Here is a 56,781-nt window from a genome sequence, read left to right on the forward strand (position 1 = left end):
TCGCAAAGAGACGAACCGAGAGGCTGATCGGACGCGACAGGAACGAGATGATTTCGATGGCGACAACCAGCGGCACGATGATGCCGGGAACACCGCTCGGCACGAACAGCTTGAGGAAGCCAAGACCGTGCTTGAAGAAACCGTAGACAATGACCGTACCGATGACCAGAACCGCAAGCGCGAAGGTCACGATGATCTGGCTCGTAACCGTATAGAAATACGGGAAGAGACCGAGGAAATTTGCGACCAGAACGAACATGAAGAGCGAGAAGACGAAGGGGAAGAACTTCATGCCCTTCGACCCTGCCGAATCCCGCAGGCTGGTGGCCACGAATTCGTAAGCCATTTCCGACACCGACTGCAGACGGGTCGGGATCAGGCCGCGGCCCGAAGACGTCAGATAAAGGAAGCCCGAAGCGACCACGACGGTTGCGACCATGAAGGCCGAAACGTTCGTGAACGAAAGGTCCACACCGCCTACATCGATGGGAATCCACCGGGAAACCTGAAACTGATGGATCGGATCGTTCGCCACCTTAACCTCGTCTGTCTTCCCTGCCCGAAGGCAATTTGGCCTGCCCGAAGGCGATTTGGTCTGCCCGAAGGCGTTTCAGTCTCGGACCAGAAGGCCCATTTGTTCACTTACACTTGAACGAACTTTACCGTGAAGCCCGTCAAGTCCTATTTCTTGTCGTTCTTTTCCGCGCTAGATTTAATGTTAGCCTGTTCGGCAACATATCCAGCGGAACGAAGCACGTTGAGGACGCCCGCACCGAAGCCCAGAAGGAGAAATACGATCAATCCCCAGGGCGACGTGCCAGCGACACGATCGATGAACCAGCCAATCAGCGCACCGACCAGAACCCCTGCGATAAACTCGCTGGAAATCTTCATGGCCTGCGCGACCGAGCTTGCAGTCGCCGATCGCTCATCCTCGGAAGCCGGTTGCTTGAGCACACCCTTCTTGGCCAGTTCGGCCTCCAGGCGGTTCAAACGCTGATCCAGCTCCCCGGAACCGGGTTCGTTCTTCGCATTCTTGATCGCACCGGATGGCTTTCCGGGTTCAGTCCCGCGCGCCATTGGCAGCTCCTTTTTTCAAGAAATACGAGGATTTCAATCCCATTTCCAAGTTGCGCGCAACATATTGACACGCCGCCCGCTAGTCAAGGCGGTGCAGGCATTGCTCCAAAAGGTTTTTTATCGAGCAATCTCAATTACTTAGATATTAGTGCGACTCATTTTCCGACCAAAGGATCAGATTGGCCACATTATTGGCTAAAAAAACGGAATCGATTTCGGATGGTCATGCCGCATTCAAGGCAGGAGGAAAGTCGGCCTTATGCGCCTGTTCGACCTTTTAGTCCGCTAACAAAAACGTGACTTGAAATCGGCCGATCCCTCTATTGCCGCGAGAAGGAGCAATCAGCTCCATCCGCCGCCATAGGTGCGATAGAAGATGTGGAGACCGATCTTGGCGACCTTCTTCATCGTCGGGGCCCAGAACGGACGAACATAGGTCGCATGATAATGGGTGGCGGAGCCAACTTCCGGCAGCCATATCTGACCGGCAGAGACGGTCTTTGCCACCTGCTGCGCCATGCGCCATTGCGGCATTTCGGTCACGCGGTGCTTCTGGCCGTCGCAAGCAAAGGAAAACTGGCAGGCATTGAGCCAGTCGCGATTCTGGTAGACCACACCGCAGATCGATCCCGGATAGGCCGGGTTGCGCACGCGGTTGAGGACGACCTGGGCGACGGCAACCTGTCCCTTAACCGTTTCGCCGCGCGCTTCATAATAGACAGCCTCGGCAAGGCACTTCTGTTCGCTCTTGCTGAAAGCGGAAGGCGGCAGTGGCGTAGCCGCCCATTCGTGGTCCTTCTCACCGATCGGTGGCACGAAGCGGCCTTCGCCCGGCTGGGGCTTCAAAATGCTTTCAAAGGGCGAGGTCTTGCCATAGTCCGGCGTCGCAGGCGCATAACCAAGGGCCAGCGCATCCGGCTGGTCATTGGTAATGAGCTTGGCGAGCTGGGTCGGCATTTCGGAGCGCGGCTTCGGCGGTTTGACCGCATGGAACGCCATGGTGATGGCGACTTCCTTGCCCTCCAATTTGTTAGAGAAGACCATTTTCGCGTCCGTCTTTTCCGGCGGACGCGTGATCATGCTGATCTTGTCGAACATGCTCCCGGCAGTGAAGGCCTTGGCGGGCGCCTTGGGTTTCACCGAGACGAGGCGGCCCGTCTTGTCGGAGCGATTGATGCGGTTTTCGTCCGGGTTCGGATCGTCCGGGCCGAGCTTGGCCGTCTTTTTACCCCCGGACAGCGCAACACGACCAATGCCCGGCACTTCGATGCCGTTGGTTGCGATGCTGCCCGTTACCGTCGTTGCATCCACGAATGGCATTTCGGCCTGATGGACGGAACCGACCGGCGCCTTGGCAACAAAGGCAGTCCAGCGATGCGATCCCAGATCAGCCGACGGCACCAGGCTCGCCATATCCTGAAAGGCAATCGCATTGGAATTGAAAAGATAAGTCATGGCCGCCAGAACCAGCGGCACCAGACGGTGCGGTTTATGAACTATCTGGCGTGGCTTTGCCCTTACGGCGTAATAGCGTCCCTCTTCCGGGCAATAGCCCGTGACAGGGTAATGCCACACCGGCTCGGCAACGGCCTTCCTTCGACCAAACAGCGCTCGTAAAGATACAAGACGCACCGCACACTCCACTCACACTGACTAAACTGATGCGGTGATAACGAAGTATTAACCTTGCCCACTGGGTGGAGGACACGCTTGCAGCTCTGGCGAATACAGTCATTATCAGCAGCGCATTAACCATGAACGAATATGGTTAATGCGGGGTTTAAGCAGTTTCAGCTTTGCGAAAACCGAATTGCTGTAGTGAGGAGGTGCATCATGGACAAGGTTACGGGTGGCTGCCTGTGCGGCAATGTTCGCTTTGAAGCAACGGGACAACCATATCGGGTCGGTATCTGCCACTGCCTCGACTGTCGCAAGCACCATGGAGCCCTGTTTCACGCTTCAGCGATATTTCCCGAAGCTGCGGTTACGGTCGAGGGAGAGACCCGTGACTATGCGGGACGATTTTTCTGTCCGCGTTGCGGGTCCCCTGTTTTCGGGCGCAGCGCGGATGAAGTCGAAATCAATCTTGGCTCACTCGACGCACCGGACCAGTTCAAGCCGACCTATGAACTCTGGATCATTCGCCGCGAATCCTGGCTGCCGCCATTCCCGGACATGAAGGGTTATGAACGCGACCGCGATGGGTCGAGCCGCTTCGAGGATTAGAGTGCATCCCGAAAAATGTGAAACGCCTGGCTGCACAGGGAAATCAGTCCAGTGGATTGATTTCTGATCCTGCTTCGACCGGACCAAGATGCGTGGAAAAACAAATACAATATAGCACTCCCGACACTTCCATTTTATTTAAAGTGGAAATGCTCCTGGCGCCATCTTTTCTTTAATGACAAACGTTCTATTTGTGATGAAGATAGTATCGTCAAAGTTTCGGGGAGGAAATTTATGCAGGTTTTAAAAATCGGGGTTATCGGGGTGGCGTTCAGTGCTTTTGCAATCATTGCCACAGCGCAAGCCGACGACTGCCAGAACGCCAGTTCGCAGTCCGCACTCAATGAATGCTATGGCAAAGCCTACAAGAAATCGGATGGCGAGTTGAACAAGATCTTCAAGACCTTGCAGCACCGCGCCGACGATGCGGACCTGAAGAAAAAGCTGGTTCAGTCGCAACGGACATGGATCGCCTTTCGCGACGCCGAATGCGACATGCAGACAGTTGGTGGCGGCAGTATTTCCGGCATGGCCTATTCGATCTGCCTGTCTGACCTGACGGCGGAGCGCGTCAGCGACCTCAAGAAATATCTCAAATGCGAGGAAGGCGACAGCAACTGCCCCTTCCCCGCCGCCAGCAACTGATCAGTTCCGGCTCTCATAGGCGGCATCGAAGAATGTCTTTTCCAGTTCGACCGCTCGCCGGAAGAACTGCTGGCATTGTTCCGCCGCTGCCGGGCCGACCCTATCGAGTTCCGAGCGCAGGAAACCGACAAATTCCACGAAGTATGGATTGTCATGCAGCACGATCCATTCCGCGAAAATAAAATCGTCGGGCAGAGGCTTTGGCGCTTTTTCAGCCCAGTCGAGATAAAGCCATTCGGCAACGGTCAGCACCGACAGGCAGACCGCATAGGAGCCTGAACGCGCAGCTTCCAGCATCAGTTCCTTGAATGCAGCGGTTGGCGTCGCATCAGGTGTATCGAAACGCTCGGCGTCAGCGACTGCGAGTTTCGCAAAGGAGCGTTCGAAATAGGAGTTCTCATCGCTGCTGATCATGCCGATGAAACGGCCCAATGTCAGCTTGGCTTCCATCCTGTCGCAATTGACCAGCGTTCCACCCAACAGTGACAGAAAGCAGTCGATAAAGCGATGATCCTGCACCAGATAGCGCGTCATGACATCAGGTGCGACCGTGCCCGTATAGATTTCACCGACGAGGCGATGGCCGACGGCTTGCGACCAGAATGGTTCGGCGACCTGACGAAGATTGTCGGTAAAACGACCGGCTTTGGCATCACTTGGCATGGAAAGACCGACTCCTTGCTATTTTCACGGTCGGACCTTATCGGTGCCATCCAGTATCAGCAATGAGCATGTCAAAATTCCCTATGCATCGCCCGCAGATTGGTTATGCTGCTGAAATAAAGTGGACATTTTTCTGAGGGGAATGATGAACACGTACTTTTCGCCTGCCCGTGCGGCACTTCTGCTTGCTGTTGCGATGGCTCTTCCGGCAGGAAGCGCATTCGCCAAATCCGCTTGCGATGGTGTGACGACAACGCTCACCAAACAGCAGAAAACGGATTACAGGTCTTTCATCGCGCAAAGTCTCGGCAAGAAAGTCAAACCGGCTTCCGTCAGCATCGAGAGCTTCATGCAATATGGTAACTGGTCCGTCGTCTATGCGGATGTTCCGGTGGCCGATCCCGGTTATTTCTTTTTTGACCTTTCCGGCAAGCTGCCGACACTGAAAGACGTCTGGGGCGGGATGGCTGAAAGAAGCGAGATACCCGATCTTGTCAAATGGGCGGAAAAGCTCGGCGCCAACAAGGAAATTGCCGCCTGCTTTGCCGATACGGCAACCGCTTCGTAAGTTCGAGAAACCTACACTCAACTTTCACTGACCCAATTGACGCCAGTGCCCGTAAGATGATTGACGGAGCAACGCAAACTTGCCACCTACTCATCACGCAATTTTTGAATCCAAGGTATAATTATAATGCAGTTTACCAAGGCATTTATAGCTGGCCTTGCCGGTGCCATCAGCAGCCTCCTTACATGCAATACCGCCACAGCAGAACTCATGAATCTGCGCGTGAGCAGCACATCCATGATGCCCGTCTTTGGGCCAGGCGATGTCGTCGCTGCAACCAGCTATAGACCACAGGAAAAGATCGAGCGCGGCGATCTCGTCGTCTATACTGTTGACTACGTTTCGAAGGAATTGTCGGGCGATGTACCGGTCAAAGCTGAATTCCTCGGGCGAGTGATCGGGCTGCCCGGTGAATCGGTCAAAATCGAGAACGGCATACCGCTTATCAACGGAAAAGCACTCGAAACAACGAAGATCACATCAACAATTGATGATGGTTGCCCTGAAGAAACCGTGTCGAACTCTTATTATCAGTGCCGTTTCGTGCGTGAGACAATACCGGAAGGTAAGAGCTATGTTCTTCTGAATACGGTCGATCATGGCTTTATCGACAACGTCAAGGAGAAGGCACTCGCTCGCGGCCAATATTATATCATGGGAGACAATCGCGATAACGCCAACGATAGCCGAGGAAAGTATGTTGGCCTCGTATCGAAAGACCGGATCAAGGGCAAGATTCGTATGGTGTCTGCGTCAGTCCGCAAGCCAGACCGGCAGTGGCGATTGGAAGGTTTTCCAGGCCTGGAGTGAACCATCCTCCGACCACACTTAATCGTGCTTCACAGACCAGCGGTCGATATCCACGCTCTGCCCGATCAATGCGAGGCCGTTGGCGATGGAATCGAACTGGTTCGAGCTCGTCACCACAGCGTCGGGAAAGCGGTTTTCAAACACCGTACGGATGACCGGCACGAAAGACGTGCCGCCGGTCAGGAAAACACGGTCGATAGACGCCGTTTCCAGCTCCGCTTTATCCACCGCCTGCTGCACCGACTGTTCAATCTGGCGCACATCGTCAGCGATCCAGTTTTCGAAATCGTTGCGCGTGATGTCGGAGCGGATTTCGAAATCATCGGCTTTAAAGTGCAGTTCCGACATGCGCTGCGATGAAAGCCTTACCTTCAGGTCTGAAACGGCGCGGTATATCTCATAACCGTAATCGTTCTCGATCAGGTTGATGAAATGTTCGAGGGGCTTTGGATCGACCGCTTGCCGGGCCAGTTCGTCCAGATCGCGAATGGTCGCTGGAGAGTTCATCAGGAACAGCGTGTTCCAGCGCGCAAAATTTGCATAATAATGGTTCGGTATGGTCAGCCTTTTGCCGAAGGACTGGTACTCCGTACCCTTTCCAAGCAGCGGCGAAACGGCATTATCGATGATGCGATAGTCGAATGTATCGCCTGCAATGCCCAGACCTGTCTGGCTGAGCGGCGTGAAGCTGAGGCCGTTCTTGCCCACTTCGAAGCGCACGATGGAAAAGTCGCTCGTACCGCCGCCGAAGTCGGCCACCAGAACGGTGGATGCTGCGTTCAGTTCCTGCGCATAGAAATAAGCCGCGGCAACCGGCTCATAAACGTAGTGAATATCGGTGAAGCCGAACGCCCTGAACGCCTTCTCATAGCGCTGCATGGCCAGCGCTTCATCCGGCGAAGCGCCCGCAAAGATCACCGGCCTGCCGATAACCACGCGATTGCCCTTTGGTGGCAGGCGGTCGCCCAGCCGCGCGGCGACCGTTTCGAGGAAGCTCGCCAGAATATCCTCGAACTTGAACCGCTTGCCGAAAACCGGCGTATCGGTGAAGGATTTCGATGCCGCGAATGTCTTGAACGACTGCAGCATACGCGTTGAATGCGGCGCGTTGACGAACGCGTCCATCGCCCAAGGTCCGCTTTCAACGGTGCGCTCGCCGGTTTCGCGATCTTGCCAGAAGCAAAGAATCGAGCGATAGCCGGTAATATCCACGCCATCCTTCGGCACGCTCAGGACGACCGTGGTTCCATCGGGTGCAGCCACGGACAGAACGGTGTTCGTCGTGCCGAAGTCGATGCCCAATGTCACGCCGTCAAAACGGCTCTGATCAGCCTTCGTCATCACTACACCTTCTTTGGAGAAAACCGGAGAGCGGGCGAATTAGCAGCCGCGCAAGCCAAGCTCAACCTGAAATTACCAAATTAAATGCTGGTTATGATCACGATCGCGATCATCGCGGTCCAGATGAGAAAAATTTCCGGTCGCACAAATGTTAATGCGTGTTTCCAAAGTTTACATGACCTCCTTCTTCTGCCTGTTAGGTTTCACCGCCGCATCTGGAGTGGTTCGTCTTTCATTCATATCCCCTGAACTGCTCCGCTTATTTGTTTTCACCGCCTTCGCAATGCCCGGATGTTTTCGATCCGGCTTCGCTATGCTCAAGGTTACCCAACAAATGAAAGCGATACTCATGGCGTTTCTCTCACGTACGGTTCTTGCCACTGTCCTCCTTTCGGCCAGTGCGCTTTCCCACGCTGCAAATGCTCAGGAGCCAGCCAATCAGCCGATAGCAAGTGGCTATCACAGCAGCGGTCAGGCCACCGCAGAGGTGAGCGGCGTCGTGGCAGATGGCGACAAGCTGACCGTCAAGGTCCGTTTCATCAATGCTAAGGAAGGCGGAAGCGTTTCGACAACGCTTTATACCGCGCTGTCGGACAAGGATTACGAGAATGACTATTATCTTCTCGCAGGCGACAAGAAATATCTTCTGCTGAAAGATTCCGAAGGCAAACCGCTGGCTCCGGCATCGGTTTCTCTTTTCGGCAATGGCCATGTTGTGGGCGTCTGGCATGGTGTCTTTCCCGCACCACCGAAGGGCCAGAAGGTGACGCTCTATATCAAGGGGGTCGAGCCGCTCGGGCCTTTCGCTGTTCCCGCCGAATAGGGGCTGGCCATGACCAATCAGATCAAAGGCTGCATCGCTCTCGGCCTCGCCGTGCTTTGCCTGCCATCCGTCGCGACCGCGCAAAATACAAGTGCAGATAACAGCGCTTATATCCGTGATCTTGTGCCCGAAATCCGCGATCTGGTTTCGGCATCGGGCAGCACCGATGGCAAGGCCCGTGGCCTGTCCGGTGCGGCACAGGAGATTGTCGAGAAGAGCGGCAATATCACCATGCGGGAAACGGAGGATAGCATCGTCCTTTCCGTGACGAGCGATATTCTGTTCGATTTCGACAGCGCCAAACTAACGGGCAAGGCCAAGGCGACGCTGACCGATATTGCCAAAATATTGGAAAGCATGCCGGATTCCGCAGTCCGTGTGGTGGGCCATACGGATTCCAAAGGGGCCGACAGCTACAACGATAAACTGTCGAAAAGCCGCGCCGATGCGGTCACCAAATTTCTCGTCAATAATGGCGTTCAATCGGCACGACTGAAACCGGAAGGGCATGGCGAAAGCGAACCTGTCGCACCCAATGAAATCAAGGGCAAGGACAATCCCGACGGACGGGCACAGAACCGGCGTGTCGAATTTGTGCTGCCGAAAACCTAAGGGCAAGACCAGACCAAACGCGACTTCCGGCATCATGCCGGAAGTCTGCAATCTCTGCCTCCAGATATATTAGTAGTAGCTTATTTTCATGCGGGACGGACGCCCTAATTCTCGATTGCCGGACTTGGCATCAACGTCAATTAGGAAACCGTCTCATGAGCACAAAACCAACTATCGTACTTGCGCATGGTTTCTGGGGAGGGGCAGCCCATTGGAGCAAGGCCATCCTCGCACTTTCCCGAATGGGACATGACAAGATAAGAGCCGTGGAGATGCCTCTGACGTCGCTTGCCGACGATGCCGAGCGTTTGCGCAAGATGACCGTACAGCAGGAGGGGCCGGTACTTCTGGTCGGGCATTCCTATGGTGGTGCGGTCATCACACAGGCAGGTGATCTGCCGAATGTGGTGGGGCTGGTTTACATTGCTGCCTTTGCACCAGATGCAGGCGAAAGCCCCGGCGGCATCAGTCAGGAACATCCACCTGCGGCATTCCCCAATCTGGCTCCCGACAGCGATGGATATCTCTGGATCAAGTACGATAAGTTTCACGAAAGCTTCTGCCAGGATTTGAGCGCCGACGAAGCTCTGGTCATGGCAATCACGCAGAAGGCGCCCATCGCCAATACATTTGGTGACACGATCACAGCACCGGCCTGGAAGAAGAAGCCAACTTGGTATCAGATATCGAGCCAGGACCACATGATCGCGCCGGAAAACCAGAAGCGAATGGCCGAACGCATGAACCCGCGCAAGACCATCACACTGGATGCAAGTCATGCCTCGCTTGCATCAAGACCCGACGAGGTCGCCGGATTGATCGCCGAGGCCGCAAACAGTGTCTCGTGAGAATCGAAAAGCAAAAAGCCCGGATCGCTCCGGGCTTTTTGTGTGTCAGCTTATTTCTTTTTCTTCGCGCGGCCAGCGAACGGATTGTCCGAGGTGCGCAATGAAAGCCTTATCGGCACACCCGGCATATCGAAAGTCTCACGCAGGCCGTTGATGAGATAGCGCACATAGGATTGCGGCATCGCATCGGGACGCGAGCAGGACACGACGAAGCCCGGCGGACGGGTTTTCACCTGCGTCATATATTTTACCTTCAGGCGGCGGCCAGAAACTGCCGGTGGCGGCTGGTGCGCGATGACGCCAGCCAGCCAGCGGTTGAGACGTCCGGTCGAAACGCGGCGGTTCCAGATTTCGTGGGTCTTGACGACATTCTCCATGAGCTTGTCGATACCCTGTCCGCGCTCGCCGGAAATCGGCACGGCGCGAAGCCCGCGCACCTGCGGCAGCAGGCGGGCCGTCTTTTCGTAAAGATCGGCCAGAACCATCTGGCGGTCCTCGATCAGATCCCATTTGTTGAATGCGATGATCGGTGCCCGGCCTTCACGGATGATGAGATCGGCAATCTGCAGATCCTGCTTTTCAAACGGGATCGTCGCATCGAGCACGATGATGACGACTTCCGCAAAACGGATCGCACGCAGGCCGTCAGCAACCGAAAGCTTTTCGAGCTTTTCCTGCACGCGCGACTTGCGGCGCAAACCGGCCGTGTCAAACAGCTTGATCTTGCGGCCACGCCATTCCCAATCTACCGAGATCGAGTCACGGGTGATGCCTGCTTCCGGTCCGGTCAGCAGGCGGTCTTCACCGAGCATCGTATTGATGAGCGTCGACTTGCCAGCGTTGGGTCGGCCGACAATGGCGATCCGCAGCGGCTTGGTCGCATCATAGGCCGGGATTTCTTCTTCATCCGGGTCTTCGATGTCATCGCCGATCAGTTCACCGACAGCCTTCGGCGTGAAAACCTCGTCTGCGGTTTCCTCTTCCTTCTCGTCGGCGAAGACGCGCTCTTCGCCCAGAAGCTCGACAATGGCGTCACGCAGGTCTGGCATGCCCTGACCGTGTTCGGCAGAGATCGGGCACGGTTCGCCAAGGCCAAGCTGGAAAGCGTCATACATGCCGGATTGCGCGCCGCGCGCTTCCGCCTTGTTGGCGACCAGCACGACCGGTTTGCCGGAACGGCGCACCACTTCGGCAAAAGTGCTGTCGGTCGGCGTCAGGCCGTTCTTGGCGTCGACGACAAACAGGATCACGTCGGCTTCCTGGATGGCAGCCTCGGTCTGGGCGCGCATGCGTGCTTCCAGGCTGTCATTGGCAGCTTCTTCAAGACCTGCCGTATCGATGACCTGAAACTTCAGATCGTAGAGCTTGGCATCGTGGATGCGCCGGTCGCGCGTGACGCCCGGCAGGTCATCGACCAGCGCCAGCTTGCGGCCGACGAGGCGATTGAACAGCGTGGACTTGCCGACATTGGGACGCCCGACGATGGCGACTGTGAAACCCATGGGAGAAGATAACTCCAGAAACCAGAGCGGTTCCGCTTTCAACCGAAACGTGGAACCGCTCTATTTATTTATCTTGACGCGCATCTTGTCCGAAAACCGCTTCGCACTTTTCGGGATGCGCTTGTTTTATTATGTGCTTTGCGCGTCAGGCACGTTGACACCAGCGCTGCGCATCAGATCGAGCATCGTATTGGAACGCTGGCGGATATTGGCCGGAGCAAGGCTGTCATTGGCAATTTGCTGGAACAGTTTGACCGCATCATCGAAACGTTCAGCCTTCCAGGCAGCCAGACCCAACGCTTCCCGTGCGCTTGAACGCATAGGATTGCCGTCTGCGGAAAGCGTCTCGACGTGCTTGGCGACGTCGTCGTAGGAACCGCTGTCGACCAGCAGATAACCGGCACGCAGGCGCGCGACATCGCGAAGCGGTGCAGGCACGGCGTTATCGGCAGCAACCTCATCGAACGCCTTCACGGCACCGGCTGCATCGCCCTTGTCAGCGATAACCGACGCGGCGCGAAGACGCGCCAGCACCGGATAGGAGCCGTAGCCGGTCTTTTCCAGATCGTCGAGCGCAGTCAGCGCTTCGTCGTTTTTGCCTTCCGAGGCGAGGTCCAGTGCGGCGAGGAACTTGTCACCGGAAGCGGAAGCCTTGCTGTCGACCCAGTGCTGATAGCCGACCCAGCCAGCTGTTCCCAGAACAATGGCCACAGCGCCGCCGATCAACAGCGGACCGAAATTCCGCCAGATCTGCTTTGCCCGTTCCGAACGGATTTCCTCGTTTACCTCGCGAATGAAACTGTCGTCTGCCATGGACCTGCCACTAAAGCCAAATTGATGTTCGTATTTGTTCGTTCTGGCGCTTTTAGTCGCATTTCGCGCCATATGTAAGACCCGTCAGCGAAATAAGCCGAAACACGTGTCACAAAGTGCATTTCGGTCCGATAATAGCCTTATTCAAGAACTAGCAACGGAATTACTGGAACTATTCCTCTTCCCCCCTCGTTTCGTGGTCCATGCGCATCCTGTCCCCCCGCCCTGTTCTTTTGTCCGCCCTGGTTCTGGCTACCTGTGCCGCACAGGCGGAACCGGTATCCACAAAGCCGCAATATGTGCTGATTTCCTTCGATGGCGCACATGACAATGCACTATGGACCCGCTCGCGCGAGCTGGCGAAGAAAAACAACGCTCATTTCACCTATTTCCTTTCCTGCGTCTTCCTGATGACCAAACAGGACCGGCGCGATTACAAGCCGCCCCATAAGCGGGCCGGTTCGTCCAATGTCGGCTTTGCGCTCGGCCGCGACGAAGTTGTCGCCCGCCTTGGCAATATCTGGCAGGCTCATCTGGAAGGCAACGAGATCGCCAGCCATGGCTGCGGTCATTTTGACGGCACTGACTGGTCGACCGCCGACTGGGACAAGGAAATCAAAGAGTTCCGCCGCATTACCGCTGACGCCTACAAGAATAATGGCATCAGTGGCGAGCCGGAAGGCTGGCGTGATCTTGCGCTGAAGGGCATCGACGGGTTTCGCGCGCCCTATCTCGCCGCATCGAAGCCGGTGCAGGATGCGCTCAAGGCAAACGGTTTTCGCTATCAGGCATCGTCCATCACGCGTGGCCCAGAAGAGCCAACCCTTGCCGGTCAGTTTGCTTCATTTGGATTGCCGCTTGTTCCGGAAGGCCCGTCGCAACGCCCTATCGTGGCAATGGACTATAATCTTTATGTCCGTCACTCGAAGGGCAAGGAAGCGCCACAGCAATCGGCAGCTTTCGAAGAACGGGCATACAAGGCTTTCCGCACGGCATTCGACAAGCAATATACCGGCGAGCGCATTCCGCTCCAGCTCGGCTTCCATTTCGTGCTGATGAATGATGGCGCCTATTGGCGCGCCATGGAGCGGCTCGTAACGGAAGTCTGCACCAAGCCCGACGTCAAATGCACAACCTACAGCGATTATCTGGACAGTCTCGACAAGGATGCCGTCCATGCAAGCCAGAACAGGTCGTAATCGTCCCCTTAAGCTGAAGGCGTTGCATCAAGATTTGCCTGATCGAGCGACGGCAGCGGCTCGTCGCGGATAACCGCCTCGAAAGCTCTCAGACGCTTGTAGATCGACAGCAATTCGATGATCGTCGTCCATGAGTTGACGAGATACTGGAACGATCCCTGCACCTGCGAAAAGACATTCGTGATCTGGTTCATCAGGCCAAGCGTCAGCTTGCCAGCCACAATCGACGGAACAAGGATCAGCGTCGGGAAAATATTATCGGCCTGAATATAGAAAATACGGGCGACGTTGAAATAGACATAGTGGAAATAGAGCCGGAAATAATTGTGCCGGACATTGCGGAACAGCTCGCCCAGCGTGACCGGTTGGGCACGATCCGCATGGTCTTCACCATAGACCAGTTCCTTGCGGTAGGCCGCTTCGACGCGCTGATTGTTGAACTCCAGCCCCGGCAGCTTGATACCAACCAGCGCCAGAAAACCGGTGCCGAAAGCAGCCCAGAAAATCGCTGCCACGACCAGCGCATGCGGCACCATGCCAACCACCGGCAGCTCACTGACCTTTTCCGAAAAACTGAACAGGACCGGCAGAAAGGCGATCAGCGTCATCACCGATTTAACGAGGCTGACACCAAGCTGTTCCAGCGTCGTGGAAAAGCGCATCGTGTCTTCCTGCACGCGCTGTGCCGCACCTTCGATGGAACGCAGTTTCGGCCAATGACTGACGTAGTATTCATTCATCGCCGAACGCCAGCGGAAGATATAGTGGCTGACGAAAAACAGGCTCAGAACACCGACAGTCACACCGATAAAGGCTATTTCGGCAAATGTGACCATGCCCCAGTAAAAGTCGGAGGCGCTGACGGCTCCGGGCGATGTGAGTGCCTTTTGAACCAGATCGTAGAACGGCCCATACCAGGCATTGACCGCAACGCTGACCTGCACGCCGAAATAGGTAGTGAACAGGATCAGTGCCGATCCAAGTATGGACCAGCGTTGCCACGGGTGCGGTGAAAACCAAGCCCAGAAAAGATAGAAGGCGAATGTCGCCACCGCGAAATATATATAGAACCAGAGAAACGGCGCCGACCAGAACAGGCTCGCACCGATAATCGGCGCTGCGTCTTGCGCCAGGGGTGGCAGGCCGAATATGGCACCCAGCCTTTCCCCTCCTTCATACCAGCCAAGCACCGCAAGCAGGCTCCAGACGAGCGCGGACCAGAAGAACAATTTCGGGCGGGGAAAGAACGACACAAACACTGAATTTCAGTCCAACTTCGTGAGGAATTTTCCGCATATGAAGCCGGTTCTCGCGCCTTTACCAGTTAAATTCCTGTAAGGTTTCAGCCCGATGTTCTGGCGCCGCGTCCTGCCATGATGCCAAGCACCGCGACGACCACCAGCGAGAACGCTGCGGCCAGACTTGCCGAAGTAAACGAACCGGAACGCTGCGCCATGAAGCCAGCCACCAGCGGGCCGATGATCTGGCCAATGCTGAAGCAGACCGTCATCCGCGCCAAAGCGCGTTTTGGCGAAGCCGGTGCGAGTGTGCGGGCGATCTGCAATCCGAACGCCGTCAATGCCATGAAAGTGATGCCCAGAAGCGCGCCGCCCACCAGAGGCCCGAGCGGAGGAGCCAGAACCACGCTCGCGGCAACGCCGACAGCTTCCAGAATGCCTGTCAGGGCAAATGCATTGAAAAGGCCGAATTTCCTGGCAGCCGGTGCCCACAGCCAGATCGAGGGCGCAGCCGTCAGGCCGGTCACAACCCAGACAGCCGCTTCCATCAGCGGGCCGCCATCGGTCGCGCGCACGATTGCAATCAGGAACGTTGCCGTGATCACGTAGCCAAAGCCGAAAATGCCATAGGCCAGCGCCAGTGCGTTGAAGGCGAAGCTCTTGGGGAGCGGCGGTTCACGCGTGCCACTGTTTCCGCCAACCGGCCCTTCCCTGACGAAAGCGCCAACCAGAACAACCATGACGATGGTCAGAACCGCAGCGCCGATCCAGTCGGCACGCCAGTCAAGCCCGGCAAAACGGATCAGCGCTACAAGAACGGCAGAGAGTGCAATACCACTGCCGACACCGCCGAAATGCAAGGCTCCAAGCCCCGCTCTTTCCGCCGCCGTGACATGGCTCAGCACGATTGCCGTGCAGAGGATCATCGTCACCGCACTGATGAAACCCGCCGCAAAGCGGATGATGGAGAACAGCCAGACACCGTCAAAAAGCGCCATGGCGGCGCACAGCAATCCGCTGATGGTCAGACCCGCAATCACGCTTTTCCGCTCGATGCCCGCAGACCATCCGTAACCGGCAACGACTGCCCCCAGCAGATAACCGATATAATTTGCCGATGCGATAAAGCCTGCATCGGCGGCAGTGAAGCCAATATCGGCCATCATTCCCGGCAGGATCGGCGTATAGATGAAACGCCCGATCCCCATGGCTGCGGCCATAGCCAGAAAGCCGCCGAAAGCATAGCGGACGGCAGTGCAATGTTGTGGGGATGCGGGCTTGGTCATCTCTAGGGAGGTCTCGGTCATTGGCGGGAAAATAAACCTCAATCATCCAAGGACAATTGAATTTTTCTGATCGCATCGATCACGGGGATTGAGGCTGCAACCACAGAGTTGGATTTGAACTCTATCGAAGCAGACCTACAATAGACTGAATACACTCTTGATGGAGGATCAGGATGAAAAGATCGGGACTATCCGTTTGCCTGTTGGCCGCCGTTACAATCACCGCCACGGGTACCGTTCAGGCGCAGGAACTGAAGACGATGGACGATGTCGGCGGCGCTCTGAACGCCTGCTGGTCGCCGCCTTCAGACAGCAAAAACTCCGCCGTTACCCTCAGCTTCAGCTTCAAGCGTGACGGAAGCCTGATAGGACCTCCCCGCGCCAGCGCGATCAACGTTCAAGGTGATGACAAGGCGAAAAAGGCATTCGTGGACGCTGCAATTGAGGCGGTTGAAAAATGCGCGCCGCTCAAACTTGCGCCATCACTCGCGCAAGGTATCGGCGGAAATGTCTTCACCATGCAGTTTCATTCGTCTGATTAATCAAGACGTCCGTTTTCAAATAAGGTCTTGCGAATCACATAAGTGTGCGCTTATGTGATTGCATGACTGAGAACGATACATTCAACGACATATTCAGGGCGCTTGCCGACCCGACCCGCCGGATGATTTTCGAAAAGCTGGCATCGGGCAGCATGAATGCCAGTGCGCTGCGGGAGGGCATGGAGATCAGCCAGCCCGCCATATCGCAGCATCTGGCCGTGTTGCGCGGTGCTGGACTGGTGCGGGAGGAACGCGAGGGGCGCTTCGTCAATTACCAAGTCGATCCGAATGGACTGACGCTCATCGCAAACTGGCTTGCAAAGTATCGCGCCTACTGGCCGAAACGTATCGACGCTCTCAAAACCTTGCTGAAGGATATGGACCAATGACCGACCGGCAGGAAGAACCACGCGAGAAAGGCATCGAGCTTGAATATGAGCTGGATGCTGCGCCGCAGAAAGTGTGGCGTGCGATCAGCATTCCGGAGTTTCGCGAAAACTGGCTTCCATCCGAGGCGTTGGCCGATTCGGAGCCAGCATCCTGCAAGCCCGGCAAGGAGATCAGCTACCGGATGCGGGAAAGCGAACCGCCTTTTCTGGAAAGCATCGTCACGTTCCGCATTGTGCCGGGCGTTTCCGGTGGCACCTATCTGCGCGTCATCCATGAACTAAACGACGCACGGCTGAAACGCACCGTGGCAGTTGCCGCCAACAGCAACTGGGCCACCATGATGCGCGCCGCCTAAACCATCTATCCCGGAATTTATGGCAGAGAGGAGTTCGCCGATGCGCGAAACGATGCAACTCGTCCCTATGGTCGTGGAACAGTCGAGCCGTGGCGAACGGTCGTTCGATATCTATTCGCGCCTGCTGCGCGAACGGATCATCTTTCTCAATGGTGAAGTGAATGACACCGTATCCGCGCTTATCTGCGCACAATTGCTGTTTCTGGAAGCGGAAAATTCCAAACAGCCGATCAATCTCTATATCAACTCGCCGGGCGGCGTTGTGACCAGCGGCCTCGCGATCTACGACACAATGCGCTATGTCCGTGCACCAGTGCACACGCTTTGCATGGGGACGGCCCGCTCGATGGGCTCTTTCCTGTTGATGGCAGGGGAACCCGGTCATCGCGCGGCCCTTCCCAACGCAAACCTGCTTGTCCACCAGCCCTCCGGTGGCTTTCAGGGGCAGGCATCGGATATCTTCATCCATGCCGAGGAAGCGCAACGAACCAAGCGGCTGATGACGCGTCTTTATGCCGAACATTGCGGTCGCACCTATGAAGAGGTGGAACGCGCCCTTGACCGCGATAATTTCATGACTGCGGAAGCCGGTCTCGAATGGGGATTGATCGACCGCATACTGGAACGGCGTGAAGTTCCAGCGGCGTGACGTCTTTCTGCAGCAGCGGTGCGCGTCCACCTATACTGCAGTTGGCTTTTCTTCAGTCTTCCTTCCGGCGATGGGAACACTGTCCGGAATATCGGAATGCAGGAAGTGCAGCAGCGTATCCTGAACCGATAACAGCCGGTGCGCGCAATCGCGCCAGCCGAACGGAATGTCTTTTGGCATGGGCGGGACTCGGCCTGGTTCCTGCCCTTCCTCCAGCTCGCAATTGGCGATGACAACCTGCAGGGCCTCCGTCAGCCAGGGCGGCGGTGGGGCCTCCTTCTTTCGCAGCGCATTGCCCAGCGCTTCACCGAACAGCAGCGCCGATGCGTAAAGGCGGATGCCACGCCGGTCGTACCGACCCGCCATTTCCGTAACCTCGCGCGCCACCAGCCGACCACGCAGCGACCAGCGCGCATTGCTGCGCGCCAGCGCAATACCGTCGCCGAGGGCGATCACTGCCCGGTGCGCGGATGTGAACTGGTTGATTGCACTCTGGGCGCGCACGAGGTCCTGTTTTTCGAGCGCCACTGCCGATTGCTTGAGTCCGTTGGCAAGACGGTCAAGCAGGCCGCGGACGGCCTTGTCGATCAGCAGCACGGGGCTTGGCGTCATCAATATCTGGCTGAACAGCAAGCCGACACCGGCACCGACCAGAACATCGACCAGCCGCGTTATACCGGCGACTTGCGGTCCCATGGCGAGAACCAGAATCGCAGAGACACCCGACTGGATGGCAATTGCCGGAGCCATGCCGAAAGAGGTCGCCAGCACCATGGCGACGAACGTCACTATGCTTGTGTGGAAGACCGGAACCGTTTCCGGCAAGAGCAGCGAAAGTTCTCCCACCAGCACGCCGGTCGTGACGCCGACCATCACCCCTATCGCCTGCTTGCCATGGTTGGGCAGGTTCGGTGCCAGACAGATCACGGCCGTGACCATGGCAAAGACAGGTTTCGGCTGCCCCAGCGCCAACTGGCAGATCAGCCACGCGACACCGCCTGCAAAGGACGCGATCAGGGAGTCACGCCAACTTACCGACCATTGCTGAACGACCTTATTCGCGCGCTGCCGCATAGATCTCTCCATCTGCTTATCGGCAGCTATCTATGGCAGCGCTCCTCTGCCTCAAGACTTGAAGAAACTTTCATATAGTTCCGGCTTGAAACCGACCGTCAGCTTTCCGTCCTTGTCGAGAACCGGACGCTTGACCATGGATGGCTGTGCCAGCATCAGCGCCCGCGCCTTGGCGGCATCGACGTTCTGGCGTTCTTCCTCGGGCAGTTTGCGAAACGTCGTTCCGGCCCGGTTGAGCAATTGTTCCCACGGAACGCTTTTCAGAAAGCGGTCGAGCGTTTCGCCGTCGAGCCCTTCCTTCTTGTAATCGTGAAATGCGTAGTCGATGCCATGGTCTTCAAGCCAGGTGCGCGCCTTCTTCATGGTGTCGCAGTTCTTGATACCGTAGATGGTCACGCTCATATCCGACTCCTTTGATCGTTTAGAGCGTGATGTTTTCAAGTTGAACCATTATCCCGCTCTAAACTTTTGTTTGAGCATGATTTTATCCGAAAACCGGTTTCCACTTTTCGGAATCATGCTCTAGCCGCGATCAAAGGCGATCGAAACCTCGGTTTCAACCTCTATCTGGAATCGTGAAAGATTATGCCCAGCGTATGCCGCTGGCCGGATCGGATACGGCTGACACCGTGCCGCATCTTGACGCGATAATCGCCGCGTGCGCCCTGCATCGGACGATCATTGACCGCAAAAACCACACCATCCCCCTGACGGAGCGGCACGACCTCCGCACGGCTCTGCATCCGGGGGCGCTGTTCGGTCAGCACGAATTCCCCGCCCGTAAAATCCTTCTCCGGTTCGGAAAGCAAAATCGCAACCTGCAACGGAAATGCGATATCGCCGTAAATATCCTGATGCAGGCAATTATAGTCACCCTCTACATACTGCAGGATCAGCGGTGTCGGACGGGTTTGCCCTGCCGCGTGGCACCGGTTCAGAAATTCGTCATGGGTCGGAGGAAAACGGACATCCGATCCCAGTCTCTCACTCCATCGATTGGCGATGGCCGCAAGCTGCGGATAGAGCGTCTGGCGCAGATTCCAAATTAAGGCAGGAACGGGATTTGCGTAATATTTGTATTCTCCGCGTCCAAACCCGTGTTTTCGCATCGAAATAACGGTTCGAAATGCGGCCATATTGTAGTAGCCGGCGGCTAAATCGCGGCAATCCTGTGGCGAAATTATGTTTTTAAGGATTGCGGCGCCGAACTCGTCCAGTTCGGCGCCGATTTTTTGCCAGTCATAGGCAGGGATATTATCCGCCTGAATGGGTTCATTTCTGTTCATGCCTGGCTCTCCCGCTTCAGGAGATCGCGCTTGCGCTCGACGCCCCAGCGATAGCCGGAGAGGCCGCCATCGTTGCGCACGACCCGGTGGCACGGAACCGCAACAGCAATCTTGTTGGCCGCGCAGGCCTGTGCCACCGCCCGCACCGATTTCGGCGCGCCGATGCGCTCGGCAATCTCAGTGTAACTCACTGTTTTTCCCGCAGGAATTTCGCGCAAGGCCTGCCAGACGCGCTGCTGGAACGCGGTTCCCTGCAGGTCGAGTGGCAGGTCGAGGCCGATGCGTGGCGCTTCGACAAAACCGACCACTCCCGCCACCATATTCTCGAACTCACGGTCCGCACCAATGAGATTGGCCTGCGGAAAGCGCTTCTCCAGATCGCGGATCAGTTCCTCGGGATCATCGCCCATCAGAATAGCGCAGACACCCTTGCCGCTTGCGGCCACCAGAACGGCCCCGAGTGCCGACTGACCGATGGCGAAACGAATATCCGCATTCTTGCCACCTTGCTTGTAAGCCTTTGGAGTCATTCCCAAAATCCCGTCCGAAGCCTCATAAAATCGGCTGCTGGAATTGTAACCGGCATCATAGATGGCGTCGGTTACACGGATTTCCGGTGCATCGAGCGCCGCCCGCATCTTCTTTGCACGATGCGCATCCGCATAGGCTTTCGGGGTCAGTCCCGTGAACTCTTTGAAAACACGATGGAAATGGGCAGGACTAGCCTTCACGGAAGCCGCTATTTCTTCAAGGGAGGGCACTTCTTCCGCCGTCTCGATGAAGCGGCAGGCGGCAGCTACCATATCGGCGTAACGGGTGCTGTTCTGCGTCGCCAACGTCTCGGAGAGATTCGGCTTGCAACGCATGCATGGCCGGAAGCCAGCGCGTTCTGCATCCTCGCAATCGTCGAAGAACTGCACATTTTCGCGTTTTCCACGCCGCGACGGGCATGATGGACGACAATAGACGCCCGTAGTGCGCACGGCATAGACAAATGCACCGTCCGACGCCTTGTCGCGGTCGAGCACTTTCTGCCAGCGGTTTTCATCAGGGTCGAGGGTCTTCATGGTCATAAGGTTCATGTTTGTGTTCCTTCAATATGAGCATGAAGGAAGGCTAATGCCACCGCGTCGAAGCTACACTCCGCTGCTTGCTTTCAAATTCGAAACAGTGCCGTTGCACAGTCTGTTCACAAATAAGGATCATGCAAGCTCCCGGCTTTTATACCATGATATGAAAGATAAACAGGGAGAAGACCATGACGACAATCGGCTTCATCATCGATGGTAAGGAAACTGTATCCGCATCGGGCAAGACATTCGACCGCAACGACCCGGTCACCGGAAAAATCGCCACGACCGCACCGGCGGCCAACCTAGCCGATGTCGATGCGGTTGCAAAATCTGCCGCGAAAGCCTTTGAAAGCTGGTCTGAAACCGGCCCGAACGAGCGTCGTTCGCTTCTGAACAAGGCGGCAGACCTGATGGAAAGCCGGGCCGATGAGTTCACCCGTCTCATGCTTGAAGAAACCGGGGCAACTGCCCCTTGGTCGGGTTTTAATGTCCATCTTGGGGCCGGTGTGCTGCGCGAAGCTGCCGCGCTCACAACACAGATTACCGGCGAAATCATCCCTTCCGACAAACCCGGCATCGTTTCCATGGCCGTGCGCCAGCCTGTTGGCGTGGTGCTTGGCATGGCGCCGTGGAATGCACCGATCATTCTGGGCGTGCGCGCAATAGCAGCGGCACTTGCCTGCGGCAACACGGTTATTCTGCGTTCGTCCGAATCCTGCCCCGGCGTTCATCACCTGATCGTCAAGACACTCAACGATGCGGGCTTCCCTGCCGGTGTGGTCAATGTCATTTCCAATGCACCCGAGGATGCACCGGAAATCGTCGCAACCCTTGTTGCCCATCCTTCCATCCGCCGTATCAATTTCACCGGCTCCACCCATGTCGGCAAGATCATCGCCAGACAGGCCGCAGAACATCTGAAGCCGGTGCTGCTGGAACTGGGTGGCAAGGCCCCCTTCATCGTGCTGGAGGATGCCGATCTTGACCAGGCAGTTGATGCTGCGGCTTTTGGCGCTTTCATGAATCAGGGTCAAATCTGCATGTCCACGGAACGTTTCATCGTGCATGAGAAGGTGGCTGATGCCTTCGCGGAGAAGCTTGCAGCCAAGGCAAAATCCCTGCCTGCCGGTGATCCGCGCGGCAACGTTGTTCTCGGTTCGCTGGTCGACCTCAAATCGGCTGAGCGCATGGATGCGCTCATCAAGGATGCGGTGGCGAAAGGTGGCAAGGTTCTGGCAGGTAGCAAGCGCCAAGGTTCGATCGTCGAGGCGACGATCATCGATTACGTGACGCCGGATATGAACATCTATGTGCAGGAATCCTTCGGGCCGGTAAAACCCATTATTCGCGTCAAGGATGCCGAAGAGGCGATCCGCGTGGCAAACGACACCGAATATGGTCTGTCATCGGCCATCTTCAGTCAGAATGTGAAGCGCGCAATGGCGCTATCGAAAAAGCTTGAAACCGGCATCTGTCACATCAACGGCCCAACGGTTGCCGACGAAGCGCAAATGCCTTTCGGCGGTGTAAAGTCTTCCGGTTATGGCCGTTTCGGCGGAAAGGCCGTCATCAACGAGTTTACCGATCTGCGCTGGATCACCATCGAAGGTCCGCAGCATTATCCGTTTTGAAGCAAGAAAGGGCGGCATTTCAACTCCGCCCTTTGACAAATGGTATTTGAATTAGGCCTTGCGCGCTTCCTTGATCGCTTCGATCAGTTCCGGCTCTTTCATGACCCCGCCATAAAGCTTGGTGCCGATAACGAAGGAAGGCGTACCGCCGAAATTGAAGGCTTCGCCCTGATCCATGTTGCGCTCAAGAATGGCGTTGATGCGCTTGGAATCGGCTTTATAGGCTGCATTGAGCTTTGCCGGATCAAGCCCACCCTTCTTCAGCGCCGCATCCACCTGTTCCGGCGTAAGACGACCGGGCGTTGCCATCAAGGCTTCCATGGCCTTTACATAGTTGCCTGACTTTTCCGCAGCCAGAACGAGACGTGCGGCATAAGCCGACGTGTCGCCGAAGATGATCCAGTCCTTCATGACAAGGCGTACATTGCCGTCATTCTTGATCACGCGCATCAGCTCGCCATGCCCCTTCTTGCAATAGGGGCATTGGTAGTCGAAATATTCCACGATGGTCACGTTGCCGTTCGGATTGCCCAGAACCGGAATTTCCTTGTCATAGAGCACTTCCGCAACCGTCGGCACGCGCTGCGCAAGGCTTTCGCCGCCTGAAATCGCAATCGTTGCGGCACCGGCTGCCGTTGCGGCCAATATCTGACGACGGTTCATCATGAGCTTGCTCCTTTGCCCGATTGGGATTTATCCAACACGACGACACGCGCACCGGCGGTGGCGCGCTTGTAGAGATCGAGAATGTCCTGATTGTAGAGACGGATGCAGCCGGACGACGCAGCCTTGCCGACGGACCAGGGCTCGTTGGTGCCGTGGATGCGGTACAGCGTGTCCTTGCCATCACGATAAAGATAAAGCGCACGGGCACCGAGCGGGTTGCGGATGCCACCCTCAAGGCCATTCGCATATTTTGCGTAATGCTCCGGATTGCGCTTGATCATGTTGGCTGTCGGCGTCCAGCGCGGCCACTGCGACTTGTATGCAAGCTTGGCATCGCCCTTGAAAGTCAGACCAGCGCGACCAACCCCCACAGAATAACGGATCGCCTTGCCGCCCGGCTGCACGAGATAGAGATAGCGCGCATAGGGATCGACCACGATGGTGCCAACCGGCTCCGTCGTGGCATAATCGACTTCCCGGCGCAGATTGCGATCCGCAATCTTGCTGAGATCAAGTGCCGGAATGAGATTGCCGCGGTCGTTCACCGCGCCATACATGGTCTCATACTCGCTCTTGGCCGTTTGTACTTCCGGCGCCGGTTCGCTGACCGGTTCAACGGCAACAGGCTCCGGCGTGAAAGCAACAGTCTGCGGCATGGTAACGGCAATCGGTCGATCTGCGGATGCGGTCGTACATGCTGCGGCAGCAAAAGGCAGACAGGCAACCACAGCCATCCGTAGCAGCGATCTCCGTGCATCCGGCTTTTCATTCAGTACCATCAATTTCCTTGCCCCCGGGCCATCTTGAAATCCTTTATTTCTAGAGCATTTCCTGTTTTTCCTGAGCCATCGGAAATGCTCTATCTCTTGTTTTTTCGCATTATCCGACGCAAAACCGCTTCGCAGTTTTGCTGGAAATGCTCTAGTCAGCGCTCACAAGGCCTACCGAACGTTCGATAGAGGCGGTCGTGACATCGCCCACCAATCTGGTCCCCTCCGGTTCTTTGCTGATGCGATCGAAGAAGATCATCGTCGGCGGGCCGGCGACACCAAGCTTTGCCATAAGATCGGCATTGCCGCTGGTAAGCTGCGAAATATCCGCCTTGATGAGCTGATAGTCGCCCAGCACCTTCTTCACGCTCGCGTCGGGCAAAACCCGGCGCTCCACGGTGGAGCAGCTTACGCACCAGTCCGCCGTGAAATAGACAAGCGTCGGCTTGTCGCCGCGCGCTTCAACAAGTTTCTCCTGAAGGGAAGAAACAGTCTCGACCGGCGCAAATTGCAGCGCGGCCAGATTCTGGTTGCCGCCACGGTTACCGAATGCGGCCAGCGGTTGCAACGGGTCTTTTCCGCCCGAAGCCACGCCGAGCATCAAAATGACGCCGTAAACGAAGGCTGCGGTGCCTATTGTGCGCGCTACAACGCTGCGCCCCGGAATCCTCAGAAACGCGAAACTTGCAGCCCCGAAAAGCAGGAGCGCCCACAGCACCATGTCCACGCCGGGCGGTAGAAGCAGGGCGGCCATGAAGATTGCGGTTGCCAGAAAACCGAAGCCGAAAATCTGCTTCACCGTTTCCATCCATGCGCCTGCGCGCGGAAGCGTGCCAGCGCCAAGCGTGGCGAAAGCAATGAGCGGCAGTCCCTTGCCAATACCGAGCGCAAAGAGCGCGGAAGCGCCCAGAGCCACATTGGCCGTCTGCGCAATATAGAGCAGCGCGCCTGCAAGCGGTGCCGTCACGCAAGGGCCGACAATCAGCACGGACGAGAAACCGAGAATGGCAGCGGAACGTTTGGAACCTGTCCGTCGGCCCCCACTCTGTCCAGTGCGCGACGAAATTGCGCTGACCCATGAATTTGGAAGCTGTATCTGGAACAGGCCGAACATGGAAAGCGCCAGAAGCGTGAATAGTCCGGCCAGTGCAAGCGCAGTCCATTTCGACTGCAGCACCATCTGCAGATTCTGCCCCGACCACCCTGCAATTGCACCCACCAAGGCAAAACCCAGTGCGAGACTGACGACGTAGACGGCGGAAAGCACGAAACCACGCTTTGCCGTCAGCTTTTCACCTTCGCGGGCCAGCGTTCCGGCAAGGATCGGATAAATGGGAAACACGCACGGCGTGAAAGCAAGCAGAACACCAAAAGCCAGAAACGCCGCGATCACCAGCCCGGTGCCGCCCTGATCGAGCAGCCCTTCGACCATGCCTTTTTCGGGTGCAAGGGCAAACGCCGTATTCTGCTCAACGGTTGGCATAGCAGCTGGAGCAAATACCGATGCCTGCGTCAGCGCTTTGGCCTTCTGCCCCATTTCGCTGGATATGGCGAGCGTGACCGGATCGACTGTTCTGGTTTCCGGACGGTAGCAGATGCCGTCTTCCTGACAGCCCTGATAGGTCAGTTCCACCGGCTGTGCATCTGCTTTCACACTTGCTGTGGCATGGGTGTAATAGACTTCAAGCCGTCCGAAATTCGGATCGTCCTTGGGCTGGCCGGGCTGCGTATCGACGGCAAGCGCATTTCCCTGCCCGTCCTTCGCCTCGATGTGATCGCGATAAAGATAGTAACCGTCCGCGATCTGCCAGTTCAGCACGAGACGGCCATCCGTATCCTTCAGCACACTCAGGCGAAAAGCCTGATCGACTGGCAACGGGTTCGCTGCCGATGCCGGGCCGAGCGCAAGAAACAAACTGATGAATAAGCCAGCGAGGCCCGTAAAGAAACGCATTACGATTTTCCGCATAAATTCGATTCGGACAAATTGATCATGTTGCAAAAGGCGAATGCTCCGGCCACCTTAAGACAGCCTTAAGCTGGCGCGGTGAAAAGCCCGTATGCTTCTAATTGTCAATGAAGGCGGAAACAGGAACTCATGCGCATACTCGTGGTAGAAGACGACGCGATCCTCCTCGACGGACTGACCGTAGGGTTGGGGCTTGCCGGTTTCACCGTGGATGCCGTTTCCAATTGCGGCGATGCGGAAGCAGCCCTTGCCGCCCAGAACTATCATGCCGTGGTGCTCGACCTGATGCTGCCCGATGGCTCGGGCCTCGACATCCTCAGAACGATGCGGCGCGGCCGCGACGAGACACCGGTGCTGCTGCTGACTGCCCGCGATCAGGTGCCCGAGCGCATTGCCGGCCTTGATGCAGGTGCCGACGATTATGTCGGCAAGCCCTTCGACCTGCATGAGCTTGCAGCCCGCGTGCGCGCGGTCGCCAGGCGCGGTGCAGGGCGCGCCAATGCCCTGCTTGAATGGCGTGGCGTGGAACTGGACCCTGCGGAGATGTCGGTGCTGCTCCATGGTGAACCCGTCAGGCTGACCCGACGCGAATTCTCGGTCCTGCGCGCCTTGATGGAACGACCGACCGCAACCTTCTCCAAATCCTCACTGGAAGAAGCGCTTTATGGCTGGCAGGAAGAAGTGGAGAGCAACGCGGTGGAAGTGCATATCCATCATCTGCGCTCGAAACTCGGTTCGGATTATATCGAAACGGTGCGTGGGGTCGGCTACCGTCTGGCAGGGGCAAGCGCATGAACTCCATCCGCAGTCGCCTGACCGGCATCCTGATCGGCGTTACCTGCCTTGTCTGGCTTTTCGCGGTGGTATGGATCCATATCAGCACCCAGTCACAGCTTGAAAAAGTACTCGATGCGCGCCTGATGGAGGCCGCACGCATGGTCAATTCGCTTTTGACCGAGCACCGTGTGGAGGTTGGCCCGGAAGGCGACGGCGGGCAATTGTCGCTGAAGCCAATGCCGGATTTTCCGCTTTATGACCGGCAGCTGTTCTGTCAGATATGGGCGCTTGACGGCAAGCTGGTGGGACGTTCCGAAAGTGCACCCGGCGTGCGGCTCACCAATGTCGCAAACGGCTTTTCCGATACGGAAGTTGCGGGCGATCGCTGGCGTGTATTCGCTGTCGAAAATACCCAGCTCGGCCTGCGTGTCATGGTCGGCGACAGCCTGAGCGTTCGTGAGAGGCTGGTGCAGAACGTCGTGGCGGGCCTCGTGCTGCCAGCCCTGCTGATGCTACCTGTTCTGGCGCTCATGATCTGGCTGTGCGTGCGACGCGGTCTCGACCCGCTGAGCCGCCTTGCGTCCGTGCTTTCCAAGCGGCAGGCGCAGGATCTGCGACCGCTGCCCGAACAGAACCTGCCCAAGGAGATCGCACCCGCCGTCACCGCGCTGAACGGGCTTTTCCATCGCGTTGAAGAGGCTCGCGAGCGCGAGCGCAACTTTGCGATCTTTGCCGCGCATGAGCTGAAGACGCCGCTCGCCGGACTGAAGACGCAGGCACAGATTGCCGAAGGTGCGAAGGATGAAAAAATGCGCGCCAATGCAGTGCGCCAGATCGCGGCGGGCGTCGACCGCACCAGCCGCCTCACCAACCAGCTTCTGGATCTGGCAGCGCTTGAAACCAGTGATGAGACTGAAGCACCAGCATGCGAACCTGTGTGCCAGCTTCTGGTTGCGGTTTCCACCGACATGCGGATGCTGGCAGTCCAGCGCGGCATTTCCATCGAATTGCCAGACAACATGCCGCTGGTGCAGTTGCCCTCCCCGCATCTCTTCACGCTTGCTGCCCGCAACCTGATCGAAAATGCCGTCAATCACTCGCCCAGGGATGGCGCCGTGCGCTGCCGGATCGAAGCTGAAGCGGGCAAAGTCAGGCTCACTGTCGAGGATAATGGACCTGGCATTCCCGACAGCGAAATGCCACACGTGACCGAGCGTTTCTTCCGCGGCGCGCATCGCAACGAAACCGGCAGCGGCCTTGGCCTCGCAATTGTGAAAATGGCGGCAGAACGGATGGGTGGCGAATTGCAGCTGCAAAACCGCTCACAAGGCGGGTTAAGCGCATCAATCATCGTGCCGGGCACGATTGTCGAATGACATAATACTGCGTCCCGCATCATGATCCGGCTGAAGCGGAATATTGACGAATCCTGAGCAAGGCTCTCTTCCCTATTTTTCGGGCCTTCTGGCAGCTGTCTTTGATTTAGATCAATGACAGCTGCTCTCTAAGCGCTGATAGGAAACCTATCGCTATTGCTGTCTCATCCGAGATGGCTCTTGTCATGCGCTGCGAGGGGATTTCATGAACTACGCCGCTGGAACAGTCCTTTCCGGTCTGGGAGCACTTTTTGCCGTGCTTCTGGCCGGATTTTCCCATGATGAGCTGTTCAGAACCCATATGTGGATTCTGTTCGCTACACTGGCCATCTTCACCATTCTTCTGATGCGAAATGCCGATTACGGCCTGACGCCGAAAAAGGTCGACCAGTCCACCTATATGGACGGCCCGATCCGATACGGTGTCATCGCGACGGTTTTCTGGGGAGTGACCGGTTTTCTGGTCGGTGTGGTTATCGCCGCGCAGCTCGCCTTTCCAGATCTCAATCTGGAACCTTACCTGAACTTTGGCCGCCTGCGTCCGCTGCATACCTCTGCGGTTGTTTTTGCGTTTGGCGGAAACATCCTGATCGCGTCATCGTTCTATGTCGTGCAGCGCACTTGCCGCGCCCGCCTCATCGGCGGTGATCTCGCATGGTTCGTATTCTGGGGCTATCAGCTCTTCATCGTCATGGCTGCGACCGGCTATCTGCTCGGCATCACGCAGAGCCGTGAATATGCAGAACCGGAATGGTATGTCGACATCTGGCTCACCATCGTCTGGGTCGCCTATCTGGTCGTGTTCCTCGGCACGATCCTGAAGCGCAAAGAGCCGCATATCTATGTGGCGAACTGGTTCTACCTGTCCTTCATCATCACCATCGCCATGCTGCACATCATCAACAATCTGGCGATCCCGGTCTCCTTCCTCGGCGTGAAAAGCTATTCGGCTTTCTCCGGCGTTCAGGATGCTGTGACGCAGTGGTGGTATGGCCATAACGCCGTTGCCTTCTTCCTGACCGTGCCATTCCTGGCCATGATGTACTATTTCGTGCCCAAGCAGGCAGAGCGTCCGATCTACTCCTACCGCCTGTCGATCGTGCACTTCTGGTCGATCATCTTCCTCTATATCTGGGCTGGTCCGCACCATCTGCATTACACCGCCGTTCCCGATTGGGCGCAGACGCTGGGCATGGTGTTCTCCATCATGCTGTGGATGCCGTCCTGGGGTGGCATGATCAACGGTCTGATGACGCTTTCCGGCGCATGGGACAAGGTCCGTACCGATCCGATCATCCGCCTGATGGTTGCAGCTATCGCCTTCTACGGCATGGCGACCTTTGAAGGCCCGATGCTTTCGATCAAGGCCGTCAATTCGTTGTCGCACTATACGGACTGGACCATCGGTCACGTTCATGCGGGTGCGCTCGGCTGGAACGGCATGATCACCTTTGCCGCCGTCTATTATCTCGCACCAAAGCTGTGGAACCGCCAGCGGCTCTATTCGATCCGCATGGTCAACTGGCACTTCTGGCTGGCGACGCTCGGCATCGTTCTCTATGCGGCGGCCATGTGGGTTGCCGGTATCCAGCAGGGCTTGATGTGGCGCGAATACGACGATCAGGGCTTCCTCGTCTATTCCTTCGCGGAAACCGTGCTCGCCATGTTCCCATATTACGTCATCCGTACGCTTGGCGGCGTGCTCTACCTCGCCGGTGGCTTCGTGATGGCCTGGAACGTCTATCAGACCATTCGCGGCAATCTGCGCAACGAAGCCCCAATGGGCGGTGCGAAGCCTGCAACTGGCACCACCATGCAGCCTGCCGAATAAGGAGCGTGTGATTTATGTCGATACTAAAGAACCACTCCAAGCTGGAGAAAAACGCAACGCTGCTGCTGATCGCATCGCTCGCCGTGGTCACGGTCGGTGGCATCGTTGAAATCGCGCCGCTCTTCTATCTCGAGAACACAATCGAGAAGGTGGAGGGCATGCGCCCCTACTCGCCGCTGGAACTCGCGGGCCGTGACGTCTATGTGCGTGAAGGCTGCTACCTTTGCCACAGCCAGATGATCCGTCCGTTCCGCGACGAGGTGGAACGCTACGGTCATTACAGCCTTGCTGCGGAATCCATGTACGATCATTCGTTCCAGTGGGGTTCCAAGCGCACGGGGCCTGACCTTGCGCGCGTCGGTGGCCGCTATTCGAACGAATGGCACGTGCAGCACCTTGTCCGTCCGCGTGACGTGGTGCCGGAATCGGTCATGCCAAGCTACGCCTTCCTGAAGAACCGTCCGCTGGACGCCTCCAACATTGCTGGCAATCTGAAGGCTAATGTGGCGGTCGGCGTGCCCTACAGCCAGGAAATGATCGACAGCGCGCTGGACGATCTTAAGGCACAGGCTACGCCCGATGCCGATACTTCCGGTGTAGAGGCCCGCTATCCCAAGGCCAAGCTCGGTGATTTCGACGGCAATCCGCAGATGATCTCGGAGATGGACGCACTCATCGCCTATCTCCAGATGCTCGGCACGCTGGTCGACTTCTCGACCTACGACCAGTCCCCCAAAGCGAGATAAAGCGGAGATTTAGCGATGGATTACAATACCATGCGCACGTTCGCCGATAGCTGGGGTTTGCTCGGCATGGCGCTCTTTTTCCTCTTCGTCGTCTTCTACGCCTTCCGGCCAGGCAGCAAGCAGATAGCCGACCACGCGAAGGACATTCCTTTCAAGGATGACGCAAATGACTGACAAGCAAATTGACGATGTCACCGGCGTAGCGACGACCGGCCACGAATGGGACGGCATCAAGGAACTCGACAATCCAATGCCCCGCTGGTGGCTGTGGACATTCTACGCCACCATTTTCTGGGCGATCGCCTATGTCATCGCCTATCCCGCCTGGCCGCTGATTTCCAGCTCCACCGGCGGCGTGCTCGGCTGGTCGAGTCGTGGCGCCTTCTGGGAAGAAACCGCCAAGATCGACAGCGAGCGCCAGGGCATTATCGACCAGATCAAGGCCAAGGACGTGCACGAGATTCTGGCTGATGAAAACCTGCGCCAATATGCGATTGCCGGTGGCGCTGCTGCCTTCCGCGTCAACTGCGTGCAGTGCCACGGTTCTGGCGCACAGGGCGCACCCGGCTATCCGAACCTCAACGATGACGACTGGCTGTGGGGCGGTTCCATCGACGACGTTCTGACGACCATTCGTCATGGTGTGCGCTCGAAGGACGATGCCGACACCCGCGTTTCCGAAATGCCGGCTTTTGTCGACGTGCTGGAACCACAGCAGATTCGCGATGTCGCTGCCTATGTGGTGAGCCTCTCCGGCACGCCGCACAATCCGGAAATGGTGCCGGAAGGCAAGAAGGTGTTTGCCGAAAACTGTGCTGTCTGCCATGGCGCGGATGCCAAGGGCCTGCGTGAGTTCGGTGCGCCGAACCTGACAGACGCCATCTGGTTCTATGGTTCCGGCGAGGACGCCATCGTGCGTCAGGTATCGCATCCCAAGCATGGCGTCATGCCTGCATGGGAAACACGCCTCGGCGATGCGACCGTCAAGCAGCTTGCCATCTTCGTCCATTCGCTGGGCGGTGGTGAGTAACAATAACTGCCCCCCGCATCGGAACCGATGCGGGGGCCAGATGCTCCCGGCTTAAACGGCAGGTCGGGATACACTTCAAACCACTGCATTGGAACGGACGGCGAATAACCACCCCGCTCTCAATTGTTGCAAGTGCGATCATTCCGGGAAACCAGCTTCTGTCTTTCCGGGATCACGCTTCAGGAGCAAGGCAAATGTCAGACGATGTCGAACGCATTGACGTTCAGGCAGTCAATTCCCCCAAGACCCGGCAGTCGCTTTATGCGGCGCGGGTGAAGATTTTTCCGAAGCGTGTGCAGGGCGAGTTCCGGCGCTTCAAATGGATTGTCATGCTCATTACACTGGGCATCTACTATCTGACGCCCTGGCTGCGCTGGGATCGCGGTCCCTATGCGCCCGATCAGGCGGTGCTGATCGATCTTGCCAATCGCCGCTTCTATTTCTTCTTTGTCGAAATCTGGCCGCAGGAATTCTACTACGTCGCAGGACTGCTTATCATGGCGGGTCTCGGCCTGTTTCTTGTAACCTCCGTCGCGGGCCGCGCCTGGTGTGGATATACATGTCCGCAGACCGTCTGGGTCGATCTCTATCTGGTCGTCGAGCGCGCCATCGAAGGCGACCGCAATGCGCGCATGAAACTCGACAAGGCACCTTGGACCTTCGACAAGGTCTGGAAGCGGGTTGCCAAACACTCCGTCTGGATCGTCATCGGTGTTCTGACCGGCGGCGCATGGATTTTCTATTTCGCCGATGCGCCGAAGCTGCTCATGGATTTCGTGACAGGTCAGGCCGCACCCGTCGCCTATTTCACCGTCGCCATCCTCACCGCCACCACCTATATTTTCGGCGGGCTGATGCGCGAGCAGGTCTGCACCTATATGTGCCCGTGGCCACGCATTCAGGCTGCGATGCTGGACGAAAATTCGCTCACCGTCACCTATAATGACTGGCGCGGCGAGCCACGCTCACGCCATTCCAAGAAGGCGATTGCCGCAGGCGAAACCGTGGGCGACTGCGTGGATTGCAATGCCTGTGTCGCTGCCTGCCCGATGGGTATCGACATTCGCGACGGCCAGCAGCTGGAATGCATCACCTGTGCGCTGTGCATCGATGCCTGCAATTCGGTGATGGACAAGATCGACAAGCCGCGCGGTCTCATCTCCTATGCAACGCTTGCCGATTACGACTTCAACATGGCGCTGGCGACCAATAATGGCACGGCTCCTATCGATCCGGCACGCGTCTACAAGGCGCCGAACAGCTTCTCGGACAAGGTGCAGAACCTGTCGTGGAAGAAGGTGTTGCGTCCGCGCAGCATGTTCTACTTCGCCGTATGGGCGCTGATCGGCCTTACACTCGTCATCTCGCTTTCGACGCGCCAGCGCATCGGCATCAACGTGTTGCATGATCGCACGCCGCAATATGTGCTTTTGTCGGACGGATCGATCCGCAATGGCTACACGGTCAAGCTGCTCAACATGATCCCGACGCCGCGCACCTTCCGCCTTTCCATTGAGGGCCTGCCGGGGGCAACACTGACGGTGCAAGACGAAACAGCGGATACAAACGGTAATTACGATGTTCCGGTGGAGCCGGACCGTCTGAAGACATTGCGTGTCTTCGTCACCATGCCGCATGATGCGATTACCGATCATCGCAAGGACTATGAAATCGAAGTGCGTGACGCAAACGGTGCGGAACATGCACGTTACAAGGCAACTTTCATGGCACCGGAGGGCAGATAATGTCGATCAAGTCGAAAACTCCAGGCACGTTTACCGGCTGGCATATGCTGGGCATCATGCTCGCTTTCTTCGGTGTCATTATCGCCGTCAATCTGACCATGGCCTATAATGCCATCCATAGCTGGAGCGGGCTGGTGGTGAAGAACACCTATGTCGCCAGTCAGGAGTTCAACGACAAGGCACAGACCGGCAAGGAGCAGGCCGCGCTGCAATGGCAGTCGAAGCCTGCTTTTGAAAGCGGCGTCTTCACCTGGCAGCTGGCCGATCGTGACGGCAAGGCCGTTGGCCTGACCGGTGGCACGGTTGAGTTCAAGCGCCCGGTTGGCGATGTGAACGACACCAAGGTCACGCTGACAGTCCGCGAACCCGGCATACTGACCGCTCCGCTGGAACTTGGCGAAGGCGCCTGGATCATGGAAGTGAATGCCGATGCCGGTCTTGAAGACCCCTATCGCCACATCATCCGCGTTCTTGTGAAGGACGGGAGGATACTATGAGCTGCTGCGTCGAGAATGCACAGATAGCGACCGTCGTTCAGGCCGTCTCTGTAGATGAAATGCAGGTCGCAAGCCGTGCGCTTGGAGACGGCTTTCGCCAGCTCGACCTGTCGGTTCCCGGTGTTCATTGTGGCCTGTGCATCAAGAACATCGAGGAGACACTCGGCAAGATCGCGGGCGTTGCCTATGTCCGCGTCAACCTGACGGCGCGCCGCGTCACCGTGCGCTGGAAAGATGGCGAGACGCCGCCAGATGTGGTCAATCCGCTGCGCAGGCTCGGTTATGAAGCGCATATCTTCGACATGGCGCAGGACAAGGATCCGACCTTCACGCGGCTCCTGATCGCACTTGGCGTCGCGGCCTTTGCTTCGAGCAATGTGATGCTTTTATCGGTCGCGGTCTGGTCGGGCGCGGATGCCGCGACGCGCGACATGTTTCACTGGATTTCCGGCCTTATCGCCCTGCCGACGCTGATCTATTCAGGCCGCATTTTCTTTGTTTCAGCTTGGAATGCACTGCGCGCACGACGCGTGAACATGGATGTGCCGATTGCACTCGCAATCACGCTTGCCTTCGGCATGAGCGTTTATGAGACGATGAACCATGGCCAGCACGCCTATTTCGACGCATCGGTGACACTGCTGTTCTTCCTGCTGATCGGCCGCACGCTCGATTACATGATGCGCGCCCGTGCCCGTTCCGCCGTGCGCGGTCTGGCGCAGCTCGGCAGCCGCGGCGCGGTGGTGATCGGCGAGAATGACGAACGCAATTACCTGCCGGTCAACGAAATCCGCCCCGGAATGCGCATCATCCTTGCAGCAGGTGAGCGCGTACCTGTCGATGCCAAGGTGGAAGAAGGCCGTTCAGAACTTGATTGCGCCATTGCATCGGGTGAAAGCGATGCCGTGCCTGTCGGGCCCGGCTCGGATATCCGCGCAGGCACACTTAATCTTTCCACGCCTCTTATCATCCGCGCGACAGCGGAAGCCAAGGATTCCTTCCTCGCTGAAATGGTGCGGCTGATGGATGTCGCCGAAGGTGGCCGCGCTTACTATCGCCGTCTCGCCGACCGCGCTTCTGAACTCTACGTGCCGATGGTCCATACGATTGCCTTTGCGGCCTTTGTCGGTTGGATGATCTACACCGGTGGCGACTGGTATCGCTCCATCTATATCGCGATCTGCACCCTCATCATCACCTGCCCTTGCGCGCTCGCCCTTGCAGTGCCGATTGTGCAGGTGGTTGCGGCCCGTCGCCTGTTTGAAAACGGCATCATGATCAAGGACGGCTCCGCCATGGAGCGGATGGCCGAGATCGACACTGCCATTTTCGACAAGACCGGCACATTGACCCTCGGTCAGCCGAGACTGATTGATGCCGATGCGATTGATCCCCACAATCTCGAAATCGCAGCCGAGCTGTCGCTTTATTCGCGCCATCCTTTGTCGCGCGCACTTGCGCTGTTCTCGGGCGCAAAACCGATGACCGCATTTACCCGTATCGAGGAAGTGCCGGGCGCAGGCATCGAAGCAGAGCTCAACGGCTCCATCTATCGGCTTGGCAAGCGGGACTGGGCGGATGGTACCGCTGTCATGCCTCATGCAGATGGCCCCGAAACCTGTCTTTCCATTGATGGCAAGCTGGTTGAAACCTTCCGCTTTGAAGATCAGCCGCGCGAAGACGCTGCCGGAGCCATCGCCACACTGAAGCGCAACGGCCTGAAGCTTGGCATCATTTCCGGCGACAGGCTGCCTGCCGTCGAGAGGCTTGCAGGCTATCTCGGCGTCGACAATTTTCAGGCTCAGGTACTGCCTGCCGATAAGTCGGAGCTGGTGCAGAAGCTGTCGAGCGAAGGCAACAAGGTTTTGATGGTCGGCGACGGATTGAACGATGCTCCGGCCCTTGTCGCCGCCCATGTTTCCATGGCCCCGGCGACGGCAGCCGACATTGGCCGCAATGCAGCGGATTTCGTCTTTCTGCGCGAAAGCTTGTCGGCAGTACCGCTTGCCTTTGCCGTCTCGAAGGAAGCGGGCCGGTTGATCAGCCAGAATTTTGCGCTTTCCATCGGCTATAATATCATAGCCGTGCCGATTGCGATTTTCGGCTATGTCACCCCGCTGGTGGCTGCACTTTCGATGTCGCTGTCGTCCATCGTAGTCGTCAGCAACGCATTGCGGTTGCGGGCCGGAAAACAAAAGCAACAGACGCAGAAGACTATCGCGCCTGTTGCTATCATCAAGGAAGCGCACAAATGAGCGGACTTCTCTTTCTCATTCCCATCGCGCTGTTTCTGGGCCTGCTTGGCCTTGTCGCCTTTCTCTGGTCGTTGAAGAACGGCCAGTACGACGATCTGGATGGAGCAGCCAGTCGCATCCTGTTGGACGACGAGTCTAAGCCACTATCAAAATAGCTCTGAGATCATTGACATTCGTGCCGGTTGGCCCCGGTACGAACAGATCGCCGATGGCGTCGAATGCCGTCCATGCATCATTGGCGTTGAGCCGCGCCGCGCCATCCTCGCCCGCTTTTTGCAGACGCAAAACAGTGGAACCATCAGCAAAGGCTCCTGCATTGTCCTCCGATCCGTCGATACCATCCGTGTCGGCGGCCAGCGCATGGATATTGTCATAACCATCAATATCGAGGGCAAAAGACAGCAGGAACTCGCTGTTGCGTCCACCCTTGCCGCCCTTGCCGCGAATGGTGACGGTCGTCTCACCGCCTGACAGAATGACCACTGGCTTCCTGAATGGGCGGTCACGGTCGGCCACCTCGCGGGCAATCGCCGCATGAACATGCGCCACTTCCCGCGCCTCGCCTTCCATCGCATCGGAGAGAATCACCGCTTCGACGCCATGACGCGCGGCTTCCTTCACTGCCGCTTCCAGCGAAACAGCAGCGGAAGCAATGACGCGCACTTCGTTCCTCGCAAAAACCTTGTCATCCGGCTTTGGCGCGTGAGCCTTCTCGCTCTTGATGTGCGCAAGCACAGCATCGGGCAGTTCCAGTCTATAGCGTTCGATGATCTTCAAAGCCTCATCGCGGTTTGTCTCGTCCGGCACAGTTGGGCCGGAAGCCACGAAGGCCGGATTATCGCCCGGAATATCCGAGACAACGAGCGAGAACACCTTTGCCGGATGGGCGGCTGCGGCGAGCCTGCCACCCTTGATCGTCGACAGATGTTTGCGGACCGCATTCATCGCCGAAATCGGCGCACCCGACGCAAGCAGGATCTTGTTGACCGCGATTTCGTCCTCAAGCGTCAGCCCGTCCGGCGGCGAGGGCAACAAGGCAGACCCACCACCGGAAACAAGCGCCACCACGAGGTCATCTTCGGTGAGGTTGGACACAGCATCGAACAGTCGCTTCGAGGCTTGAAGCCCTGCAGCATCGGGAACCGGATGCGCGGCTTCGATGATTTCGATACGCGCGCAGGGCGCGCCATAACCATAGCGCGTGACCACAATACCCTCGATTGGCGCGTCCTCGCCCTCATGCCGCTCAGCCCAGGCACACTCGAAAGCCGCCGCCATCTGCGCCGAGCCCTTACCCGCACCGATGACAATCGTGCGTCCCTTCGGCTTGGCCGGAAGATTGGCGCGGATCACCAGTTCGGGATCGGCAGCCGCAACAGCGGCATCGAAAAGGCTGGTCAGAAATTTCTTTGGATCGGCAATCGTGGTCATGAGTTTCCCGGTCTTGATTATCGTTTGACGGCACTATTCCGCGCTACACGTATAAAATCAATGGAGCCGGCCACTTCCTCCAAGCAGCCAGCTCCACCCCCTCTCCCTCCAGAGAAGTCAGGTCTGTTTTAGCACCACAGTTGCAAACTCGTCAGGCCGTGGCGAAAAGAGTGATTTTCGAGCAACGGAGCGGAGCGTACTTAAGGGTACGTGAGCACCGGAGCGCAAAAAATTGCTCTTTGCAGTCCGGCATCACGAGGAATGCAGCTGTAGTGTCAGGCGACGTCGTGGTTCGCCATTCTCTCCAGAGCACGCACCAGACCCGAATGGTCGAGACCATCATCGCCATGCGCCGCGCAGGAATTGAACAGTTCCTGTGCCGTGGCAGTGTTCGGCAGCGAAACACCGAGCGCCTTTGCGCCTTGCAGCGCAAGGTTCAAGTCCTTCTGGTGCAGCGAAATGCGGAAGCCCGGATCGAAAGTACGCTTGATCATGCGTTCGCCATGCACTTCGAGAATGCGGGACGATGCAAAGCCACCCATCAGAGCTTCGCGCACCTTTGCCGGGTCTGCGCCTGCCTTGGAAGCGAAAACCAATGCTTCGGCGACAGCCTCGATATTGAGTGCGACGATGATCTGGTTTGCAACCTTGGTGGTCTGGCCATCACCGCAATCGCCGACGAGCGTGATGTTCTTGCCCATGAGCTTCAGGAGCGGCAGAGCGCGGTCGAACGATTCCTGCGAGCCGCCAGCCATGATGGAGAGGCTGGCATTCTTCGCGCCGACCTCACCGCCCGAAACCGGTGCATCGACATATTCGCCACCTGTCGCACGGACCTTCTTCGCAAATTCCTTCGTCTCGATGGGGGAAATCGAGCTCATGTCGATGAGCAACTTGCCTTTGCCAAGGCCACCGATCGCGCCGCCCTCGCCGAAGATAACTTCGGCTACCTGCGGCGTGTCCGGCAACATGAGGATAATGGTGTCGCACTCTTCGGCAACAGCCTTCGGCGTTTCCAGAATTTGCAGACCGTTGTCGATCAGCTCCTGGCGCGGTGGAGGATTGAACCGGGAGGTGAAGAGCTGATGTCCCGCATCCTGCAAATGACGCGCCATCGGCGTGCCCATGATCCCCAGTCCGATGAAGCCTATCTTGGCCATGTCGCTTACTCCCTAATCAAATTTATGCGGTCAGCCGTTCTTTATGCGGTCAGCCGTTCGGCTTCATGGTTCTTGAACCAGCCGAGGCCTTCTTCAGTGGTGGTCTTCGGCTTGTATTCGCAGCCGATCCAGCCCTTGTATCCGGCGTTTTTCAGTGCTTCGAACACGTTCGGATAATTGATCTCACCGGTGCCGGGCTCATTGCGGCCCGGATTGTCGGCGAGCTGAACATGGGCAATCAGCGGCTTGTAACGTTCATACGTTGCAACCAGCTCGCCGCGTGTCCGCTGCTGATGGTAGAGATCGTACTGGATGAACAGGTTGTTGCTGCCCACTTCGTCGATGATCGAGACCGCCTGCTCCACCGTGTTGAGATAGAAGCCCGGAATATCATAGTGGTTGATCGGCTCGATCAGCAGGCGAATGCCATGCTTGCCCAGTTCCTTTGCCGCCAGACGCAGATTGCTGACAAAAGTGGCGCGCAAAACGTCCGGATCGACACCTTGCGGGGCAATGCCGGAAAGGCAGTTGACCTGCGAACAGTTGAGCGTCGTGGCATAATCGATGGCATCGGCCACACCGCGCCGGAAATCATCGACGCGATCCGGCAGAACCGCAATGCCACGCTCGCCGCCAGCCCAATTGCCCGCAGGCAGATTGTGCAGGACCTGCGCCAGATTATGCTTGGTCAGCGCCGCCTTCAGCTCATGCCGGTTGAACTCGTAAGGGAAGAGATATTCCACCCCGGTGAAACCGGCCTTTGCGGCCAGTGCGAAGCGGTCCATGAAAGGCACTTCATTGAAGAGCATTGTGAGATTGGCTGCAAATCTCGGCATTTTCGCCTCCTTGTAATTCTCTATTTGCGCAATTGCGGACAAAACCGGGAATTGCTCTTAATCCAAAAGCGCTGCGATAGCGGTCGGCGCATCTTCGCCACGTTCGGCCAGTTCCTCGAATTCGACAACCTGATCGATGTCGACACCCATGGAAATATTGGTAACGCGTTCCAGGATGAATTCCAGAACCACCGGCACCTGATGCTCCGCCATAAGCGCTTTTGCCTGTTCAAAACTTTCGGCAAACTGGTTGGGGCTGCGAACCCGGATCGCCTTGCAGCCGAGGCCTTCGGCGACAGCTACGTGATCGACGCCATAGCCCTTTTCCGCGTCGCCATTGGCATTGATGTTGTCGAAGGCGAGGCTCACCTCGAAATCCATGTTGAAGCCGCGCTGCGCCTGGCGGATGAGGCCGAGATAGGAATTGTTCACGACCACATGAATGTAGGGCAGCTTGTGCTGTGCGCCGACCGCCAGTTCCTCGATCATGAACTGGAAATCATAGTCGCCGGAAAGCGCAACAATCGGACGGTCAGGATCGGCAGCACGCACGCCGAGCGCTGCTGGCAGCGTCCAGCCGAGCGGACCGGCCTGACCGCAATTGATCCAGTTGCGTGGGCGATAGACATGCAGGAACTGCGCACCCGCAATCTGGCTGAGGCCAATGGTCGTGACATAGCAGGTATCGCGACCGAACGCCTTGTTCATCTCCTCATAAACGCGCTGCGGCTTGAGCGGCGTCTGGTCGAAATGTGTCTTGCGCAGCATGGTGCGCTTGCGTTCGCCACATTCCTTGGCCCAGTCCGACCAGTCGCGCAGCTTGCAGGCAGACTTCCATTCGGTCGCAACGTCCAGCAGCAGCTTCAGCGCCTTGCCTGCGTCGGAAACGATACCGAAGTCCGGTGCAAAGACACGGCCGATCTGCGTCGGCTCAATGTCGATATGGATGAACTTGCGATCTTTCTTATAGGTGTCGACATTACCCGTATGACGGTTTGCCCAGCGGTTGCCGATGCCGATGACGACATCGGAGGCCAGCAGATTGGCATTGCCATAGCGGTGCGAGGTCTGCAGACCGCACATGCCTGCCATCAGGCGATGGTCGTCGGGAATGACGCCCCAGCCCATCAGGGTCGGGATGACCGGAATGCCTGTGATTTCGGCGAACTCAACCAGAAGATCGGACGCATCGGCATTGATGATGCCGCCACCAGCAACGATCAGCGGACGTTCCGCCTCGTTCAGCATGGCGAGCGCCTTTTCCGCCTGCGCCCGCGTAGCAGCAGGCTTGTAGGCTTCCATCGGCTGGTAAGTGTCGATGTCGAATTCGATTTCGGCAAGCTGGACGTCAATCGGCAGGTCGATCAGAACCGGGCCGGGACGGCCCGACTTCATGATGTGAAACGCCTTCTGGAAAACAAAAGGCACCAATGCGGGCTCCATAACCGTGACCGCCCACTTGGTGACAGGGGCTGCGATCTTGGCGATATCGACCGCCTGAAAGTCTTCCTTGTCCAGACGCGCACGTGGCGCCTGACCCGTAATGCAGAGGATCGGGATCGAGTCGGCGGAAGCCGAATAGAGACCCGTGATCATATCCGTTCCGGCGGGGCCGGAGGTGCCGATGCAGACGCCAAGATTGCCATGCTTTGCACGGGTATAGCCCTCGGCCATATGCGAAGCACCTTCGACATGACGCGCCAGTATGTGGCGGATCGAGCCGCGCGCTTTCATCGCCGAATAAAATGGATTGATCGCTGCGCCCGGTACACCGAAAGCACAATTGATCCCTTCTCTTTCCAGCACAAGCACGGCTGCATCGACTGCACGCATTCTGGCCATGACGGCTCCCTCCTCAAGCGGCGTCCGTTCCTGTGGAACGGCTATTGCCGCTTTGTTTCTTTTTCTCACGCATTTCCAGACGCAAACGGCTTACGCACTTTTGCTGGAAATGCTCCGTGGAATTAATCTCCATTTACAAAAGCTAATATCAAAAAATGGAAATGCATACCATTATACGGAAATAAAGATTTTCAACGGAATGGAGATAATCCGCCGATGCCTTTCCGAGTAGCAATGGATGCGATAGTGGTAATTCGTGAGTTTAGAGCGTGGTTCGATCTGATTGAATCAGATCACGCTCTAACTGTTTGTTTTGACGCGCATCTTGTCCGAAAACCGTTTCACACTTTTCGGGATGCGCTCTAAGGCGGGATTCGGAGACGATGATGGAACAGGCAAAGGTAAAGCGGGGCCGCAAGGCGGCGGAAAACGCCGCGCCCTCGTCTGTGCAGGTTCTGGACCGAAGCCTGAAGCTGCTGGCATTAATCGCCGAAAATGACGGTTCGACACTGACCGACCTTGCCGATGAAAGCGGTATGGCGCCCTCCACCGTGCACCGCCTTCTATCGTCGCTGGCAAATCATGGTATGGTTTCCCACGATCTGGAAAGCGGAGACTGGACCATCGGCGTCAAGGCTTTCGAAATCGGCAATGCCTTTCGCCGGTTCCGCAAGCTCGGCATTCTGGCGCGGCCTTATCTCAAGACATTGATGGAAACGAGCGGCGAAACCGCCAATATCGGCGTCGAGGACGGCGGCGATGTCGTGTTCATCTCGCAGATCGAAAGCCATGCGCCGATGCGTGCCTTTTTCCGGCCCGGGCGGCGTGGACCTATCCATGCATCCGGCATTGGCAAGGCCATATTGTCCACCTGGTCGGACAAGGAAATCGCGCACGCTCTTTCGGGGCGCACGCTTGAGCATTTCACGCAGCGCACGCTCGACAGCCTGCCAGCGCTCTTGAAAGACATTCAGGCAACCCGCACCCGTGGCTGGTCGATTGATGATGAAGAACATACGCTCGGCATGTGCTGCATCGCCGCTCCCATCTTCAATGAATATGGCGAGGCGATTGCTGGTATTTCCGTTTCCGGCCCTGCGGTGCGCCTGCCGAAAAAGAGGCTCGAGGAGTTCGGGCCGCTGATCCGCTCCACCGCCGACGAGCTGACCCGTGCCATGGGCGGCAAACGCCCGGAAGAGTTTTAATAAAAAGACCCGCAGCGGATCGCTCCGCCACGGGTCATCCTCCTCCAAGGATTGGAGTAATCAGGCCAGTTCTGCCTTGAGCGGCTTGCCAGCCACATAGGTTTCGACGATGGCGCGGTCATCGCCCAGCGTCTGCAACAGGAACAGTTCCTGCTCCAGCGTCGCGCCAGCCGCCATGCGAAGCCGCATCGGCGATGTGGCTGATGAATCCAGCACCACGATATCGGCTTCCGTGCCCTCGTCGAGCGTACCGATCTTGTCTTCCATCGACAGCGCACGGGCATTGCCCAGCGTCATCATGTAGAATGACTGGAACGGGTTCAGACGCTGTTCGCGCAGCTGCAGGACTTTGTAACCCTCGTCCATAGTGCGCAGCATGGAGAAACTGGTGCCACCACCAACATCGGTCGCCACCGCCATGCGCACGCCCGATGCTTTTAAGCGGTCGCGATCGAAAAGACCCGAGCCGAGGAACATATTTGAAGTCGGGCAGAACACGGCAATCGAACCGGTTTCCGCCATGACGCGCACTTCGCGCGGCTCCAGATGGATCGAATGGCCAAGCAGGGTCTTGTCACCCAATAGACCGTAATGCTCGTATATGCCGAGATAATCCGGTGCATCGGGATAAAGCGACTTGGTGAAAGAGATTTCGTCGTGATTTTCCGAAAGATGCGTCTGGATGTAGCTGCCGGGATGCTCACGAACAAGCGCCTGGCTTGCCTCAAGCTGCTCCGGTGTGGACGTAATGGCAAAGCGCGGGGTGATCACATAATCGAGGCGGCCTTTGCCCTGCCAGCGTGCGATCAGCGCCTTCGTATCGTCATAGCCGGACTTTGCCGTGTCGCAGAGTGCTGGCGGCGCATTGCGATCCATCATGACCTTGCCGCCGAGCATGCGCATGTTGCGATGTTGCGAGGCGCGGAAATAGGCATCGACGCTCTGCGGATGTACCGAGCAGTAAGCAACCGCCGTGGTGGTGCCGTGGCGGATCAGCTCGTCAAGAAAGCGCTCCGCAATGAATTCGGCATGCTGCTCATCGGCAAATTTCTGTTCAGCGACGAACGTATAGGTATTGAGCCACTCCAGCAGATTGGCTGCATAAGAAGCGACCACCTGCGTCTGCGGATAATGGATATGCGTATCGATGAAACCGGGCAGGATCAGGTGCGGGCGATGGTCGGCGACGTTGACGTCGTTGCCTGCCATGCTGCTTACTTCAGCATAGTCCCCGACGTGCTGGATGCGGCCATCTTCGACAAGAACAGCGCCGTCTTCGATATAGCGGTAAGCGGCATTGTCATCGAGGCTCTGCGGTTCGTCACGAAAGGTCAGCACGCGGCCGCGGATAAGAAACTTGGTCATTTTAGTTGTGGTCCTTATTTCGTGCCTTGCGTGGCGGACTGGTACCAGGAGGCAAGAAGCTGGCGCTCTTCCTCGCTCACGCCGGTGACATTGGCGGGCGGCATGGCATGGGATCGACCTGCCTGCAAATAGATTTCACGCGCATGCGCGGCAATATCCCGGTCGGTATCCAGCACGACGCCCTTCGGTGGCGCAATGATGCCTTCCCAGCCCGGCTCCTTGGCGTGGCACATGGCGCAGCGCCCCAGAACGGTATCCCGCACTTTTTCAAAGTGCGGGTCCGAGATGAAAGACTGCTGCAATGCCGAAACCTTCTGTTCTTCCGGCTCACCGGTCAGAACTTTCGGCACTGTCGAGAGCCAGATGATGATGATGAACAGGATCACCGTTACCAGCCAGGTCCAGGTCGGGCTGCCCTTGCGGGCATGCTGTGTGTTGAACCAGTGGCGGATGGTGACGCCCATCAGGAACACCAGCGAGGCGATGATCCAGTTGAACTGCGTCCCGAAAGCCAGCGGATAGTGGTTCGACAGCATCAGGAACAGAACAGGCAGCGTCAGATAGTTGTTATGCGTCGAACGCTGCTTGGCGATCTTGCCGTATTTCGGATCGGGCTTGCGACCTGCGATCAGATCCGCCACCACGATCTTCTGGTTCGGGATGATGATCATGAACACGTTGGCAGACATGATCGTTGCCGTGAAAGCACCGAGATGCAGGAAGGCCGCACGTCCTGTAAACAGGTGCGTATAACCCCAGGCCACCACCACCAGAATACAGTAGAGAATGACCATCAGGAGCGTATCGCTCTTGCCGAGCATCAACTTGCAGATGGTGTTATAGGCGATCCAGCCGAAGGCCAGCGAACCGATCGAGATCGCAATGGCGACCGGTACGGAAACATCGAGCACATTCGGATCGATCAGGTAGAGATCGGCGCCGGCATAGTAGACGATGCAGAGCAGCGTGAAACCCGACAGCCACGTGGCGTAGGATTCCCATTTGAACCAGGTCAGGTGTTCCGGCATTTCGGCGGGCGCAACCAGATATTTCTGGATGTGATAAAAGCCACCGCCATGGACCTGCCATTCCTCGCCATGCGCGCCTACCGGCAAGCCGGGACGCTGGCGCAGACCGAGATCAAGCGCGATGAAGTAGAAAGACGAGCCGATCCACGCAATCGCGGTAATCACATGCAGCCACCGCGCTGCGAAGCCCAGCCAATCCCAGGCTACGGCGAAATCATACATCAGGCACTCCCATTTCTTGACCCATTTTTGAGCCCCATTGTTCGTTGTTGCATTATGTGCCAAAGGAATCAGGTTCAGGGAACGTCACATCACGACCAGCACTTTCAAAAAAATCTAGACAATCGTGGAGGGGACGTATGTCATATCTTGATAATCTGCGCGTTTTTGTGCGCGTTGTCGAATTGGGAAATCTATCTGCAGCGGGTCGCGACCAGCGCGCTTCGCCAGCAGTTGCAAGCAATCGAATCAAAGAGTTGGAGAAGCACCTGGGGGTCAGGCTCTTCAACCGGACGACACGCAAGCTTACGCCGACCGAACACGGTCGCGTATTCTATGACGGTGCGTTGAAAATCCTCGAAGCTGTGGATGAGGCGGAAGCTGCCGTGGCTGAACTGGCGAAAAATCCCAAGGGATCGATTCGCATTACCGCTCCGCTTGGCTTCGGGAGACGGCTGATTGCATCGGGAATTCCGGAGTTTCACGACAAATATCCGGATATCGAAGTACGGCTTCGCCTGTCCGATCATGAAGTCGATATTATGAGCGAAGGCGTCGATGTGGCTTTCAAGCTCGGCGTTCTGGAGAATTCGAACCTGCGTATGCGCGGGATCATGAATTGCGAGCGCGTGATCTGTGCAGCGCCTGCATATCTCGAGAAACATGGGGTTCCGCAGTCTCCTGACGAGTTGCTTGGCGACAAGCATGACTGTCTTCTGCTGCGTTTTCCAGGCTCAAAGGAATATTTCTGGTCCCTGCAAACGGCGGAAGGTCTGCGCAAATTCGAAGTCACCGGGCCATTTGACTCGGATGATGGCGACGTATTGACGCAATGGGCGCTTGGCGGGCGCGGCATCATCAACAAGCCGCTGTTCGAAGTGAAAGAATATATCCGTGACGGACGGCTGGTTCCAATCCTCGAAAGCACACCACCGGCGCCGATCCAGCTTGCTGCGATCTACCCGCACAAGCGCTTTCAGGACCCAAAGGTACGTCTGATCATCGATTTCATGACGGAGCGGTGCCAGCGATTGATCCGCGAGGCTTTGGTGTAGAGCGGCTCAAACCGCTCTATTCCTTTGTTTTTCAAATATTATATCGTGCGAAACCTTCTCGCGCTTTACCGGAAATGCGAAAAGAAAAACCCGCCTGATCAGGCGGGTTGCGATACACGTACGGAAGTCAGCACCGCCGTCAGAACTTCGGCTGCGGCCAATGCCGCAATGACTTCCGGCCTTTTGTCTTTCACAACGGCTCCGCCGACGGGGCAGACAAGATTTTCAAAAAGATTGTCGCTACCAATTTCGCGTTTCAACCAATTTTTGAAAGTAGCTTTTTTGGTCTTCGAGCCGATCATGCCGACATAAACGGCATCGCGTCGCTGCAATGCCTCAGCGACGATCAGAAAATCCAGTGCGTGGTCATGGGTGAGAACGATAAACGTGCTACCCGGCGGGGCGGAACGCACCACCTGTTCGGGCATGGCCGACAGACAGGTTTCGACGCCCGGCACATCGCACGCCATCAGCTCCGCTTCCCGCGTATCCACCAGAATGACCCGGACGGGCGTGAGCGAGAGAGCACTCGCCAGCGCATCACCAACATGGCCCGCGCCGAAGACATAGACATGCGGGCGCGTGGCTATTTCCGCATCGACCTTGCTGACAAGCTCATCGGTGAGCCCACGGCTGACACGCCTGAAGCTCAGGCCTACCCGTCCGCCGCAGCACTGGCCGATTTCGGGCCCCAGTGGCACATTCATGGGTGGAACGTCCTTGGGTGAGTCCCTGCCGCCAAGCAGCACCTTCCGGGCATGGTCGATAGCCATATATTCAAGCTGACCGCCACCGATCGTCCGGAAGATCATATCGCGGGCAACCAGCATCCACGCCCCGGCATCGCGGGGTGCGGAACCTTTCACATCGGTGACTTCAACCAGCACACTATCGGGACGCCGGTTGAGAAAAGCCCGGATATCGTCGCGCGCGCCTGGCATCTCTCTAGCCCTTTTGCTTGCGGAGCCGTTCGATGGCCATCAGCACACGTTCCGGCGTTGCTGGCGCATCAAGACGCGGGCAGACCTTGTGATCCGCCACGGTTGCAATGGCGTCGGCCAGAGCATGCAGCACCGACAACCCAAGCGGCAACGGCGGTTCGCCGACAGCCTTGGAACGATGGATCGTCGGCTCATAAGCCTCCGACCAGTCGGTCAGCGCGACATTGAAGATCTTGGGCCGGTCAGAAGCCAGCGGGATCTTGTAGGTGGATGGCGCATGGGTGCGAAGCCGCCCCTTGTCGTCCCACACAAGCTCCTCTGTCGTCAGCCAGCCCATGCCCTGCACGAAGCCGCCTTCAACCTGACCGATATCGATGGCGCGGTTCAGGGAACGCCCGGTATCATGCAGAATATCGGTGCGCTCCACCACATATTCACCAGTCAGAGTGTCGACGGAAACTTCGGAACAGGCTGCTCCGTAAGCATAGTAATAGAAGGCATGGCCCCGGCCCTTGGCACGGTCCCAGTGGATTTTCGGCGTCTTGTAGTGACCTGCCGCCGACAGCTGCACACGACCGATAAAGGCCTGCTTCACGAGATCGTTGAAGCTGATTTCCTGATTGCCGACGCGAACCCGGTTGGGAAGGAAGACAACCTGATCTTCCGGCACCTGATATTGCCGTGCCGCAAAATGGATGAGACGTTTCTTGATCTGGCGGGCTGCGTCCTGTGCAGCCATGCCGTTGAGATCGGCACCGGAAGAAGCCGCCGTCGGCGCCGTATTTGGCACCTTGGCGGTGGTCGTCGCGGTGATCTTCACCCGGTCGATGTCGATCTGGAATTCCTCGGCCACGACTTGCGCCACTTTCAAATGGAGCCCCTGCCCCATTTCCGTGCCGCCATGGTTCATATGCACCGAGCCGTCATTGTATACATGCACCAGAGCGCCAGCCTGATTGGACTCCGTCTTGGTAAAGGAGATGCCGAATTTCACCGGCGTCAGCGCCATGCCGCGTTTGACATAACGGCTTTTCGCGTTGAACTCGCGGATCGCTTCGCGGCGCTTCGCGTAATCTGAACTTTCCTCAAGTTCCGAAACGATGCGCTGGATAATGCAATCTTCGACCTTCTGATGGTAAGGGGTGACGTTGCGTGTGCCGTCCTTACCCATCTCGTCGTAGAAATTGCGCTTGCGGATTTCGAGCGGGTCCTTGCCGACGGCGAAAGCCACCTCATCGATCACGCGTTCTGCACCAACCATGCCCTGCGGGCCACCGAAGCCGCGAAACGCCGTATTCGACACGGTGTTCGTGTAAAGCGGTGCCGACTGCGCATGAACTGCCGGGAAGAAATAGGCATTGTCGCAGTGAAACAGTGCGCGGTCGCCGACAGGTCCGGAAAGGTCTGCCGAGAACCCGGCATTGAGGGCAAACAGATAATCGATGCCCAGAATATTGCCGTCATCGTCGAAGCCGACTTCATAGTCGATGACGAAGCCATGGCGCTTGCCGGTCGAGGTCATGTCCTCGTCGCGGTCGAGCCTGATCTTCATGGCGCGCTTGTGCTTCTTGGCAGCAATGGCTGCAATGGCCGCCCACTGGTTGGCCTGCGTTTCCTTGCCGCCGAAGCCACCGCCCATGCGGCGCACTTCCACCGTCACGGAATGGCTCGGCACGCCCAGCGCATGGGCAACCAGATGCTGGGTTTCGCTCGGTCCCTGCGTGGAGCAATAGACGGTGACGTCTTCATCCTCGCCGGGGATAGCCAGCGAAACCTGACCCTCAAGATAGAAATGATCCTGCCCACCAAGATACATGCGGTTCTTGATACGGTGCGGCGCAGTATCAATGGCCGCACGTGCATCACCGCGCTTCAACGTCAGCGGCGTGGTGACAAGCCGGTCCTTCAGACCGTCCAGCGCATCGATGGAATAGATACCTGTCGTTTCTTCATATTCGATCTTTGCCAAACGCGCAGCGCGGCGCGCCTGATCGCGGCTTTTCGCGATAACCGCAAAGATCGGCTGACCGTGAAACTCAACCTTGTCGACGGCAAAGATCGGGTCGTCATGCATGCCCGATGGCGAAACATCGTTTTCGCCGGGCACGTCCTTGTAGGTCAACACGTCGATCACGCCGGGAGCGGCGCGCACTGCCGACAAATCAATCGACTTGAATGAACCATGTGCAACGGACGAATAGCCGACCCCGATATGCAACGTGCCTTCGGGCTCCGGTATATCGTCGATGTAGACAGCCGTTCCCGTCACATGCTTGTGCGCGGAATCGTGTTTCTGGTCGGTCGCGACGCCACCCACAATGCGGGCAGCTTTCAATGCATTTGCAGGATGCTTGTTCATGATTGCCTCCTCACGCCGCCGCGATTTCAGCCGCACGCAGCGGCACGTAACTGCCTTCCGTTTCGGCGAAGAAACGCCGCAACAGATTGCGCGCCGCGAGCAGCCGGTAATCCGCTGTCGCGCGCATATCGCTCAAGGGCGTATAGTCTTGTGCATAGGCTTCCAATGCAGCTTCAACCGTAGCCTCGGTCCAGGGCTTGGCCGTCAGTGCGGCTTCCACCGTGCTGGCGCGCTTCGGCGTTGCGGCCATACCGCCATAAGCGATGCGGACCGTTTCCACATTGCCTGCCGCGTCGAGCGTCAGATGGAAAGCGCCGAGCGTCGCCGTAATGTCTTCCTCGTAACGCTTCGACACTTTGTAAATGGCAAAATGGCTGCCTTCTGCCGGAACCGGTACATGCACGGCTTCGACAAACTCGCCGGGCTGGCGATCCTGCTTGCCATAAGCGATGAAGAACTCTTCCAGCGGTATAGTGCGGCGTTCCGCCCCTTTGCGCAGCGTCAGTTTTGCATTGAGCGCGATCAGCGGCGGCGGCGTGTCACCAATCGGCGAACCATTGGCGATATTGCCGCCGATAGTTCCCATATTGCGCACCTGCTCACCGCCAATGCGGTTGATGAGCTGGCCGAGCTGCGGAATGCGCTTGGCAAGAAATCCGAATGCTTCCGTGTAGGTGACACCTGCGCCGATGGTAACGACACCATTTTCCTCACGGACGGAGCGCAGTTCCTCCAGATGACCGATGAAGACGACCGGGGAAATGTCACGCATCATCTTGGTGACCCACAAGCCCACATCGGTAGAACCGGCAACGATGGTCGCCTTCGGCTCTGCCGCCAGGATGGTGGCGAAATCATCGAGATCACCGGGCACAATCAACCGGTCCTTGCCTTCACCCACTTCCACCCGAACGCCATCGCGCATGGCCGTCAGCTGTTCAAGAACATGGGCGCGCTCAGCAGCAAGCGGGTCTTCCATGACCGTACCGTAGTCGGAAATGATGCGGGCAGCGCGCATGATCGCCTCATAGCCCGTGCAGCGGCAAAGATTACCTTGTAATGCCTTTTCGATCTGTGCATCGGCGGGCTTCGGTTCGCGCATCCACAGAGCGTAGAGTGACATGACGAAGCCCGGCGTGCAAAAGCCGCATTGCGAGCCATGAAACTCGATCATTGCCTTCTGCACCGGATGCAGATCGCCATCGGCGCCGCGCAGATGCTCGATCGTCACGACATGGCAGCCATCCAGCGAACCCATGAAGCGGATGCAGGCATTGACGCTTTCGTAAACGAGCTTGCCGTCGGAAATCTTGCCGACCAGCACCGTGCACGCACCGCAATCGCCTTCGCCGCAACCTTCCTTGGTGCCGCGCAGCTTGGCGGACAGCCGCAGATAATCGAGCAACGTTTCGGTCGGGGAAACGCGGTCGAGTTCAACCTTTTCACCGTTCAGAAGAAAGCGGATCGTGTGTCGCACAGACTGGTGCACAGACTGGTTCATGGCGCTTAGCTCCCGCGATAGGTGGAATAGGAAAACGGCGAAACGAGAAGCGGTACATGATAATGCGCTTTTTCATCGGAAATGCCAAAGCGCAGAGGGACGACATCGAGGAACGGTACGACATCATCTGTCTTGCCGAAATATTCGCCGACATGGAACAGAAGCTCGTAGGAACCGGCCCGCAAATTCTCGCCCGCCAGCAGCGGCTCGCTGCAGCGGCCATCGTCGTTGGTGCGAATTTCCCGGATTGGTTCGGCCTGCTGATTCTCGACGCGACGCAATTCGATGCGCAGATTTGCCGCCGGCTTGCCGCTTACCGTGTCGAGGACATGCGTCGTCAACCGGCCATTACCGCTGTTTTCCTGACCCATTTACACTCCTGCAGCTTGCTGATTCTCTCATCAAATAGATTGGAAAATGTTACAAGCTTTTGATTTCCGGTGGTTTATTTGAGCCCAACGTCGCCATCGGCTGTGGGGGCCGCAAACCACACCATGTTCCCAGCATTTAGTATTTCGCGATCCTCCTCATTCTGAAAGATGGTTATCGTTGGATGTCTTTCAAATTTTTGGAGGGGAATAATAGCGATAAATCTTTATTATCATGGATAAAACGAACGAAAACGAGGGAAGACCCGCAATGAAATATCCGCGCAATCTCGTCGGCTATGGACGCAACACGCCAGATCCGCGCTGGCCGGGAGGAGCCAATATCGCAGTTCAATTCGTCGTCAACTATGAGGAAGGCGGCGAATGCAGCATTCTCGACGGTGACGCGGCCTCCGAATGCCTTCTGTCCGAGATTGTCGGCGCGCAGCCCTGGCAGGGCCAGCGCAACCTGAATATGGAATCCATCTACGAATATGGCGCGCGATCCGGCTTCTGGCGCTTGTGGCGCGCCTTCACCCGCCGCAACATGCCAGTCACCGTCTATGGCGTGACACTCGCCATGGCGCGCAATCCCGAAGCCGTTGCCGCCATGAAAGAGGCTGACTGGGAAATCGCCAGCCACGGATTGCGCTGGTGGGAATATAAGGACGTTCCCGAAGAGATCGAACGCGAGCATATCCGCGATGCGGTACGCCTTCATACGGAACTTACCGGCTCGCGACCGCTCGGCATCTATCAGGGCAAGCCTTCCGACAACACGCTGAAACTGGTGATGGAAGAAGGTGGCTTTCTCTATTCCGCCGATTCCTATGCCGACGAGTTGCCTTATTGGGTTGAAGGTCCGAAGGGACCGCACCTGATCGTGCCCTACACACTCGACGCCAATGATATGCGTTTTGCGACGCCGCAGGGTTTCAATTCCGGCGATCAGTTCTACACCTATCTGAAGGACACGTTCGACGTGCTCTATCGCGAAGGCGCGGAAGGCGCACCGAAGATGATGTCCATTGGCCTGCATTGCCGCCTTGTCGGTCGCCCCGGCCGTGTGGCCGCGCTCGAACGGTTCCTCGACTATGTGCAAAGCCATGACAAGGTATGGGTCGCCAAGCGCGTCGACATTGCCCGCCACTGGCACGAAAACTACAAGCCCGTTACCGCCGACGTCGTGCCTTCGAAAGCCAGCAGGGATGCGTTCGTCGCACGTTATGGCAGCATTTTCGAGCATTCGCCATGGATTGCCGAACGCGCATATGATGCGGGTTTCAGCCTGGAGGAAGATACCGCATCCGGTCTTGCTGCCGCGATGACGAAGGCATTCCGCGCCGCCTCGGCAGATGAGCGGCTTGCCGTGTTGAAGGCGCACCCGGATCTTGCTGGCAAGCTCGCACAGGCCAAGCGGCTGACAGCGGAATCGACCGCCGAACAGGCTGGTGCGGGTCTCGATGCGCTGACTGATGCGGAAAAGCAGACATTCACCGAATTGAACGACGCCTATACGGCGAAGTTCGGCTTTCCGTTCATCATCGCCGTGAAGGGACGCAACAAAAAGGAAATCCTCGACGCTTTCCAGCGCCGCGTTTCCAATGACCGCGATACGGAATTTGAAACGGCTTGCGCTCAGGTGGAGCGCATCGCCCTCCTGCGCCTCAAGGATATTCTGCCGGAAGCGCTCTACTGATCCTTGCAGCCCGGAAGGTCGACTTCCGGGCGCATTCATTCCATGATCTCACGACAGGTTTTCCAGAACTCGCCGTGAGTGCCAGCTTCTCACATAAGGAATTCCCCACATGGGCAACGACAAGAACAATCGCAGCTATTATGCACCGACTGGCGGATTGCCGCCGCAGACCCAGCTCCTCACCGATCGCGCCATGTTCACCGAAGCCTATGCGGTGATCCCCAAGGGCACGTTCAGCGATATCGTGACGAGCTTCCTGCCCTTCTGGGACAAGACACGGCTCTGGGTGATTGCCCGCCCCCTCTCCGGCTTCGCCGAGACCTTCTCGCAATACATCATGGAAGTGCAGCCGGGCGGCGGCAGCGACCGTGCCGAACTGGATGAAAGCGCGGAAGGCGTGCTGTTCGTGGTCGAGGGCGAAATCGCCGTCACCGTAGCTGGTAAAACGCACACGCTGACCGAAGGCGGCTACGCTTATCTGCCGCCGAAAAGCGGCTGGACACTTCGCAACAACGGCGCGACGACGGCCCGCTTCCATTGGGTGCGCAAGGCTTATGAATATGTCGACGGTCTCGATGTTCCCGAACCGCTATTCCTCAACGAAAAGGATATCGCGCCCAATCCGATGCCGGACACCAACGGCGCCTGGGCGACGACCCGCTTCGTCGATCCGAATGACCTGCGCCACGACATGCACGTCACCATCGTGACCCTGGAACCCGGCGGCGTCATTCCTTTTGCCGAGACCCACGTCATGGAACACGGCCTCTATGTGTTGGAAGGCAAGGCCGTCTACCGGCTCAATCAGGACTGGGTGGAAGTGGAAGCCGGCGACTTCATGTGGCTGCGCGCCTTCTGCCCGCAGGCCTGTTACGCAGGCGGCCCCGGCAAGTTCCGCTATCTGCTCTACAAGGACGTCAACCGGCATATGAAGTTTTCCCGATAAAGGAGAGCAGTTCATATTCTGCGATGCATTCACGCAACGAAAAGGCCGGATCAATCCGGCCTTTTTCATATGTGCAGAACGATAGGACGGAAACAAAAACGGCGAGCCGAAGCTCGCCGTACCACTCTTCCGACTGGAGATCAGATTTGTAAACAGCGCAGTCCTTCTACGCTATCGAATGGTTCTTTTAAAATAGTACAAGCACACCAGAATGCAAATTACATTTTTGTTATATCAGCACTTGGTTACTTGTTATTTCATTCGAAAATTCAAGAATATTTCTTCAATTAAATATCAAAGTATTAGCAATTTTATTGAACTCATGACCGTCACACCAAGATGAACGGTTCAATATACTTTTGAATGCAGACCGGGAGGCCGATGTCGGCCTCCCGGTTAAGCATTAGAACGAGCGCTGGAAGCGGATCATACCCTGAACGGCATCCTTGCCGTTGAGATAGGACTTGCTGTCGCTCCATTTGGTGTAGGAAACTTCCGGCGTGACCGTGAAGCCCGGAACCATTTCATACGCTACGTTGGCAGTAGCTGCGAAAGTGTTCGTGCCGTCATAAGCAAGCTGCGCATTGAAGACTGCCTTGTCGGTAGCCTTGAATGCTGCGCCGCCCCAGACAGCCCAATCGCCGCCCCAGGTGCCGTAGAAGCTGCTGATCGCACGAACCTGACCGATATCATGGCCATTGCCATCGGTCTGCATGATGTACTGGTCCTTATTGGACTTGTAACCACCCATCGCCCAGACCGAGAAGCGGTCCGTAATGTTCACGTCAGCGCGAACCTTACCGGCCCACTCTTCGTTGCGGGCGTCATAAGCAGCGACGCCTGCGATCTTGCCCCAGCCGCCTTCATACTTCAGGCCACCGACAACGTGCGGCGTGTAGTCCTTGATGACGCCATCATAGCCGTATGCGCTATCCGTATCATCATTGTTGCCCTGTTCGAGCGACAGAATGGCGGAGAAGCCGTTGCCACCGGTGAAGGTGTAGCTGATCAAGCCGGTGCGATAGCCGCCAGCGAGAATCACGTCATCGTTGATGACATCGCCGAGATAGCCCGGGAAGGTAACGAAGGCCGATTCATCGAGACCGACGCGGAGACCGCCAAGCTGGATATAGGCAAAACGCAGCGAACCGGAGGCACCTTCAACACCATTGCCCCAATCATAACGGGTTTCGGCAAAGGTCTTCAGAGTGCCAAGATCGGTTTCCGACGCCGTGGAGAGGCGCAGTGTGAAGCGAGCCTTGTTATCCCAGGAATTGCGGCGCGTATCGACGCTACCGTCACGATCAACGAAACCGCGACCGTAGACATTGTCACCGCCAGCAGCGTCGTAACGGACATAGCCGGATACGCGAAGGCAGGTTTCGGTGCCCGGAATATAGAAATATCCCGCACCATAGGCGTCGCAAACGCGAACATACTCAACAGATTCATGCTCCGGTGCCACAACGGTATCCGCAGCATATGCTCCAGTGGTTGCAACCAGTGCTGCAGCCGAACCGAACAACAAGCTCTTGATCTTCATTTCATTGCCTCCAGAAATTTTTCAGACGAGGCCTGATAGAATGAATTCTACAAATACATCAATTCCAATTTTAAGAACTATATGAAGTTGAAAAGGAACATGTGTCCATTATGACACTAATTATAAACATCTTTACTTTATAACAATAAATAACTCATAAAATATAAATCAAATAAAATTTCAAGTATATTAACACTAGCAATTTCTAACTACAAAACCACTTTCGCCTTAAATACAATAAACGAAAACGGGGCCCGAAGGCCCCGTTTCACAAGCGTTTCGCGACTATGTCAGTCGATGGCTACCTGCCTGCAGCCTGCTGCGCATAGACGTAGCTGTCATAGGTATATTCAGCGACGCGGAACCATTCGAAGCCCTCGTCACGGAATTTTTTCCAGCTCGGGTAGATTTTCGCCCATGCCGGATTTTTCTCGTTGTATTCGGCGTAGAGTTCGAACGCGACCTTGTAGGCGGCATCCAGAACGTCTCGCGGAAGCGGTTGAAGCTTCACGCCCTTCGACACCAGCGAACGAATCGCAGCGGTGTTTTTCACGTCATAAAGCGAGATCATGTTCTGGGTCGCAGCTTCGGCAGCCGTATTCAGCGCAACCTTGTATGGCTCCGGCAGGCTTTCATATTGCTGCTTGTTGATGAAGAAGTGTACCGAAGCGCCGCCTTCCCAGAAGGCCGGGTAATAATAATATGGCGCGATCTGGTAGAAGCCGAGCTTCTCGTCATCATAAGGACCGACCCATTCGGCCGCATCGATCGTGCCGCGCTCCAGCGACGGATAGATGTCGCCGCCCGGAAGCTGTTGCGGAACGACGCCGAGGCGCGACATGACCTCGCCAGCCACGCCCGCGATACGCATCTTCAGGCCCTTCAGATCCGCAAGGCTTTTGATTTCCTTGCGATACCAGCCGCCCATCTGGGCCGCCGTGTTGCCGCCGACGATACCGACAATGCC

Annotated in this window: 55 protein-coding genes (2 of these 55 only partly in view); 27 read left to right on the plus strand and 28 right to left on the minus strand. The window is 57.1% G+C overall.

From position 1 onward, the window contains the following. The 3 genes from FG152_RS08235 to FG152_RS08245 all read right to left on the minus strand — a co-directional run. Positions 1 to 535 carry the 5' portion of a F0F1 ATP synthase subunit A gene (locus FG152_RS08235; protein ID WP_010658321.1) on the minus strand. The gene continues 215 nt to the left of window position 1, outside the view, so 535 of the gene's 750 nt are visible here — the first part of the coding sequence; the start codon lies at positions 533 to 535; its stop codon lies beyond the left edge, outside the window. 146 nt (positions 536 to 681) lie between these two features. Then, positions 682 to 1,080 carry an AtpZ/AtpI family protein gene (locus tag FG152_RS08240; protein ID WP_010658320.1) on the minus strand — a complete coding sequence of 133 codons (399 nt, stop codon included), beginning with the start codon at positions 1,078 to 1,080 and terminating at the stop codon, positions 682 to 684. A gap of 342 nt (positions 1,081 to 1,422) precedes the next feature. After that, a complete protein-coding gene (locus tag FG152_RS08245) occupies positions 1,423 to 2,712 on the minus strand; it encodes a cell wall hydrolase (RefSeq protein WP_029925623.1) in 1,290 nt (429 codons plus the stop codon). Positions 2,713 to 2,913: 201 nt separating this feature from the next. On the opposite strand from FG152_RS08245, the gene FG152_RS08250 reads away from it, so the two are divergent. Further along, positions 2,914 to 3,306, plus strand: a complete 393-nt coding sequence (locus tag FG152_RS08250; protein WP_029925625.1) for a GFA family protein — start codon at positions 2,914 to 2,916, stop codon at positions 3,304 to 3,306. Positions 3,307 to 3,540: 234 nt separating this feature from the next. Then, on the plus strand, positions 3,541 to 3,951 hold the full coding sequence (locus tag FG152_RS08255) for a lysozyme inhibitor LprI family protein (protein WP_029925627.1): 411 nt from the start codon (positions 3,541 to 3,543) through the stop codon (positions 3,949 to 3,951). Here FG152_RS08255 and FG152_RS08260 read toward each other — a convergent pair whose 3' ends face one another. After that, positions 3,952 to 4,614, minus strand: coding sequence for a TenA family protein (locus FG152_RS08260; RefSeq protein WP_094514842.1), 663 nt, complete (start codon positions 4,612 to 4,614; stop codon positions 3,952 to 3,954). A gap of 145 nt (positions 4,615 to 4,759) precedes the next feature. Here FG152_RS08260 and FG152_RS08265 point away from each other — a divergent pair, with 145 nt between their 5' ends. Both FG152_RS08265 and lepB read left to right on the plus strand, forming a co-directional pair. After that, complete coding sequence (locus tag FG152_RS08265) at positions 4,760 to 5,182, plus strand: hypothetical protein (protein WP_029925631.1); 423 nt, start codon at positions 4,760 to 4,762, stop codon at positions 5,180 to 5,182. A gap of 126 nt (positions 5,183 to 5,308) precedes the next feature. Continuing rightward, positions 5,309 to 5,992, plus strand: coding sequence for a signal peptidase I (gene lepB, locus FG152_RS08270; RefSeq protein WP_029925634.1), 684 nt, complete (start codon positions 5,309 to 5,311; stop codon positions 5,990 to 5,992). An 18-nt stretch (positions 5,993 to 6,010) separates the two neighbouring features. Here the strand turns inward: lepB and FG152_RS08275 are convergent, their stop codons facing one another. After that, positions 6,011 to 7,333, minus strand: coding sequence for an Hsp70 family protein (locus FG152_RS08275; RefSeq protein ID WP_094514839.1), 1,323 nt, complete (start codon positions 7,331 to 7,333; stop codon positions 6,011 to 6,013). A 334-nt stretch (positions 7,334 to 7,667) separates the two neighbouring features. Between FG152_RS08275 and FG152_RS08280 the strand changes: the two genes are divergently transcribed. The 3 genes from FG152_RS08280 to FG152_RS08290 all read left to right on the plus strand — a co-directional run bounded on the left by FG152_RS08280 (position 7,668) and on the right by FG152_RS08290 (position 9,616). Further along, positions 7,668 to 8,156: a hypothetical protein gene (locus tag FG152_RS08280; protein WP_051686625.1), complete on the plus strand. Its 489-nt coding sequence runs from the start codon at positions 7,668 to 7,670 to the stop codon at positions 8,154 to 8,156. A 9-nt stretch (positions 8,157 to 8,165) separates the two neighbouring features. Next, complete coding sequence (locus FG152_RS08285; RefSeq protein ID WP_029925639.1) at positions 8,166 to 8,768, plus strand: OmpA family protein; 603 nt, start codon at positions 8,166 to 8,168, stop codon at positions 8,766 to 8,768. A gap of 155 nt (positions 8,769 to 8,923) precedes the next feature. Next, positions 8,924 to 9,616, plus strand: coding sequence for an alpha/beta hydrolase (locus FG152_RS08290; RefSeq protein WP_010658312.1), 693 nt, complete (start codon positions 8,924 to 8,926; stop codon positions 9,614 to 9,616). 50 nt (positions 9,617 to 9,666) lie between these two features. On the opposite strand, the gene der is transcribed toward FG152_RS08290, so the two are convergent. Together der and FG152_RS08300 are read right to left on the minus strand one after the other, a co-directional pair. Further along, a complete protein-coding gene (gene der, locus FG152_RS08295) occupies positions 9,667 to 11,118 on the minus strand; it encodes a ribosome biogenesis GTPase Der (protein WP_012090772.1) in 1,452 nt (483 codons plus the stop codon). A 129-nt stretch (positions 11,119 to 11,247) separates the two neighbouring features. Beyond that, on the minus strand, positions 11,248 to 11,931 hold the full coding sequence (locus FG152_RS08300; RefSeq protein WP_010658310.1) for a tetratricopeptide repeat protein: 684 nt from the start codon (positions 11,929 to 11,931) through the stop codon (positions 11,248 to 11,250). Positions 11,932 to 12,134: 203 nt separating this feature from the next. Here FG152_RS08300 and FG152_RS08305 point away from each other — a divergent pair, with 203 nt between their 5' ends. Continuing rightward, positions 12,135 to 13,130, plus strand: coding sequence for a polysaccharide deacetylase family protein (locus FG152_RS08305; RefSeq protein ID WP_151606472.1), 996 nt, complete (start codon positions 12,135 to 12,137; stop codon positions 13,128 to 13,130). A gap of 8 nt (positions 13,131 to 13,138) precedes the next feature. Here the strand turns inward: FG152_RS08305 and sbmA are convergent, their stop codons facing one another. Then, complete coding sequence (gene sbmA / locus FG152_RS08310; protein WP_029925644.1) at positions 13,139 to 14,389, minus strand: peptide antibiotic transporter SbmA; 1,251 nt, start codon at positions 14,387 to 14,389, stop codon at positions 13,139 to 13,141. An 83-nt stretch (positions 14,390 to 14,472) separates the two neighbouring features. After that, entirely contained in the window at positions 14,473 to 15,654 is a 1,182-nt protein-coding gene (locus FG152_RS08315; RefSeq protein ID WP_151606529.1) for a YbfB/YjiJ family MFS transporter, read from the minus strand. Between the two features lie 173 nt (positions 15,655 to 15,827). Between FG152_RS08315 and tolA the strand changes: the two genes are divergently transcribed. The 4 genes from tolA (at position 15,828) to FG152_RS08335 (ending at position 17,590) form a co-directional block, all read left to right on the plus strand. Continuing rightward, a complete protein-coding gene (gene tolA, locus FG152_RS08320; protein ID WP_029925648.1) occupies positions 15,828 to 16,196 on the plus strand; it encodes a cell envelope integrity protein TolA in 369 nt (122 codons plus the stop codon). A gap of 62 nt (positions 16,197 to 16,258) precedes the next feature. After that, entirely contained in the window at positions 16,259 to 16,585 is a 327-nt protein-coding gene (locus FG152_RS08325; RefSeq protein WP_029925650.1) for an ArsR/SmtB family transcription factor, read from the plus strand. Then, the gene (locus FG152_RS08330; RefSeq protein ID WP_029925653.1) at positions 16,582 to 16,941 is read left to right on the plus strand and encodes an SRPBCC family protein; all 360 of its coding nucleotides are present in this window, start codon (positions 16,582 to 16,584) and stop codon (positions 16,939 to 16,941) included. Before FG152_RS08325 ends, FG152_RS08330 begins: the two co-directional genes overlap by 4 nt. A 40-nt stretch (positions 16,942 to 16,981) precedes the next feature. After that, positions 16,982 to 17,590, plus strand: a complete 609-nt coding sequence (locus FG152_RS08335) for an ATP-dependent Clp protease proteolytic subunit (RefSeq protein ID WP_010658303.1) — start codon at positions 16,982 to 16,984, stop codon at positions 17,588 to 17,590. Between the two features lie 30 nt (positions 17,591 to 17,620). On the opposite strand, the gene FG152_RS08340 is transcribed toward FG152_RS08335, so the two are convergent. The 4 genes from FG152_RS08340 to ada form a co-directional block, all read right to left on the minus strand. Then, positions 17,621 to 18,664 (minus strand): FUSC family protein, encoded by a 1,044-nt coding sequence (locus FG152_RS08340; protein ID WP_498985862.1) that lies wholly within the window; start codon positions 18,662 to 18,664, stop codon positions 17,621 to 17,623. A gap of 51 nt (positions 18,665 to 18,715) precedes the next feature. Continuing rightward, complete coding sequence (locus FG152_RS08345; protein ID WP_010658301.1) at positions 18,716 to 19,066, minus strand: ArsC family reductase; 351 nt, start codon at positions 19,064 to 19,066, stop codon at positions 18,716 to 18,718. Between the two features lie 161 nt (positions 19,067 to 19,227). Continuing rightward, entirely contained in the window at positions 19,228 to 19,950 is a 723-nt protein-coding gene (locus tag FG152_RS08350) for a 2OG-Fe(II) oxygenase (RefSeq protein ID WP_498985866.1), read from the minus strand. Further along, the gene (gene ada / locus FG152_RS08355; protein ID WP_498985869.1) at positions 19,947 to 21,032 is read right to left on the minus strand and encodes a bifunctional DNA-binding transcriptional regulator/O6-methylguanine-DNA methyltransferase Ada; all 1,086 of its coding nucleotides are present in this window, start codon (positions 21,030 to 21,032) and stop codon (positions 19,947 to 19,949) included. Before ada ends, FG152_RS08350 begins: the two co-directional genes overlap by 4 nt. 176 nt (positions 21,033 to 21,208) lie before the next feature. On the opposite strand from ada, the gene FG152_RS08360 reads away from it, so the two are divergent. Further along, positions 21,209 to 22,654, plus strand: coding sequence for an aldehyde dehydrogenase (locus FG152_RS08360; RefSeq protein WP_498985872.1), 1,446 nt, complete (start codon positions 21,209 to 21,211; stop codon positions 22,652 to 22,654). A gap of 51 nt (positions 22,655 to 22,705) precedes the next feature. Here FG152_RS08360 and FG152_RS08365 read toward each other — a convergent pair whose 3' ends face one another. The 3 genes from FG152_RS08365 to dsbD form a co-directional block, all read right to left on the minus strand. Beyond that, positions 22,706 to 23,320, minus strand: coding sequence for a DsbA family protein (locus tag FG152_RS08365; protein ID WP_040129858.1), 615 nt, complete (start codon positions 23,318 to 23,320; stop codon positions 22,706 to 22,708). Next, positions 23,317 to 24,099: a L,D-transpeptidase gene (locus tag FG152_RS08370; protein WP_226622396.1), complete on the minus strand. Its 783-nt coding sequence runs from the start codon at positions 24,097 to 24,099 to the stop codon at positions 23,317 to 23,319. The genes FG152_RS08365 and FG152_RS08370 overlap by 4 nt, the downstream gene beginning before the upstream one ends. Before the next feature lie 142 nt (positions 24,100 to 24,241). Beyond that, on the minus strand, positions 24,242 to 26,044 hold the full coding sequence (gene dsbD, locus FG152_RS08375; RefSeq protein WP_498985877.1) for a protein-disulfide reductase DsbD: 1,803 nt from the start codon (positions 26,042 to 26,044) through the stop codon (positions 24,242 to 24,244). A gap of 144 nt (positions 26,045 to 26,188) precedes the next feature. On the opposite strand from dsbD, the gene FG152_RS08380 reads away from it, so the two are divergent. The 10 genes from FG152_RS08380 (at position 26,189) to ccoS (ending at position 36,471) form a co-directional block, all read left to right on the plus strand. After that, positions 26,189 to 26,854, plus strand: a complete 666-nt coding sequence (locus tag FG152_RS08380; RefSeq protein ID WP_454502853.1) for a response regulator — start codon at positions 26,189 to 26,191, stop codon at positions 26,852 to 26,854. Further along, positions 26,851 to 28,212, plus strand: a complete 1,362-nt coding sequence (locus FG152_RS08385; protein ID WP_010658293.1) for an ATP-binding protein — start codon at positions 26,851 to 26,853, stop codon at positions 28,210 to 28,212. Before FG152_RS08380 ends, FG152_RS08385 begins: the two co-directional genes overlap by 4 nt. Positions 28,213 to 28,417: 205 nt before the next feature. Next, complete coding sequence (gene ccoN, locus FG152_RS08390; RefSeq protein ID WP_010658292.1) at positions 28,418 to 30,043, plus strand: cytochrome-c oxidase, cbb3-type subunit I; 1,626 nt, start codon at positions 28,418 to 28,420, stop codon at positions 30,041 to 30,043. 14 nt (positions 30,044 to 30,057) lie between these two features. Then, positions 30,058 to 30,789, plus strand: coding sequence for a cytochrome-c oxidase, cbb3-type subunit II (gene ccoO, locus FG152_RS08395; protein ID WP_010658291.1), 732 nt, complete (start codon positions 30,058 to 30,060; stop codon positions 30,787 to 30,789). 15 nt (positions 30,790 to 30,804) lie between these two features. Next, complete coding sequence (locus FG152_RS08400) at positions 30,805 to 30,963, plus strand: CcoQ/FixQ family Cbb3-type cytochrome c oxidase assembly chaperone (RefSeq protein ID WP_010658290.1); 159 nt, start codon at positions 30,805 to 30,807, stop codon at positions 30,961 to 30,963. Beyond that, positions 30,956 to 31,819, plus strand: a complete 864-nt coding sequence (gene ccoP / locus FG152_RS08405) for a cytochrome-c oxidase, cbb3-type subunit III (RefSeq protein WP_010658289.1) — start codon at positions 30,956 to 30,958, stop codon at positions 31,817 to 31,819. The genes FG152_RS08400 and ccoP overlap by 8 nt, the downstream gene beginning before the upstream one ends. A gap of 194 nt (positions 31,820 to 32,013) precedes the next feature. After that, positions 32,014 to 33,564 carry a cytochrome c oxidase accessory protein CcoG gene (gene ccoG / locus FG152_RS08410; RefSeq protein ID WP_010658288.1) on the plus strand — a complete coding sequence of 517 codons (1,551 nt, stop codon included), beginning with the start codon at positions 32,014 to 32,016 and terminating at the stop codon, positions 33,562 to 33,564. Beyond that, complete coding sequence (locus tag FG152_RS08415; protein WP_010658287.1) at positions 33,564 to 34,061, plus strand: FixH family protein; 498 nt, start codon at positions 33,564 to 33,566, stop codon at positions 34,059 to 34,061. Before ccoG ends, FG152_RS08415 begins: the two co-directional genes overlap by 1 nt. Continuing rightward, positions 34,058 to 36,316 (plus strand): cation-translocating P-type ATPase, encoded by a 2,259-nt coding sequence (locus FG152_RS08420; RefSeq protein WP_498985884.1) that lies wholly within the window; start codon positions 34,058 to 34,060, stop codon positions 36,314 to 36,316. The genes FG152_RS08415 and FG152_RS08420 overlap by 4 nt, the downstream gene beginning before the upstream one ends. Continuing rightward, on the plus strand, positions 36,313 to 36,471 hold the full coding sequence (ccoS, locus tag FG152_RS08425; protein ID WP_010658285.1) for a cbb3-type cytochrome oxidase assembly protein CcoS: 159 nt from the start codon (positions 36,313 to 36,315) through the stop codon (positions 36,469 to 36,471). The genes FG152_RS08420 and ccoS overlap by 4 nt, the downstream gene beginning before the upstream one ends. On the opposite strand, the gene FG152_RS08430 is transcribed toward ccoS, so the two are convergent. The 4 genes from FG152_RS08430 to gcl form a co-directional block, all read right to left on the minus strand. Then, complete coding sequence (locus FG152_RS08430) at positions 36,452 to 37,747, minus strand: glycerate kinase type-2 family protein (protein ID WP_010658284.1); 1,296 nt, start codon at positions 37,745 to 37,747, stop codon at positions 36,452 to 36,454. The two genes, ccoS and FG152_RS08430, sit on opposite strands and share 20 nt — an antisense overlap. A 275-nt stretch (positions 37,748 to 38,022) precedes the next feature. After that, positions 38,023 to 38,907, minus strand: coding sequence for a 2-hydroxy-3-oxopropionate reductase (locus tag FG152_RS08435; protein WP_029925676.1), 885 nt, complete (start codon positions 38,905 to 38,907; stop codon positions 38,023 to 38,025). A 41-nt stretch (positions 38,908 to 38,948) separates the two neighbouring features. Next, positions 38,949 to 39,743 (minus strand): hydroxypyruvate isomerase, encoded by a 795-nt coding sequence (hyi, locus tag FG152_RS08440; RefSeq protein ID WP_010658282.1) that lies wholly within the window; start codon positions 39,741 to 39,743, stop codon positions 38,949 to 38,951. Positions 39,744 to 39,800: 57 nt separating this feature from the next. Continuing rightward, positions 39,801 to 41,585: a glyoxylate carboligase gene (gcl, locus tag FG152_RS08445; protein WP_498985890.1), complete on the minus strand. Its 1,785-nt coding sequence runs from the start codon at positions 41,583 to 41,585 to the stop codon at positions 39,801 to 39,803. 386 nt (positions 41,586 to 41,971) lie between these two features. On the opposite strand from gcl, the gene FG152_RS08450 reads away from it, so the two are divergent. Beyond that, on the plus strand, positions 41,972 to 42,790 hold the full coding sequence (locus FG152_RS08450; RefSeq protein WP_010658280.1) for an IclR family transcriptional regulator: 819 nt from the start codon (positions 41,972 to 41,974) through the stop codon (positions 42,788 to 42,790). A gap of 60 nt (positions 42,791 to 42,850) precedes the next feature. Here the strand turns inward: FG152_RS08450 and guaD are convergent, their stop codons facing one another. Both guaD and FG152_RS08460 read right to left on the minus strand, forming a co-directional pair. Beyond that, positions 42,851 to 44,155, minus strand: coding sequence for a guanine deaminase (gene guaD / locus FG152_RS08455; protein WP_498985893.1), 1,305 nt, complete (start codon positions 44,153 to 44,155; stop codon positions 42,851 to 42,853). A gap of 14 nt (positions 44,156 to 44,169) precedes the next feature. Further along, positions 44,170 to 45,405: a urate hydroxylase PuuD gene (locus FG152_RS08460; protein ID WP_125333732.1), complete on the minus strand. Its 1,236-nt coding sequence runs from the start codon at positions 45,403 to 45,405 to the stop codon at positions 44,170 to 44,172. A gap of 137 nt (positions 45,406 to 45,542) precedes the next feature. On the opposite strand from FG152_RS08460, the gene FG152_RS08465 reads away from it, so the two are divergent. Continuing rightward, positions 45,543 to 46,457, plus strand: coding sequence for a LysR family transcriptional regulator (locus FG152_RS08465; RefSeq protein ID WP_010658277.1), 915 nt, complete (start codon positions 45,543 to 45,545; stop codon positions 46,455 to 46,457). Positions 46,458 to 46,555: 98 nt separating this feature from the next. Here the strand turns inward: FG152_RS08465 and xdhC are convergent, their stop codons facing one another. The 4 genes from xdhC to uraH are packed head-to-tail and all read right to left on the minus strand — an operon-like array spanning position 46,556 to position 51,629. Next, positions 46,556 to 47,398, minus strand: coding sequence for a xanthine dehydrogenase accessory protein XdhC (xdhC, locus tag FG152_RS08470; RefSeq protein ID WP_454622676.1), 843 nt, complete (start codon positions 47,396 to 47,398; stop codon positions 46,556 to 46,558). A gap of 4 nt (positions 47,399 to 47,402) precedes the next feature. Continuing rightward, positions 47,403 to 49,757 carry a xanthine dehydrogenase molybdopterin binding subunit gene (gene xdhB / locus FG152_RS08475; RefSeq protein WP_498985898.1) on the minus strand — a complete coding sequence of 785 codons (2,355 nt, stop codon included), beginning with the start codon at positions 49,755 to 49,757 and terminating at the stop codon, positions 47,403 to 47,405. Between the two features lie 10 nt (positions 49,758 to 49,767). Then, positions 49,768 to 51,246 (minus strand): xanthine dehydrogenase small subunit, encoded by a 1,479-nt coding sequence (gene xdhA, locus FG152_RS08480; RefSeq protein WP_182505873.1) that lies wholly within the window; start codon positions 51,244 to 51,246, stop codon positions 49,768 to 49,770. A gap of 17 nt (positions 51,247 to 51,263) precedes the next feature. Then, positions 51,264 to 51,629 carry a hydroxyisourate hydrolase gene (gene uraH, locus FG152_RS08485; RefSeq protein ID WP_010658273.1) on the minus strand — a complete coding sequence of 122 codons (366 nt, stop codon included), beginning with the start codon at positions 51,627 to 51,629 and terminating at the stop codon, positions 51,264 to 51,266. A 268-nt stretch (positions 51,630 to 51,897) separates the two neighbouring features. Here uraH and puuE point away from each other — a divergent pair, with 268 nt between their 5' ends. Both puuE and FG152_RS08495 read left to right on the plus strand, forming a co-directional pair. Further along, positions 51,898 to 53,325: an allantoinase PuuE gene (gene puuE / locus FG152_RS08490; protein WP_151609736.1), complete on the plus strand. Its 1,428-nt coding sequence runs from the start codon at positions 51,898 to 51,900 to the stop codon at positions 53,323 to 53,325. Positions 53,326 to 53,434: 109 nt separating this feature from the next. Next, a complete protein-coding gene (locus FG152_RS08495; RefSeq protein WP_010658271.1) occupies positions 53,435 to 54,271 on the plus strand; it encodes a bifunctional allantoicase/(S)-ureidoglycine aminohydrolase in 837 nt (278 codons plus the stop codon). Between the two features lie 403 nt (positions 54,272 to 54,674). Here the strand turns inward: FG152_RS08495 and FG152_RS08500 are convergent, their stop codons facing one another. Further along, positions 54,675 to 55,814, minus strand: coding sequence for a porin (locus FG152_RS08500; RefSeq protein ID WP_498985903.1), 1,140 nt, complete (start codon positions 55,812 to 55,814; stop codon positions 54,675 to 54,677). Positions 55,815 to 56,115: 301 nt separating this feature from the next. Further along, positions 56,116 to 56,781 carry the 3' portion of a TRAP transporter substrate-binding protein gene (locus FG152_RS08505; protein WP_029925687.1) on the minus strand. The gene runs 453 nt beyond the window's last position, so the window shows 666 of its 1,119 coding nt (coding positions 454-1,119); the start codon falls outside the window, past its right edge; its stop codon occupies positions 56,116 to 56,118.

It is taken from the genome of Ochrobactrum sp. XJ1 (genome assembly GCF_024701725.1).
GTDB lineage: Bacteria > Pseudomonadota > Alphaproteobacteria > Rhizobiales > Rhizobiaceae > Brucella > Brucella anthropi.

Coding starts and splice junctions, on each gene's coding strand:
- ccoN (WP_010658292.1), top strand. CDS start 28,418: ATGAACTACGCCGCTGGAACAGTCCTTTCCGGTCTGGGAGCACTTTTT.
- FG152_RS08430 (WP_010658284.1), bottom strand. CDS start 37,747: ATGACCACGATTGCCGATCCAAAGAAATTTCTGACCAGCCTTTTCGAT.
- FG152_RS08350 (WP_498985866.1), bottom strand. CDS start 19,950: ATGAACAGAAATGAACCCATTCAGGCGGATAATATCCCTGCCTATGAC.
- gcl (WP_498985890.1), bottom strand. CDS start 41,585: ATGGCCAGAATGCGTGCAGTCGATGCAGCCGTGCTTGTGCTGGAAAGA.
- FG152_RS08255 (WP_029925627.1), top strand. CDS start 3,541: ATGCAGGTTTTAAAAATCGGGGTTATCGGGGTGGCGTTCAGTGCTTTT.
- FG152_RS08330 (WP_029925653.1), top strand. CDS start 16,582: ATGACCGACCGGCAGGAAGAACCACGCGAGAAAGGCATCGAGCTTGAA.
- tolA (WP_029925648.1), top strand. CDS start 15,828: ATGAAAAGATCGGGACTATCCGTTTGCCTGTTGGCCGCCGTTACAATC.
- puuE (WP_151609736.1), top strand. CDS start 51,898: ATGAAATATCCGCGCAATCTCGTCGGCTATGGACGCAACACGCCAGAT.
- FG152_RS08300 (WP_010658310.1), bottom strand. CDS start 11,931: ATGGCAGACGACAGTTTCATTCGCGAGGTAAACGAGGAAATCCGTTCG.
- ccoG (WP_010658288.1), top strand. CDS start 32,014: ATGTCAGACGATGTCGAACGCATTGACGTTCAGGCAGTCAATTCCCCC.
- FG152_RS08420 (WP_498985884.1), top strand. CDS start 34,058: ATGAGCTGCTGCGTCGAGAATGCACAGATAGCGACCGTCGTTCAGGCC.
- FG152_RS08305 (WP_151606472.1), top strand. CDS start 12,135: ATGCGCATCCTGTCCCCCCGCCCTGTTCTTTTGTCCGCCCTGGTTCTG.
- ada (WP_498985869.1), bottom strand. CDS start 21,032: ATGAACCTTATGACCATGAAGACCCTCGACCCTGATGAAAACCGCTGG.
- FG152_RS08435 (WP_029925676.1), bottom strand. CDS start 38,907: ATGGCCAAGATAGGCTTCATCGGACTGGGGATCATGGGCACGCCGATG.
- FG152_RS08460 (WP_125333732.1), bottom strand. CDS start 45,405: ATGTATGATTTCGCCGTAGCCTGGGATTGGCTGGGCTTCGCAGCGCGG.
- FG152_RS08335 (WP_010658303.1), top strand. CDS start 16,982: ATGCGCGAAACGATGCAACTCGTCCCTATGGTCGTGGAACAGTCGAGC.
- FG152_RS08280 (WP_051686625.1), top strand. CDS start 7,668: ATGAAAGCGATACTCATGGCGTTTCTCTCACGTACGGTTCTTGCCACT.
- FG152_RS08380 (WP_454502853.1), top strand. CDS start 26,189: ATGCGCATACTCGTGGTAGAAGACGACGCGATCCTCCTCGACGGACTG.
- xdhB (WP_498985898.1), bottom strand. CDS start 49,757: ATGAACAAGCATCCTGCAAATGCATTGAAAGCTGCCCGCATTGTGGGT.
- FG152_RS08250 (WP_029925625.1), top strand. CDS start 2,914: ATGGACAAGGTTACGGGTGGCTGCCTGTGCGGCAATGTTCGCTTTGAA.
- guaD (WP_498985893.1), bottom strand. CDS start 44,155: ATGACCAAGTTTCTTATCCGCGGCCGCGTGCTGACCTTTCGTGACGAA.
- uraH (WP_010658273.1), bottom strand. CDS start 51,629: ATGGGTCAGGAAAACAGCGGTAATGGCCGGTTGACGACGCATGTCCTC.
- lepB (WP_029925634.1), top strand. CDS start 5,309: ATGCAGTTTACCAAGGCATTTATAGCTGGCCTTGCCGGTGCCATCAGC.
- FG152_RS08495 (WP_010658271.1), top strand. CDS start 53,435: ATGGGCAACGACAAGAACAATCGCAGCTATTATGCACCGACTGGCGGA.
- FG152_RS08400 (WP_010658290.1), top strand. CDS start 30,805: ATGGATTACAATACCATGCGCACGTTCGCCGATAGCTGGGGTTTGCTC.
- FG152_RS08360 (WP_498985872.1), top strand. CDS start 21,209: ATGACGACAATCGGCTTCATCATCGATGGTAAGGAAACTGTATCCGCA.
- FG152_RS08290 (WP_010658312.1), top strand. CDS start 8,924: ATGAGCACAAAACCAACTATCGTACTTGCGCATGGTTTCTGGGGAGGG.
- FG152_RS08385 (WP_010658293.1), top strand. CDS start 26,851: ATGAACTCCATCCGCAGTCGCCTGACCGGCATCCTGATCGGCGTTACC.
- FG152_RS08260 (WP_094514842.1), bottom strand. CDS start 4,614: ATGCCAAGTGATGCCAAAGCCGGTCGTTTTACCGACAATCTTCGTCAG.
- FG152_RS08275 (WP_094514839.1), bottom strand. CDS start 7,333: ATGACGAAGGCTGATCAGAGCCGTTTTGACGGCGTGACATTGGGCATC.
- ccoO (WP_010658291.1), top strand. CDS start 30,058: ATGTCGATACTAAAGAACCACTCCAAGCTGGAGAAAAACGCAACGCTG.
- der (WP_012090772.1), bottom strand. CDS start 11,118: ATGGGTTTCACAGTCGCCATCGTCGGGCGTCCCAATGTCGGCAAGTCC.
- xdhC (WP_454622676.1), bottom strand. CDS start 47,398: ATGCCAGGCGCGCGCGACGATATCCGGGCTTTTCTCAACCGGCGTCCC.
- FG152_RS08415 (WP_010658287.1), top strand. CDS start 33,564: ATGTCGATCAAGTCGAAAACTCCAGGCACGTTTACCGGCTGGCATATG.
- FG152_RS08285 (WP_029925639.1), top strand. CDS start 8,166: ATGACCAATCAGATCAAAGGCTGCATCGCTCTCGGCCTCGCCGTGCTT.
- FG152_RS08370 (WP_226622396.1), bottom strand. CDS start 24,099: ATGGTACTGAATGAAAAGCCGGATGCACGGAGATCGCTGCTACGGATG.
- FG152_RS08365 (WP_040129858.1), bottom strand. CDS start 23,320: ATGATGAACCGTCGTCAGATATTGGCCGCAACGGCAGCCGGTGCCGCA.
- FG152_RS08345 (WP_010658301.1), bottom strand. CDS start 19,066: ATGAGCGTGACCATCTACGGTATCAAGAACTGCGACACCATGAAGAAG.
- FG152_RS08315 (WP_151606529.1), bottom strand. CDS start 15,654: ATGACCAAGCCCGCATCCCCACAACATTGCACTGCCGTCCGCTATGCT.
- FG152_RS08465 (WP_010658277.1), top strand. CDS start 45,543: ATGTCATATCTTGATAATCTGCGCGTTTTTGTGCGCGTTGTCGAATTG.
- FG152_RS08500 (WP_498985903.1), bottom strand. CDS start 55,814: ATGAAGATCAAGAGCTTGTTGTTCGGTTCGGCTGCAGCACTGGTTGCA.
- FG152_RS08240 (WP_010658320.1), bottom strand. CDS start 1,080: ATGGCGCGCGGGACTGAACCCGGAAAGCCATCCGGTGCGATCAAGAAT.
- FG152_RS08340 (WP_498985862.1), bottom strand. CDS start 18,664: ATGCGGCAGCGCGCGAATAAGGTCGTTCAGCAATGGTCGGTAAGTTGG.
- FG152_RS08265 (WP_029925631.1), top strand. CDS start 4,760: ATGAACACGTACTTTTCGCCTGCCCGTGCGGCACTTCTGCTTGCTGTT.
- ccoS (WP_010658285.1), top strand. CDS start 36,313: ATGAGCGGACTTCTCTTTCTCATTCCCATCGCGCTGTTTCTGGGCCTG.
- dsbD (WP_498985877.1), bottom strand. CDS start 26,044: ATGCGTTTCTTTACGGGCCTCGCTGGCTTATTCATCAGTTTGTTTCTT.
- FG152_RS08450 (WP_010658280.1), top strand. CDS start 41,972: ATGGAACAGGCAAAGGTAAAGCGGGGCCGCAAGGCGGCGGAAAACGCC.
- FG152_RS08325 (WP_029925650.1), top strand. CDS start 16,259: ATGACTGAGAACGATACATTCAACGACATATTCAGGGCGCTTGCCGAC.
- hyi (WP_010658282.1), bottom strand. CDS start 39,743: ATGCCGAGATTTGCAGCCAATCTCACAATGCTCTTCAATGAAGTGCCT.
- ccoP (WP_010658289.1), top strand. CDS start 30,956: ATGACTGACAAGCAAATTGACGATGTCACCGGCGTAGCGACGACCGGC.